At 65.2% G+C, this 41,694-nt stretch carries 41 protein-coding genes and 2 pseudogenes; 12 read left to right on the top strand and 31 right to left on the bottom strand.

Annotated elements, in window-relative coordinates; all coding sequences use genetic code 11:
• The 5 genes and pseudogenes from QZ378_RS02770 to QZ378_RS02790 all read right to left on the bottom strand — a co-directional run.
• Positions 1-388 (bottom strand): annotated as a pseudogene (locus QZ378_RS02770) (2,3-bisphosphoglycerate-independent phosphoglycerate mutase); the annotation flags it as partial.
• 242 nt (positions 389-630) lie between these two features.
• Positions 631-729: pseudogene (locus QZ378_RS02775) on the bottom strand (triose-phosphate isomerase); the annotation flags it as partial.
• Between the two features lie 120 nt (positions 730-849).
• Positions 850-1,626, bottom strand: a complete 777-nt coding sequence (tpiA, locus tag QZ378_RS02780; RefSeq protein WP_087237844.1) for a triose-phosphate isomerase — start codon at positions 1,624-1,626, stop codon at positions 850-852.
• A 308-nt stretch (positions 1,627-1,934) separates the two neighbouring features.
• Complete coding sequence (locus QZ378_RS02785; protein ID WP_291257226.1) at positions 1,935-3,203, bottom strand: phosphoglycerate kinase; 1,269 nt, start codon at positions 3,201-3,203, stop codon at positions 1,935-1,937.
• A complete protein-coding gene (locus QZ378_RS02790; RefSeq protein ID WP_087237840.1) occupies positions 3,200-3,691 on the bottom strand; it encodes a tRNA (cytidine(34)-2'-O)-methyltransferase in 492 nt (163 codons plus the stop codon). Before QZ378_RS02790 ends, QZ378_RS02785 begins: the two co-directional genes overlap by 4 nt.
• 172 nt (positions 3,692-3,863) lie before the next feature.
• On the opposite strand from QZ378_RS02790, the gene proB reads away from it, so the two are divergent.
• The 4 genes from proB (at position 3,864) to QZ378_RS02810 (ending at position 7,228) form a co-directional block, all read left to right on the top strand.
• Positions 3,864-4,712 (top strand): glutamate 5-kinase, encoded by an 849-nt coding sequence (gene proB, locus QZ378_RS02795; protein ID WP_191380199.1) that lies wholly within the window; start codon positions 3,864-3,866, stop codon positions 4,710-4,712.
• A gap of 262 nt (positions 4,713-4,974) precedes the next feature.
• Complete coding sequence (locus QZ378_RS02800) at positions 4,975-6,222, top strand: glutamate-5-semialdehyde dehydrogenase (protein WP_291257227.1); 1,248 nt, start codon at positions 4,975-4,977, stop codon at positions 6,220-6,222.
• An 80-nt stretch (positions 6,223-6,302) separates the two neighbouring features.
• The gene (locus tag QZ378_RS02805) at positions 6,303-6,629 is read left to right on the top strand and encodes a hypothetical protein (RefSeq protein WP_191380201.1); all 327 of its coding nucleotides are present in this window, start codon (positions 6,303-6,305) and stop codon (positions 6,627-6,629) included.
• Positions 6,630-6,991: 362 nt separating this feature from the next.
• Positions 6,992-7,228 (top strand): helix-turn-helix transcriptional regulator, encoded by a 237-nt coding sequence (locus QZ378_RS02810; protein WP_087238270.1) that lies wholly within the window; start codon positions 6,992-6,994, stop codon positions 7,226-7,228.
• Positions 7,229-7,396: 168 nt separating this feature from the next.
• Here QZ378_RS02810 and rpiB read toward each other — a convergent pair whose 3' ends face one another.
• The 7 genes from rpiB to hrcA form a co-directional block, all read right to left on the bottom strand.
• A complete protein-coding gene (rpiB, locus tag QZ378_RS02815; RefSeq protein ID WP_087237832.1) occupies positions 7,397-7,822 on the bottom strand; it encodes a ribose 5-phosphate isomerase B in 426 nt (141 codons plus the stop codon).
• A 13-nt stretch (positions 7,823-7,835) separates the two neighbouring features.
• The gene (locus tag QZ378_RS02820; protein WP_291257228.1) at positions 7,836-8,627 is read right to left on the bottom strand and encodes a PHP domain-containing protein; all 792 of its coding nucleotides are present in this window, start codon (positions 8,625-8,627) and stop codon (positions 7,836-7,838) included.
• A gap of 248 nt (positions 8,628-8,875) precedes the next feature.
• Positions 8,876-10,819, bottom strand: coding sequence for a phospholipid carrier-dependent glycosyltransferase (locus QZ378_RS02825; RefSeq protein WP_291257229.1), 1,944 nt, complete (start codon positions 10,817-10,819; stop codon positions 8,876-8,878).
• 61 nt (positions 10,820-10,880) lie between these two features.
• Positions 10,881-12,050 carry a molecular chaperone DnaJ gene (dnaJ, locus tag QZ378_RS02830; RefSeq protein ID WP_087237826.1) on the bottom strand — a complete coding sequence of 390 codons (1,170 nt, stop codon included), beginning with the start codon at positions 12,048-12,050 and terminating at the stop codon, positions 10,881-10,883.
• Positions 12,051-12,161: 111 nt separating this feature from the next.
• Positions 12,162-14,018 (bottom strand): molecular chaperone DnaK, encoded by a 1,857-nt coding sequence (gene dnaK, locus QZ378_RS02835; protein ID WP_291257230.1) that lies wholly within the window; start codon positions 14,016-14,018, stop codon positions 12,162-12,164.
• Positions 14,019-14,131: 113 nt separating this feature from the next.
• Complete coding sequence (gene grpE / locus QZ378_RS02840; protein WP_291257231.1) at positions 14,132-14,692, bottom strand: nucleotide exchange factor GrpE; 561 nt, start codon at positions 14,690-14,692, stop codon at positions 14,132-14,134.
• A complete protein-coding gene (gene hrcA / locus QZ378_RS02845) occupies positions 14,689-15,762 on the bottom strand; it encodes a heat-inducible transcriptional repressor HrcA (RefSeq protein ID WP_291257232.1) in 1,074 nt (357 codons plus the stop codon). Before hrcA ends, grpE begins: the two co-directional genes overlap by 4 nt.
• 238 nt (positions 15,763-16,000) lie before the next feature.
• Here hrcA and QZ378_RS02850 point away from each other — a divergent pair, with 238 nt between their 5' ends.
• A complete protein-coding gene (locus QZ378_RS02850) occupies positions 16,001-16,468 on the top strand; it encodes a GNAT family N-acetyltransferase (RefSeq protein ID WP_087237818.1) in 468 nt (155 codons plus the stop codon).
• Positions 16,469-16,515: 47 nt separating this feature from the next.
• Here the strand turns inward: QZ378_RS02850 and QZ378_RS02855 are convergent, their stop codons facing one another.
• The 11 genes from QZ378_RS02855 to QZ378_RS02905 form a co-directional block, all read right to left on the bottom strand.
• Positions 16,516-17,274, bottom strand: coding sequence for an MBL fold metallo-hydrolase (locus QZ378_RS02855; protein ID WP_291257233.1), 759 nt, complete (start codon positions 17,272-17,274; stop codon positions 16,516-16,518).
• A gap of 26 nt (positions 17,275-17,300) precedes the next feature.
• On the bottom strand, positions 17,301-18,422 hold the full coding sequence (locus QZ378_RS02860; RefSeq protein WP_291257234.1) for a cysteine desulfurase family protein: 1,122 nt from the start codon (positions 18,420-18,422) through the stop codon (positions 17,301-17,303).
• Between the two features lie 340 nt (positions 18,423-18,762).
• Complete coding sequence (locus QZ378_RS02865) at positions 18,763-19,275, bottom strand: hypothetical protein (RefSeq protein WP_291257235.1); 513 nt, start codon at positions 19,273-19,275, stop codon at positions 18,763-18,765.
• Positions 19,276-19,368: 93 nt separating this feature from the next.
• Complete coding sequence (locus QZ378_RS02870) at positions 19,369-21,372, bottom strand: hypothetical protein (protein ID WP_291257236.1); 2,004 nt, start codon at positions 21,370-21,372, stop codon at positions 19,369-19,371.
• The gene (locus QZ378_RS02875; RefSeq protein WP_191380160.1) at positions 21,369-21,857 is read right to left on the bottom strand and encodes a sigma-70 family RNA polymerase sigma factor; all 489 of its coding nucleotides are present in this window, start codon (positions 21,855-21,857) and stop codon (positions 21,369-21,371) included. Before QZ378_RS02875 ends, QZ378_RS02870 begins: the two co-directional genes overlap by 4 nt.
• Positions 21,858-21,976: 119 nt before the next feature.
• Positions 21,977-24,424, bottom strand: coding sequence for a glycogen/starch/alpha-glucan phosphorylase (locus QZ378_RS02880; RefSeq protein ID WP_291257237.1), 2,448 nt, complete (start codon positions 24,422-24,424; stop codon positions 21,977-21,979).
• Positions 24,425-24,551: 127 nt separating this feature from the next.
• Complete coding sequence (gene glgA / locus QZ378_RS02885) at positions 24,552-25,988, bottom strand: glycogen synthase GlgA (RefSeq protein ID WP_191380158.1); 1,437 nt, start codon at positions 25,986-25,988, stop codon at positions 24,552-24,554.
• A gap of 347 nt (positions 25,989-26,335) precedes the next feature.
• Positions 26,336-27,454, bottom strand: a complete 1,119-nt coding sequence (gene glgD, locus QZ378_RS02890) for a glucose-1-phosphate adenylyltransferase subunit GlgD (RefSeq protein WP_087238342.1) — start codon at positions 27,452-27,454, stop codon at positions 26,336-26,338.
• Complete coding sequence (locus tag QZ378_RS02895; RefSeq protein ID WP_087238344.1) at positions 27,451-28,659, bottom strand: glucose-1-phosphate adenylyltransferase; 1,209 nt, start codon at positions 28,657-28,659, stop codon at positions 27,451-27,453. The genes glgD and QZ378_RS02895 overlap by 4 nt, the downstream gene beginning before the upstream one ends.
• 47 nt (positions 28,660-28,706) lie before the next feature.
• Entirely contained in the window at positions 28,707-30,878 is a 2,172-nt protein-coding gene (gene glgB, locus QZ378_RS02900) for a 1,4-alpha-glucan branching protein GlgB (protein ID WP_291257238.1), read from the bottom strand.
• Between the two features lie 267 nt (positions 30,879-31,145).
• Complete coding sequence (locus QZ378_RS02905) at positions 31,146-32,288, bottom strand: D-alanyl-D-alanine carboxypeptidase family protein (protein WP_291257239.1); 1,143 nt, start codon at positions 32,286-32,288, stop codon at positions 31,146-31,148.
• A gap of 183 nt (positions 32,289-32,471) precedes the next feature.
• Here QZ378_RS02905 and QZ378_RS02910 point away from each other — a divergent pair, with 183 nt between their 5' ends.
• The 5 genes from QZ378_RS02910 (at position 32,472) to QZ378_RS02930 (ending at position 35,555) form a co-directional block, all read left to right on the top strand.
• Positions 32,472-33,344 (top strand): transporter substrate-binding domain-containing protein, encoded by an 873-nt coding sequence (locus QZ378_RS02910; RefSeq protein WP_291257240.1) that lies wholly within the window; start codon positions 32,472-32,474, stop codon positions 33,342-33,344.
• A gap of 97 nt (positions 33,345-33,441) precedes the next feature.
• Positions 33,442-34,164 (top strand): amino acid ABC transporter permease, encoded by a 723-nt coding sequence (locus QZ378_RS02915; protein ID WP_087238351.1) that lies wholly within the window; start codon positions 33,442-33,444, stop codon positions 34,162-34,164.
• 14 nt (positions 34,165-34,178) lie between these two features.
• Positions 34,179-34,964: an amino acid ABC transporter ATP-binding protein gene (locus QZ378_RS02920; RefSeq protein WP_291257241.1), complete on the top strand. Its 786-nt coding sequence runs from the start codon at positions 34,179-34,181 to the stop codon at positions 34,962-34,964.
• Between the two features lie 58 nt (positions 34,965-35,022).
• A complete protein-coding gene (locus tag QZ378_RS02925; protein WP_291257242.1) occupies positions 35,023-35,367 on the top strand; it encodes a hypothetical protein in 345 nt (114 codons plus the stop codon).
• Positions 35,364-35,555, top strand: coding sequence for a hypothetical protein (locus tag QZ378_RS02930; RefSeq protein ID WP_087238356.1), 192 nt, complete (start codon positions 35,364-35,366; stop codon positions 35,553-35,555). The genes QZ378_RS02925 and QZ378_RS02930 overlap by 4 nt, the downstream gene beginning before the upstream one ends.
• 50 nt (positions 35,556-35,605) lie before the next feature.
• Here QZ378_RS02930 and QZ378_RS02935 read toward each other — a convergent pair whose 3' ends face one another.
• The gene (locus QZ378_RS02935) at positions 35,606-36,127 is read right to left on the bottom strand and encodes a nucleoside recognition domain-containing protein (RefSeq protein WP_087238358.1); all 522 of its coding nucleotides are present in this window, start codon (positions 36,125-36,127) and stop codon (positions 35,606-35,608) included.
• A 1-nt stretch (position 36,128) separates the two neighbouring features.
• Positions 36,129-36,707, bottom strand: a complete 579-nt coding sequence (locus QZ378_RS02940) for a nucleoside recognition domain-containing protein (RefSeq protein WP_291257243.1) — start codon at positions 36,705-36,707, stop codon at positions 36,129-36,131.
• Between the two features lie 204 nt (positions 36,708-36,911).
• Between QZ378_RS02940 and QZ378_RS02945 the strand changes: the two genes are divergently transcribed.
• Entirely contained in the window at positions 36,912-37,154 is a 243-nt protein-coding gene (locus QZ378_RS02945; protein ID WP_087237636.1) for an AbrB/MazE/SpoVT family DNA-binding domain-containing protein, read from the top strand.
• 162 nt (positions 37,155-37,316) lie between these two features.
• Here QZ378_RS02945 and rsmI read toward each other — a convergent pair whose 3' ends face one another.
• Genes rsmI through QZ378_RS02970 form a run of 5 tightly spaced genes read right to left on the bottom strand, consistent with a single transcriptional unit; the run spans position 37,317 to position 40,263 of the window.
• A complete protein-coding gene (gene rsmI / locus QZ378_RS02950; RefSeq protein WP_291257244.1) occupies positions 37,317-38,159 on the bottom strand; it encodes a 16S rRNA (cytidine(1402)-2'-O)-methyltransferase in 843 nt (280 codons plus the stop codon).
• Positions 38,160-38,175: 16 nt separating this feature from the next.
• Entirely contained in the window at positions 38,176-38,817 is a 642-nt protein-coding gene (locus QZ378_RS02955; RefSeq protein ID WP_291257245.1) for a methyltransferase, read from the bottom strand.
• Positions 38,814-39,425, bottom strand: coding sequence for a CoA pyrophosphatase (locus QZ378_RS02960; protein WP_291257246.1), 612 nt, complete (start codon positions 39,423-39,425; stop codon positions 38,814-38,816). The genes QZ378_RS02955 and QZ378_RS02960 overlap by 4 nt, the downstream gene beginning before the upstream one ends.
• On the bottom strand, positions 39,422-40,045 hold the full coding sequence (locus QZ378_RS02965) for a CatA-like O-acetyltransferase (protein WP_291257247.1): 624 nt from the start codon (positions 40,043-40,045) through the stop codon (positions 39,422-39,424). Before QZ378_RS02965 ends, QZ378_RS02960 begins: the two co-directional genes overlap by 4 nt.
• Before the next feature lie 2 nt (positions 40,046-40,047).
• Positions 40,048-40,263, bottom strand: a complete 216-nt coding sequence (locus tag QZ378_RS02970; RefSeq protein ID WP_191380148.1) for a helix-turn-helix transcriptional regulator — start codon at positions 40,261-40,263, stop codon at positions 40,048-40,050.
• A gap of 84 nt (positions 40,264-40,347) precedes the next feature.
• On the opposite strand from QZ378_RS02970, the gene QZ378_RS02975 reads away from it, so the two are divergent.
• Positions 40,348-40,575, top strand: a complete 228-nt coding sequence (locus QZ378_RS02975) for a hypothetical protein (protein WP_291257248.1) — start codon at positions 40,348-40,350, stop codon at positions 40,573-40,575.
• A gap of 645 nt (positions 40,576-41,220) precedes the next feature.
• Here QZ378_RS02975 and QZ378_RS02980 read toward each other — a convergent pair.
• Positions 41,221-41,694: 4Fe-4S single cluster domain-containing protein (locus QZ378_RS02980; RefSeq protein WP_291257249.1), on the bottom strand; the 474-nt coding region annotated here is incomplete at its 5' end.

Here is a 41,694-nt window from a genome sequence, read left to right on the forward strand (position 1 = left end):
ACAGGTGGGTGATGTGGCTGTGGACGCCGCCGTCGGACAGCAGGCCCATCAGGTGGAGGGAACCGTCCCGCTCCTTGCAGTCGTCCATGGCCTCCACATAGGCGTCGTTGTCAAAAAAGCTGCCGTCCTCGATGGCACGGCTGATGCGGGGCAGATCCTGGAACACCACCCGGCCGGCGCCGATGTTGGTGTGCCCCACCTCGGAGTTGCCCATCTGGCCCTCGGGCAGGCCCACGTCCAGCCCGGAGGCGGACAGCCTGCAGCCGGGGTTCTCGGCAAAAATCTTGTCCAGGTTCGGCTTGCTGGCGGCGGAAATGGCGTTGCCCTTCCGCTCGTCAGACAGGCCGAAGCCGTCCATAATGATCAGGGTAGTCGGTGTCTTACTCATAATAACCTCGAATCTAAACTTCTCTTGCACACAAGGCGGGCGAACTCGTCGCCGCAAAGTCCGTTTTGCGGGGGCACGCTCCCGACGGCTCCGCGCTTCTCACTGTCACGCTGCGGGTTGGGCGCATAGCCGGGTCGCTAAGTCCGGGCTCCGCGAAAAATGCCGCTCCGGGCAGCGCCCGTCGCCTGTTTTTTCGCCTGCGCCCTGCCTTAGCTCCCCTATGCGCCTACCCTCCGCGCTTCTCACTCCTGGTTGGCGGCGTTGACGATCTCCACGAAGTCGGGGGCCTTCAGAGACGCGCCGCCGATCAGGCCGCCGTCCTCGTCGTCGCAAAGTCCGCTTTGCTCCGCTTCCGCCTGACGGCGAAAGCTGCACTCCGCTCCCTTGCTCCTCCTCTCCCAACGAGACCCGCTCCGCTGGGCTCTCGTTGGGTTCCCGTATCACCGCCCGACGTGGACGGCTTACTGCTCCTGGTTGGCGGCGTTGACGATCTCCACAAAATCGGGGGCCTTCAGAGACGCGCCGCCAATGAGGCCGCCGTCCACGTCGGGCTGGGCCAGAAGCTCATGGGCGTTCTTGGCGTTCATGGAGCCGCCGTACTGGATGGTGACGCTGCGGGCCACCCGGGCGCCATACAGCTTGCGGATCACAGTGCGGATGGCCTCGCACACCTCGCCGGCCTGCTCGGCGGTGGCGGTCTTGCCGGTGCCGATGGCCCAGATGGGCTCATAGGCGATGACCACGTGGCGCATCTTCTCGGCGGGCACGCCGGACAGGGCGGCCTTCACCTGGTAGGAGATGAGATCCATGGTGACGCCCAGCTCCCGCTGCTCCAGGCTCTCGCCCACGCAGACGATGGGGTACAGGCCGGCCTCCAGGGCGGCGTGCACCTTCTTGTTGACGGTGAAATCGGTCTCGTTGTAGTACTGGCGGCGCTCAGAATGGCCGATGACCACGTACTTGACACCCAGCTCCTTGAGCATCTCGGGAGAGACCTCGCCGGTGTAGGCGCCGTGGGACTCAAAGTGGCAGTTCTCCGCGCCGATGGACACCCGGCACTCCTTGAACATGCGCACGGCAGCCTGGATGTTCACATAGGGCACACACAGGACTACCTCGCACCAGTTGGGGCGGCCCAGCAGGGGCTTGAGCTCCTCGGCAAAGGCCTTGGTCTCGCTCAGCGTCTTGTTCATCTTCCAGTTTCCAGCGATAATCGTCTTACGGTATCTCCTGTTCATGGGTAGGACGAACCCCTTTCTTCACTTCTGTATTTTATTTTACCGGCCGACCCCTTTGCCGGCCATGCATGGAATCGCGGGCCTTTTACTTATCCAGCAGGCAGGCCACGCCGGGAAGCTCCTTGCCCTCCAGGAACTCCAGGGAGGCGCATCCCAGCAGAGCTCCGCTCTGCCGGGTACCCATTGATTTCACATCCTCGGGCGAAGTGAATTCGCCCTGCGGCAAGGTTTTGGCCGTTGGCCAAAACGCTTGGGCGCGCCTGACGGCGCGGCTCGCTTACGCTCGCGCGGCGGCGCCTGCACGCCGTTTACTTATCCAGCAGGCAGGCCACGCCGGGCAGCTCCTTGCCCTCCAGGAACTCCAGGGAGGCGCCGCCGCCGGTGGAGATGTGGGTCATCTTGTCGGCATAGCCCAGCTGGGCCACGGCGGCCGCGGAGTCGCCGCCGCCCACGATGGTGATGGCGTCGGACTCGGCCAGGGCCTTGGCGATGGCGCGGGTGCCCTCGGCGAAGGCGGGGAACTCAAACACGCCCATGGGGCCGTTCCAGATGACGGTGCCGGCGTTCTTCACCGCGTCGGTGTACAGCTCGATGGTCTTGGGGCCGATGTCCATGCCCATCATGTCGTCGGGGATGTCCACCCCGTCCACCGGATGGGCCGCGGCGTCGGCGGAGAACTCGGTGGCGGCCAGGCCGTCCACGGGCAGCAGCAGCTTGACGCCCTTGTCCTTGGCCTTCTGCATCATCTCCTTGCAGTAGTCCAGCCAGTCGCTCTCCAGCAGGGACTTGCCCACGCTGGCGCCCATGGCCTTGGCGAAGGTGTAGCACATGCCGCCGCCGATGATGATGGTATCGGCGATGTTCAGCAGGTTGTTGATGACGCCGATCTTGGAGGACACCTTGGAGCCGCCCAGGATGGCCACCAGGGGCCGCTTGGGATTGGCCAGGGCGCCGCCCATGATCTCCAGCTCCTTCTGGATCAGGAAGCCGGACACGGCGGGCAGGTAGGCGGCCACGCCGGCGGTGGAGGCGTGGGCGCGGTGCACGGCGCCGAAGGCGTCGGACACATAGACCTCGGCCATGGAGGCCATCTTCTTGGCCAGCTCGGGGTCGTTCTTGGTCTCGCCCTTCTCAAAGCGGGTGTTCTCCAGCAGCATGATCTGGCCGGGCTGGAGAGCGGCGGCCTTGGCGGTGGCGTCGGGGCCCACCACGTCGGCGGCCATGATGACCTCCTGGCCCAGCAGCTCGCTCAGCCGCTTGGCCACAGGGGCCAGGGACAGCTTGGCCAGGGACTTCTTCCACTCCTCCTCGGTGATGGAGGCGGGATCCTTGCCCTTCTCGGCCTGCTTCTTCACATAGGAGTCAAAGGTGGCCACGGGCTTGCCCAGGTGGGAGCAGGCGATCACAGCGGCCTTCTGCTCCAGCAGGTAGCGGATGGTGGGCAGGGCGGTCACGATGCGCTTGTCGTCGGTGATGGCGCCGGTGGCCTTATCCTGGGGCACGTTGAAGTCGCAGCGCAGCAGAACCTTCTTGCCGGCCACGTCGATGTCCTTGACGGTCTTCTTGTTGTAGTTCATAGAGCCTCTCCTTTCATCTCGCCCTCCCCGGCGAGGCCGGGGAAGTTTAGCTGCCGCAGCGCCTCATAGGTGAGCACCGCGGCCGCGTTGGATAGATTCAGGCACCGGGCCTCCGCCCGGATGGGAATGCGGATACAGCGTGCGGCGTGGGCGCGCCGGAACTCCTCCGGCAGGCCCGCCGTCTCCTTGCCGAAGATCAGGTAGCACTCATCCCGAAAGACGGCCTGGGTATAGGGCCGGGGGGCCTTGGTGGTGGCCAGCCAGATGTCCTCCGCGCCGGTTTTGGCGAAGAAGTCGTCCAGGTTCTCATACACCCGCACGTCCACCAGGTGCCAGTAGTCCAGACCGGCCCGCTTGACCGCCTTGTCGCTGATGTCAAAGCCCAGAGGCTTGATCAGGTGGAGACGGGTGCCCGTCACCGCGCAGGTTCGTGCGATATTTCCCGTGTTTTGGGGAATTTCCGGCTCAAACAGCACAATATTGAGCAACCTCGCGCCTCCTCCCGCTTACTCCCTGGTCAGCGGACGATATTGTACTCCAAAACCGGAAGGATTTCAACCTTAAAAGTGTAAAAAAGTACTGAAACAGCCAGTTTTCTTTCCGACAGGTTTCTCTGCCGTCCGTTTGGATTTCCACTTTATTGTAGCGGCCGGCTGTGGTATGATGAAAGGGACACCAAGGAGGAGCGTGAAGCAAGTGAAACAGCAGAACCCCCGCAGGCTGGTGGTGAAGGTGGGCACGTCCACCCTGACCCGGGAAACCGGGAGCCTCAACCTGCAGAACATGGAAAAGCTGGCCCGGGTGCTCTCGGATCTGGAGGGCATGGGCTATCAGGTGGTGCTGGTGTCCTCGGGCGCCATCGGCATCGGCACCAAGAAGCTGCGGCTGGAGGAGCGGCCCCGCGAGCTGCGGATGAAGCAGGCCACCGCCGCCGTGGGCCAGTGCATGATGGTACATATCTACGACAAGCTCTTTGCCGAGTACAACCGCACCGTGGCCCAGATCCTCCTCACCGGGGAGGACGTGGAGTCCCCCATCCGGTCGGAGCACCTGCGCAACACCTTTGAGGCCCTGCTGGAGTTGGGGGTGATCCCGGTGGTCAACGAGAACGACTCGGTGTCCTCAGCGGAGATCGAGACCGGCCAGGCCAAGGTGCTGGGCGACAACGACACCCTGTCCGCCATCGTGGCCCGGCTGTGCGGGGCGGAGCTGCTGGTGCTGTTCAGCGACATCGACGGCCTCTACGACGCCGACCCCCGCACCCACCCGGACGCGAAGCTGATCCACCACGTGGAGGCCGTCACCCCCGAGCTGGAGGCCATGGCCGGCGGCGCGGGCACCTGGCGGGGCACCGGCGGCATGGCCACCAAGCTCCACGCCGCCCGGCTGGCCCTGGAGGCGGGCATCGACATGGTGATCGCCAACGGCAGCCGCATGGAGGCCCTGTACGACATCGTGGACGGAAAGGACGTGGGTACCCGGTTCTCCGCCCGGCGGGGGCAGGGCTGAGCACGGCCGCACCGTCTGCCTGACATCCTGATACCAGCCCGTAGGGGCGCACCTGCGTGTGCGCCCGCATCTCCGGGGCGGGCCGACACACAGGTCGGCCCCTACAAAGAATGGGAGGGCCTTGCACATGGGCCCCACCCGTGCCGCAGGGGCGCGCCTGCGTGTGCGCCCGCATTTCCGGGGCAGGCCGGTACATCATGACATTCACACAATGCAGGGCCGCGATAGGCCGCGGACCCGTGGACAACAAGGAGGGATTTTTATGACCATACTGGAGACCCAGGGCCTGGCGGCCAGGAACGCCGGACGGGTGCTGGCGGTGGCGGGCACCGCCGCGAAGAACGCCGCCCTGGAGGTGGCGGCACGGGCCATCGAGGCCAGAAAGGCCGAAATTCTGGCCGCCAACGCCGAGGATCTGGCGGCGGCGAAGGCCGCCGGCATGCGCCCGGCCCTGGTAGACCGGCTGGCCCTGGACGAGGGCCGCATCGCCGGCATTGTGGAGGGGGTGCGGCAGGTGGCCGCCCTCCCAGACCCCATCGGCCAGGTGGTGAAGATGGACACACGGCCCAACGGGCTTCTCATCGGCAGGCGCCGGGTGCCCCTGGGCGTCATCGGCATCATCTACGAGGCCCGGCCCAACGTGACGGTGGACGCCGCCGCCCTGTGCCTGAAGTCGGGCAACGCGGTGATTCTCCGGGGCGGCAAGGAGGCCTTCCGGTCCAACAAGGCCTTCGTGGCCGTCCTGCGGGACGCCCTGGAGTCCGCCGGCCTGCCCCGGGACTGCGTGGCCCTGGTGGAGGACACCAGCCGGGAGAGCGCCAACGAGCTGATGGGCCTGACGGAGTATCTGGACGTGCTCATCCCCCGCGGGGGCGCGGGGCTGATCCAGAGCGTGGTGAAAAACGCCCGGGTGCCGGTGATCCAGACCGGCGTGGGTGTGTGCCACGTCTATGTCCACGAGGGGGCCGACCTGGACATGGCCGCCCGCATCATTCACAACGCCAAGACCTCCCGACCGTCGGTGTGCAACGCCGCCGAGTGCCTGCTGGTAGACCGGGCGGTGGCGCCGGACTTCCTGCCCATGGCGTGGCAGCTGCTCCAGACCAAAAACGTAGAGCTGCGGGGCTGCCCCGAGACCCGGGCCATCCTGGGGGACTTCGTCAAGCCCGCCGAGGACGCCGACTGGGACACCGAGTTCGGCGACTACATCCTGGCCGTCAAGGTGGTGTCCGGCTTTGACGAGGCGGTGGACTTCATCGCCGCCCACGGCACCGGCCACTCCGAGGCCATTGTCACCCGGGACTACTTCGCCGCCCAGCGGTTCCTGGACGTGGTGGACGCCGCGGCGGTGTACGTCAACGCCTCCACCCGCTTTACCGACGGCTTCGAGTTCGGCCTGGGGGCGGAGATCGGTATCTCCACCCAGAAGATGCACGCCCGGGGCCCCATGGGCCTGGAGGAGCTGACCAGCTCCAAGTATGTGGTCTACGGCACCGGACAGATCCGGTGAGCATACAATAGAGCGGGCCGCCCCTGCGCTACATACGGTGTGGATTTGTCACCGTATGAATCCCATGGAGGTGGTTTCCCATGCTGGAACGCCAGCTGGAGCTGGAGGGCGGCCTGACCGTCTGCCGCCTGGGGGCCCTGCGCCCCGACGGCGGGCAGGCGCTGGAGTGCGCCCTCCGCCTGGAGGGGGTGCTCCCCGGTCGGCGGGTGGCCGTCCGGGTGGAGGCCATGGAGGGGGATGAGGAGCGGGGGAGCCGGGTGGTTGTCCTGCCGCCCCACCAGGGGCCGGAGCCCCGGGACGTGGCCGTGGAGGGCATCCGCCTGTACTTCGAGGGGGACGGCCCCCGGGCCCTCACCATCCGGGCCGACGCCCACTATGTGGATCAGGGCGGGCGCTGCCTGCTCTGAATCTGAAACAGAACACCCCGGCCCCGGAACCAAACGGTTCCGGGGCCGGGGTGTTGCGCATTCAAATGAGGGGCTGTCGCCGCTATTCCCCTCTCCACAGCTCTGGATTGAGGCAGATAAATACCGCCGCCCCAGGGAGGATTAGGAACAGCCCGTATTCCCCGATCCACGGCTGGAGAAAGAGGGCGGAAATCAGGCAGAGCAAAACCGCAGCGACTCCAATGACAACCAGTACCCACATAGGCCATTTCATCATAAACAAGTTCCCTCAGTTAAAAAATTCGTTATTACGAAACATTGTAACAGAGGAACCGGATAAACTCAACCCGTAAAATTCTTTATTGCGAATTGCGGGTGTCGTTATGCAGAAGATACGGCCAGATCTGGATATCGGGCACAATATCCAGCGCTTGCGGAAAGCTGCTGGCATGACCCAGGATCAGGCAGTGGCAAAACTCCAGTTGATGGGGCTGAATATTTCCAAGAGCACCTATGCAAAACTGGAGACCAACCGGATGAACATCAAGGTGAGCGAACTGGTCGCAATGAAGGAAATCTTCCATGCTGAATATCAGGATTTTTTTGTCGGGCTGCCATAGCGCGGCAAAGCGTTTCCCGTGAGTTCCCGCTGGGAGGTTCCGCTATCCTTGACCACCCATACCGAGCGGGAGGCGGAGGCCCTGTCCCGGATGGTAGACGCCATGCGTGCAAAAGAATAGCAGCGGTTTGCGTGGGTGCAAACCGCTGCTGTTTTTTGCGTATTTGTGTTATCCCTCGATTTTGTCTACCCGGCGCTGGTGGCGGCCGCCCTCAAATTCCGTGTTGAGGAAGGCGTCCAGGATCCGGTCGGCCATGTTGTTTCCGATCATCCCGCCGCCCATGGCCAGCATGTTGGCGTCGTTGTGCCGCCGGGTCATCTCGGCGGACAGGGGTTCGCTGCACAGGGCGCAGCGGATACCCTTCACCTTGTTGGCGGCGATGGAGATGCCGATGCCGGTGGTGCAGACGACGATGCCCCGGTCGCATTCGCCGGAGGCCACCGCCTCCGCCGCGGCCCGGCCGAAGTCGGGGTAGTCGCAGCTCTCATTGGTATAGCAGCCGAAGTCGTGATACGCCAGTCCGCGGGCGTCCAGGTACTCCATCACGTGGCGCTTGAGGGCGAGCCCTCCGTGGTCACAGCCCAGTGCGATCATGTGATTCTCCTCCTTACAGTTTGTGAAATACAGGCTTGCGTTTCTCATAGGTGCAGATATACCGGAAGCCGCAGGCGGACAGCAGCGCGCAGGCCGCCTCCACCCCCTTGCCCACATCCTGGGGGGTGTGGGAGTCGGAGCCCACGGTGACGATCTCCCCGCCGCAGGACTTGTAGAGCTCCAGAATGGGCTTCCACGCCCCGATGGTGTGCCCCCGGCAGGTGTTGATCTCCATGCCCCGGCCCTTCTCCACGGCGGTGCGCAGGATGGCCCGGATGCGGCCGTAATAGGGCTCCAGGGACACCGGTACCTCCATATACCGCAGGGGATAGATGATGTGGGCCAGCACGTCGTAGAAATCGGTGTCAGCCAGCAGGGCCATGGAGGCGAAGTAGTCGTCCAGGGCGGCGCAGCAGGCCGCCTCGTCGGGGTAGGGAACCACGTAGAGGTCGGTGCCCCCCTTCTCCGGACACAGGTTGTGGATGGAGCCCAGGATGAAGTCCGCCTCCGGCCGGGCGCAGATGGCCGCTGCCGCCGCCGGATCCAGGTGGGACATGCCGAACTCCAGCCCCAGCCGGAGGGTGAAGCCCGGCTTGCAGGCCGCCAGGGCCTCCCGGTACTGGGCGCAGGCCCCGTCCCAGTCATAGGCCCGGTTGGGGCGGCCGTGCTCGTCCAGAAAGTCGCAGTGGTCGGTGATGCACAGCTCGTCCAGCCCGGCCCGCTCCGCCGCGGCGGCGATGTCCGCCATGGGGGCGTGGCCGTCGAAGGACATGCTGCTGTGGGTGTGGTAATCGGTGAGATACATAACAGACACCTCGGGGAGACAGGAAAGAGTGAATCATAGAGTGAATAGTTGCGGTGTGCGGCCTCGCAGAGTTCCTGCGGCCGCAGCCGCAGGAATCAAATCAAAATCCGTTTTCCCCGGCGACATGTGCGTCGGGGAAAACACTTCTCAGCCCGCAAGTGTGAGTTTTGTCCGCGTTCAGCGGGCAAAACTTGCGCGCAGAGGGCTGCAAACCGCTCAAACAAGCGGCCCTGCCGCTTGTTTGAAGCCTAAAACGGCCAGCTCGGGAACCACCCCAGCACATTGTTGCTGTACCAGGTGGGGATCTGGATGCCAACCAGCACGGGGTAGAACAGGGCGTACAGCCCCACGGCCCCACCGGTGACGGCGAACATGGCGGGCTTCCAGTTCACCATCTCCTCCCGCTCCGCCAGGGTGTGGAACACGTAGCACAGGGCCAGCACCAGGAAGAGCACGGAGGGGAAGTAGTGGTAGGCGAAGGTGATGCGCCCGATGAAGAACCAGGGCACCAGCTGAGCCAGGTAGCCGATGAAGATAAACAGGGCCCTGGCGCAGCGGCGGCGCACCGCCTGCACGGCGCAGGAGGCCACCGCCAGCAGGCCGCCCCAGCACACCACCGGGTTGACGAAGGCGGCGAAGCGGGTGGTGTACCCCGCCACATCGTTGTCCATATAGTACAGGATGGGCCGGATGTCAAAGAGCCACTGGTACCAGCGGGAGGCGTAGGGGTGTGAGTCGGTGACGCCGCTGTGGTAGGAGAGCATATACTTCTGGTTCTCCCACATGGCGCCGATGAGGCCGGTGAGGCTGGTGTCCCCCTCCGACATGGCATAGGGCAGGTAGGACAGGGTGTAGATGGCCGCCGGGATGGCGGCGAACACCAGCACGGAAAAGCCGAGGATCTGGAAGACCCACTTCACCCTGCCGGGCTGCTCCGCCGGCCAGTCCCGCACCTTCTGGTACAGGCCGATGAAGTAGAGCACCACCAGCCCGGTGCAGCCGTAGATCACCGTCCACTTGGAGGCCGCCCCGATGCCCCAGAACAGCCCCGACAGGAACAGGGGCAGGGCGCATTTCCGGAAGGGGGTGCCCGCCGGCAGGGTGAGATAGCGGTACATGAACCAGTACATCAGCAGGATGAAGAAAAACGCGTAGGTGTCGATGGTGGCCAGCCGGGTCTGGGTCAGGTGCATGAAGTCCGCCGCCAGCAGGATGGTGCCGCAGGTGGCGATGGAGGTGCGGCCGAACAGGTTTTTCAGGAACACGTACAGCAGGGGCAGCATCCCCACCCCGAATAGGGTGCCCATGAACCGCCAGCCGAAGGGAGTCATGCCGAAGAGGCGGATGCCGACGCCCATGATCAGCTTGCCCAGGGGCGGGTGGGAGATCTCGTAGGGCTCAATGCCCCGGATGTGCTCCCAGGCGGTGCGGGGGTGGTAGATCTCGTCAAAATAGGCCTCGTCGTAGTAGGTGGGCTTGTCCGGCACCATGTCCTGCTCGTCAAACAGGGGGCTGACCGAGCCGGGCACCTCCACCCGGTTCCCCGCCATGTCGAACAGGGCCACCTCCCCCAGCTCCAGCAGGCCCTTGTTGGCCTGCCCGGTGATGCGCAGGTAGCGGATATACTGGGGGTTCTCAAAGACGATCTCGTTCCACTTGAAGAGCTGGTTGTAGTTCTGGGTCATGGCAAAGCTCTCGCCGTAGCCGGTGGAGTCGGCCCAGTAATAGACGGTCTCCTCGCTGCCGGCCTCATCCGTCTCCGTCCGGCTCCACAGGGTGAGCCAGGTCACCCCGTCCTCGGAGATCTCCACCTGGTACTTACCGGTGCCCAGGTTGGGGTAATACCACAGCTGGGACACCTGCACCGCCTCGGGCAGGGAGAAGGTGGCCGACTCCCCGCTGCCGAAGTCCCAGGCGCTCTGGGGCGCCCGGAGGGAGCCCAGGTGGGCGAAGGCGGTGACGGCATACACGGCGGTGATGAGGAGGATGGGAATGGCGTCCCGCCGCACCAGGGGATGGCATCTGCCGGCGAAGGTGAAGCGGGGCTGCTCCCGGGGCGCCTCCTCGGGAGGCGTGATCAGGCGCTTGGCCAGGGGGGCGCGCTGGGTGCCCCAGTACCAGTAGAAGAAGGCGAACAGCGCCAGCAGGGTGGCGATGGGAAAGAGATAGACCAGATAGTGGACGGGATTCATAGGCGGTCACCTCTCGGAAATCCAAAAAATAGAAGGACGGGCATACGCTCGTCCTTCTATTTTATTTCTTCTTCTTCTTTTTGTCAAAGAAAGATTTTACGCTGTCCACCGGACTGGGTGGAATCTCGCCCATGGCTTCGCCATAGGCACGCAGCGCCTCCTTCTGCTCGTGGTTCAGGTTGGTGGGAACCTGAACCTTCACGGTGACATACTGATCACCGCGTCCGCGGCCGTTGACGCTGGGGATGCCCTTCCCCCGCAGGCGGAAGGTGGTGTCGGGCTGGGTGCCGGCGGGCAGAGTCCACTTGACCTTGCCGTCGATGGTGGGGATCTCCAGCTCCGCCCCCAGGGTGGCCTGGAGGAAGGTGACCGGATGCTCCAGATACACCGACGTGCCGTCCCGCTTGAAGAAGGGGTGAGGCCGCACGGTGACGCTGATGAGCAGATCCCCCGCCGGGCCGCCGTTTTTGCCCGCGCCGCCCTGGCCCCGCAGGGACACGGCCTGGCCGTTGTCGATGCCGGCGGGGATGGTGACGGTGATGCGGCGCTGCTTGCGCACATTGCCGGTGCCGCCGCAGCTCTTGCAGGGCTGGTGGATGATCTTGCCCCTGCCGCCGCACTTGGGGCAGGTGGTGGTGGTGGCGAAGGTAAAGGCCCCGCCGCCCCGCTGGATGCGGATCTGGCCGCTGCCGTGGCAGTCGGGGCAGATCTCCGCCGTGGTGCCGGGGGCGCAGCCGGTGCCGTGACACTCGTCACAGGGCTCGGTACGGGTCAGGTTCAGCTCCTTTTCGCAGCCGAAGGCGGCCTCCTCAAAGGAGATGGTGACCGAGGCCCGCAGGGTATCCCCCTTCATGGGGCCGGTGCGCTGGCGGCTGGAACCGCCGCCGCCGAAGCCGCCCCCGAAGAAGGAGCCGAAGATGTCGCCCAGGTCGATGTCGCCCATATCGAAGCCGCCGAAGCCGCCGAACCCGCCGCCGGGGCCGCCGGCGCCGAAGTTGGGATCCACCCCGGCGTGGCCGAACTGGTCGTAGCGGGAGCGCTTCTCCTTGTCGGAGAGTACCTCATAGGCCTCGTTGACCTCCTTGAACTTGGCCTCGGCGTCCTTGTCGCCGGGGTTCAGGTCGGGGTGGTACTGCTTGGCCTTCTTCCGGTAGGCCTTCTTGATCTCCTCGTCGCTGGCCCCCTTGGACACGCCCAGGACCTCATAATAATCGCGCTTCTGTTCAGGCATTGGTTTCTCTCACCTCTTTACGCGGAAAGCGGCGGGGGCAAGCCCCCGCCATACCGCAGGATGGAACGCCGCAGGGCGGGGGGCAGGCCCCCGCCGCTGCGTTCCCTTTCATTACTTGTTGCCGTCGTCGTCCACGACCTCGTAGTCGGCGTCCACCACATTGGGGTCGGTGTTGGTGGCGCCGCCGGCCTGGGCAGAGCCCATGTCGGGGCCGGGCTGCGCGCCGCCCTGGGCGCCGGTCTGCTGGTACATCTTCTCCGCGATGGGATAGAACGCCTTGCTGGCCTCCTCGGTGGCGGCCTTGATGGCCTCCACGTCGGTACCCTTCATAGCCTCCTTCAGCTTGTTGAGGGCGGCCTCCACGCTGGCCTTGTCGTCGGCGCTGATCTTGTCCTTGGCGTCCTCCAGGGCCTTCTCGGTCTGGTAGATCACCTGGTCGGCCTGGTTGCGGACGTCCACCTCTTCCTTGCGCTTGGCGTCCTCGGCGGCGAACTGCTCGGCCTCCTTGACGGCCTTGTCGATGTCCTCCTTGGACATGTTGGTGGAGGAGGTGATGGTGATGTGCTGCTCCTTGCCGGTGCCCAGATCCTTGGCGGACACGTTGACGATGCCGTTGGCGTCGATGTCGAAGGTGACCTCGATCTGAGGCACGCCGCGGCGGGCGGGGGCGATGCCGTCCAGGTTGAAGCGGCCCAGGGTCTTGTTGTACTGGGCCATCTCGCGCTCGCCCTGGAGCACGTGAACCTCCACGCTGGTCTGGTTGTCGGCGGCGGTGGTGAAGATCTGGCTCTTCTTGGTGGGGATGGTGGTGTTGCGCTCAATCAGCTTGGTCATCACGCCGCCCATGGTCTCAATGCCCAGGGACAGGGGGGTGACGTCCAGCAGCAGCAGGCCCTTCACGTCGCCGGTGAACACGCCGCCCTGCAGGGCCGCGCCCAGGGCCACGCACTCGTCGGGGTTGATGCCCTTGAAGCCCTCCTTGCCGGTGAGCTTCTTCACCATGTCCTGCACGGCGGGGATGCGGCTGGAGCCGCCCACCAGCAGCACCTTGGCAATCTCGCTGGCGGACAGGCCGGCGTCGCTCATGGCCTGCTTCACGGGGCCGCTGGTGGCCTCCACCAGGTGGGCGGTGAGCTGGTCAAACTTGGCCCGGGTCAGGGTCAGGTCCAGGTGCTTGGGGCCGGTGGCGTCGGCGGTGATATAGGGCAGGTTGATGTTGGTGGAGGTGACGCCGGACAGCTCGATCTTGGCCTTCTCGGCGGCCTCCTTCAGGCGCTGCATGGCCACCTTGTCGCCGGTCAGGTCGATGCCGGTGTCCTTCTTGAACTCGGCGGCCATCCAGTCCATGACGCACTTGTCGAAGTCGTCGCCGCCCAGGCGGTTGTTGCCGGCGGTGGCCAGCACCTCGATGACGCCGTCGTCGATGTCCAGGATGGACACGTCGAAGGTGCCGCCGCCCAGGTCGTACACCATGACCTTCTGGGACTGCTCCTTGTCCACGCCGTAGGCCACGGCGGCGGCGGTGGGCTCGTTGATGATGCGCTTGACGTCCAGGCCGGCGATCTTGCCGGCGTCCTTGGTGGCCTGGCGCTGGGCATCGGTGAAGTAGGCGGGCACGGTGATGACCGCCTCGGTGACGGTCTGGCCCAGATAGGCCTCGGCGTCGGCCTTCAGCTTCTGGAGGATCATGGCGCTGATCTCCTGGGGGGTGTAGGCCTTGCCGTCGATGTTCACCTTGTAGTTGGAGCCCATCTCACGCTTGATGGACATGATGGTGCGGTCGGGGTTGGTGATGGCCTGGCGCTTGGCCACCTGGCCCACCATGCGCTCGCCGTCCTTGGAGAAGGCCACCACGGACGGGGTGGTGCGGTTTCCCTCCGCGTTGGGGATGACGACGGCCTCGCCGCCCTCCATCACAGCCACACAGGAGTTGGTGGTACCAAGGTCAATACCAATAATCTTAGACATAATTCAGTTCCTCCCATATATAGAAAATTCTTTTTAACAAAATTGATAATGGATAATTGAAAATTAGAACTCCAAACCGGAAATTATCAATTCTCAATTGTCAAGTTTCAATTCTAATTGGCCACTTTGACCATGGCGAAGCGGATCACCTTGTCCCCGGACTTGAAGCCGGCCTGGAACACGTCCACGATGGTGTTTTCCCCGGCGCTCTCGTCCTCCACGTGCATCACGGCGTTGTGGAGGTTGGGGTCGAAGGTCTCACCCAGAGCGGGGATCTCCTCGATGCCCAGCTTGGCCAGGATCTCCTTGAGCTGGGTCATGGTCATCTCCACGCCCTTCTTGAAGGCCTCGTCGGCGGTCTCCTGCTTGAGGGCCCGCTCCAGGTTGTCGTACACCGGCAGGAAGGCGGCGGCGGTCTCCGCCTTGGAATCCGCCCAGGCGGACTCCTTCTCCTTCTGGCTGCGGCGGCGGTAGTTGTCATACTCGGCGGCCAGACGGAGGTACTTGTCCTCCTGGTCGCTCAGGTTCTTTTTCAGGGTCTCCAGCTCCTCCAGCAGGGGGTTGGGGGACTCGGCCTGCTCCTCCTGGGGCTGGACGGCCTCCTGGGCCTGGTCAGCGGCCTCCGGAGCGGCGGCCTCGTTCTTTTCCACGTTCTTCTCGTTCTGCTCGCTCATGGGATGTCATCATCTCCTATTTCTCGTCGTCCCTGCCCTGGGGCAGCTCCCCCCTGGCCGAACAGCCGGGAGAGACCCTCCGCCAGGTAGGACAGGCGTGCGGTTATCTTGGCATAGTCCATGCGGGTGGGGCCCACCACGCCGATGACGCCCCGCATCCCCTCGCCGATGTCATAGCTGGCCACCACAACGCTGGTGTCCTTTAAGGCGTCGGCCACGTTCTCCGGGCCAATGAGGATCTTCATGGGGTCGTCCTTGGGGACGGGGAAGCGGGCGGGATCGCTGTCCTCCGACAGATAGCTCATCAGGGGCTGGGCCCGATCCAGGCTCTGGTACTCGGGCAGCTCCAGCAGATGGGCCAGGCCGGAGGTATGCACCCGGCGCTGCTCCAGGCCCTCCAGCACCTCCATGGCGAAGGACACCACCAGGGAGATGAGCCCATAGGCCTCGCCGGCGGCGTGCTGGGCCACCCGCATCAGCTCCGGGGTGATCTCCGCCAGCGTCAGGCCGGTGAAGGTGGTGTTCAGCAGGGTGTTGAGCATCTGCAGCTGGGCCTCCGTCAGATCGGAGGGCAGGCGGATGAGCCGGTTGCGCACCACGTTGGTGTCGGTCATCACCACAATGATGAAGGCGTTGTGCTCCACCATCAGCAGGTCAAAGCGCCGGATGGTCACCTTGTCCATGCCGGAGGAGAGGGCGAAGGCGGGGTAGTTGGTCAGCCGGGACACCACCCGGCCCGCCTGATCCAGCACCCGGTCCAGCTCCTGCATCTTCAGGCGCAGGGCCTGGTTCATGCGCTCGGTCTCCTGCAGGGAGAGCTTGTGCTCCTCCATCAGCTCGTTGACGTAGAGCCGGTAGCCCTTGGGAGAGGGGATGCGCCCAGCGGAGGTGTGGGGCTTCTCCAGCAGGCCCATGGCCTCCAGATCCGCCATCTCGTTGCGGATGGTGGCGGAGGATACCTCCATGCCGATGGAGGAGGCGATGGCCTTGGAGCCTACCGGCTCCGCCGACTGGATATAGCTCTCGATGATGGCGCGGAGAATCCGCTTTTTTCGTTCAGTCAAATCCATTCCGGCCACCCTTTCATAGTTTTAGCACTCATACTCCTTGAGTGCTAAACATAATGTAACACTGTCCCGGGGAAATGTCAAGAGGTGCGGTTGTAAATTAAATGTGAACGAGGGAAAATCAAGCAATCCCGGGGGCGGACTGCCGGAATACCGCCGTTGACGGGACAGGCGCGGAATGATATGATAAGAGAACCAGAGGGGCGCAGCCCCCAAAATACAGACAAAGGAGGGGCGGCCTGTGGAAGAGCGACTGCCCGTGGAGATTATCGACTTTGAGGAGCGCTACAAGCCGGCGCTGGAGGACATCTCCCTGCCCTGGCTGCTGGAGTATGATCTGCTGGAGCCGGTGGATCTGGAGATGCTGGCCGAGCCCCACCGCTTTGTGGCCGACGGAGGCCGGGTACTGCTGGCCCGCTGCGGGGAGGAGATCGTGGGCATGGTGATGGTGGAGCTCCAGGGCGAGGGGCAGTGCGAGCTGCTCAAGCTGGGGGTTCGGGAGGCATACCGGGGCCGGGGCGTGGGGAATGCCCTGATGGAGGCCGCCCTCCAGGCCGCCCGGGACGCCGGGCAGAAGCGGGTGGTGCTCACCTCCAACCACAAGCTGAAAGCCGCCCTGAGCCTGTACGAGAAGTTTGGATTTGAATACACGACGTATTCTGACAAATGGTTTCAACTCTCCGACATCAGAATGGAGCGGGAGCTGTAAAAATATCCGGGCAGAACCCTTGGTTCTGCCCGGATATTTTTACAGCTTCAGTCGGGGTACTCAAACACCGCGCCGGTGGTGAGGGGGCGCAGGCGGCCTCCCAGTTCCTCCGCCAGCAGGGCGTATGCGGGGGCGCCGGTGCAGTGGCCGGTGCAGATCTCCCTCACGTCCAGCTCGTCCCGCAGGCGGCGGGCCAGGGCCCGCACCTCCTCCGGCGCGGGGCCCAGGGTGGCCGTGCCGCCTTTCCCCATCAGGTGGAAGCCCCCCAGCACCGCCCGGATGGGCCGGCCGGGGAAGCGGACACGGATGCCGTCCAGGATGTGATCCACGCCGGCGTGGCAGCAGGAGTTGAGCACCACCAGCCCTTCGGCCGTCTCCGCCGCCAGGGACTGCTCATGGCGGACGGCGTCGGGGATCAGGTGGAGCCCCTCCACCAGCGCCCGGGGGCCGTCGTCCAGATCAAACCGGCGGGCGTGGCGGCGGAAGAGGCCGGGGTTGAGCCCCACGTGCTCCCCGTGGAGCACGTCGTCCTCTACCACCGCGGGCCGGGCGCAGATCTGCGCCGTCCGGTTCACCCGGAAAAAGGCGGTGAAGCCGTCCCCGTGGTCGTAGTGGCCGTGGGACAGGGCGGCCGCCTCCACCCGGGACAGATCCACCCCCAGCCGCTGGGCGTTGAGCAGGAAGGCGCCGGACTCCCCGGCGTCCAGCAGATAGCGGCCGCCCCGGTACTCCAGGTAAAAGGACAGGCCGTGCTCCGCAACCAGCCCCTCGGGGGCGGAGTTCTCGATCAAAACCGTGATACGCATGGGGCAGGGCTCCTTTCCAGACAGAATTACAGACTGACGCGGGAGGCGGCGGTCTGCTTCAGGCCGTCCACCAGGGCGTCCACGTCCTCCCTGGTGTTGTCCGGGCCGAAGGAGATGCGCAGCACCCCCATCAGGGTGCGCTTGGGCAGGCCCAGGGCGGCGAACACGTGGCTGGGTTTGCCCTTGTGGCAGGCCGAGCCGGAGGACACATACACCCCCAGGTCGGACAGAGCCCGCACCAGCATCTCGCTGGGGTAGCCAGGCAGGGACACGGCGCAGATGTGGGGGGCGTCCCCCCGGCTGACGATCTCCAGGCCGGGGAGGGCGGAGAGGGCCTCCAGGGCGTATTCCTTCAGAGACCCAATCCGAGCGGGATAGTCCTCCCCCCAGGAATCGCAGGCGGCGGCCAGGGCGGCGATTTGGGCGGTGGGCTCGGTGCCGGAACGCAGGCCGCTCTCCTGCCCGCCCCCCAGCAGCAGGGGCTTCAGGTTCAGCCCCTTTCGGATGTACTGCACGCCGATGCCCTTGGGGGCGCGGAGCTTGTGGCCGCTGAGGGTGAGCATATCCACCCCCAGCCGGGCCGGGGTGAAGGGCACCTTCAGAAACCCCTGCACCGCGTCACAGTGGAGCAGGGCGGGGGAGCCGGCGTCCCGGATGGCCTGGGCGGCCTGGGCCACCGGCTGGAGGGTGCCCAGCTCGTTGTTCACCAGCATCATGGACACCAGCACCGTGTCCTCCCGCAGAGCGGCGCGCAGCTCGTCCACGGACACGCGGCCCGCCCGGTCTGGCTTGAGATAGGTCACCTCATACCCCTGGGCGGCCAGGGCCTTTACCGGCTCCAGCACGGCGGCGTGCTCGATGGCGGTGGTGATGATGTGCCTGCCTTGCCGCCTGCCGTGTTCCGCGGCGGCCCGAACGGCCCAGTTGTCCCCCTCGGTGCCGCAGGAGGTGAAGGTGAGCTCCGCCGGGTCACAGCCCAGGCGGCAGGCGACGGCGGCCCTGTGCTCCGCCACTCGGGCGGCGGCGGCCTGACCCGCGGCATAGCGGGCGGAGGGGTTGCCGAACCCCTCGGTCATGGCCTCCAGGGCGGCCCGGGCGGCCTCGGGGCAGACCCGTGTGGTGGCGGCGTTGTCTAAATAAGCGGGCATGAAACAGTCACCTCAGAGTATAGTTGCAATTATTCTATGCCCCGCTGGATATAAAGTCAAGGCCCGGCCCCCCATCAGGGGCCGGGCCTCAGGCCGTCGATAAACCCTCCGTGAGGAAAAGCCTCGCAGAGTTCCTGCGGTCGCAGCCGCAGGAATCAAATCAAAATCCGTCATTTCCGGCGACATGTGCGTCGGAAATGACACTTCTCATGGTGAAAGGGGTGACTTTTTCGCAAGAAAACGAACCCCTTCCACCATGCAATCTTTCTCGAAAAAGCGGCTTTGCCGCTTTTTCGACACGCTGAGGCCCGGCCCCCCATCAGGGGCCGGGCCTGTATGTTTAATAGGTGAAGGTGCCGTATGGCTCTTGGGTGGAGACAGCCCGCTCCGGCAGGGTGGACACCAGGTTGGCCACCGCCTCGGCGGGGAGGCTGTAGCAGCTCCACAGCCGAATATCCCCGGGGGCGTAGCCGTCGTAGAAGGCGGCCCGGCCGTCGGCGCAGAGATAGAGCTCGTAGCGCTCCCCAAAGCGGAGGGCCAGCTCCGCCCCCTCCGGCCGGAAGGACTCCGCAGGAGTCCAGCTGTCCGCCTGGAGCAGCGCCCCCAGGCCGGAGCCCTCCGACACTTCGTAATAGGCGCCCGCCTCCAGCCGGGCCAGGCCACCGCTCTCCAGCTGCTCCGCCGCGGCCTGGGGGCTGAGGTTGGGGTTGCCGTGGCGGAGCGCCGCCGGCCAGCCGAACAGGGAGCACCAGAACCAGAAGCACCCGAAGGCCAGCAGGGCCAGCCCCAGCAGCACCGCGGCCAGCAGCCGGGCGGTTTTCCGCCGGATGGCGGCGGCATCCTGTTCTGTCATTGGCGATCCCTCCTTTTTTCCGCAGTATACCAGAATGCGGAGGGGCAGGTGTGAAAAAACCGTGACGGATTTCTGACGATTTGCGGAAGAAGCTCAGGAGGGGGTGCGGTGTACCTCCGTGTCGTTGGCGTACATGCGGAAGTCCAGCCCGTCCACGGCGGGCACGTAGGCCGCGGCCACCCCGGTGAAGCGGGAGGCATCCGCCCCATCGCCCATCCACTCGGCCAGATAGGCATCCCAGTAGTCCTGGGTGAAGAGGATGCGGTACACAGGCTGGAAGAAGGCCTGGTAGTCCTCAGCGGCGTACTCCAGCGTGACCTGCAGGATCTCCGCCCGCTCCGGATAGGCCGTCTCCATGGTGCTCCAGTAGTCGCCGGAGCGGAATTGGGCCACCGCCTCCGCCGCCGTGCAGATAGGATAGGTGTCCCAGATGTACGCAGGCGGAAGCATCAGCCGGGCGCCGCCGCTTTCCGTGGTGGAGAAGCGGAGGAAGCTGTAGTTGTAGAGCTGCTGCTCCAGAGAGGCGCCGGGGTCGTCATAAAACCAGATCCGGCTGGTGCTTTGCGTGCCGTCGTAGCTGTACTCCTCCGCAGTCTCCGTGCTCCACAGGGCGGAGTCCGCCGCTGTATCGTACAGACCGTACAGGGCCTCCGGCGGGGGCGCGTCTCCCAGAAGATCCAGGGTGTACAGTCCGTAGAGGCGGAGGGTGGAGCCATCGGCGCAGTCGGCCCACAGGGAGGGAGACCACCCCTGGGAGGGCTCCGCCGTGCCCTCATGCCATCGGCTGGAGGTGACGGTCAGCCCCAGCTCCCCGGCCAGGGCCTCCATGTGGATTGTCTGCTGACCCTCGGTGGGCTTCTGGTTGTAGTATACCGGCAGCTCGGTGAGCTCGTCCAGGCGGCCCTGCGTGGGGTTGCCGCCCATCTGCTGGGCGGGATCCTCCACGATGGTGATCCAGCCCCCGGCGTCGGACAGGCTCCACACGTCATCCGTGACGGCAGGCGTGCGGTGGAGATCCCTCCCCTCATCGGAGCGGTATTGGAAGGTTAGCCCCTCCACCGCGGGGACATAGGCCACCGCCGCCGGGATCATCCCTGCGGGCCACGCGGCGTAATCCGAACCCATCCAGTTTGTGCCGTCCTCATAAACCTCCCAATAGTCCTGGGTGAAGTAAATGGCGTAGACGGGCTGGAGCTGCTCCATATAGGGCTCGGTCAGATAGGTCAGGCGCACCTCCAGAATCTCCGCCTGCTCCGGGTAGGCCGTATGCATGGCGCTCCAGTAGTCGCCGGAGAGGAAGAGGGCCACGGCCTCCTCTGCGGGGCGGATGGAATGGCGGGTGTATGCCTCCGGAATGACCGTACAGTCGCAGTAGGACAGATCCTCGGCATAGCTCATGTCCAGAAGAGCCTCCGCCAGGAACTCCTGCTCCAATTCACTCTCCCCGGCGGGGGTGTTCAGGGCTTCGAGCGCCCTTTGAACGGTGCCCGCGTCCGCGCCGGGGGGCAGCTCCACGTGGAGATCGGTGCGGCCCTGGAGGGTGAGCTCCGAGCCGTCGGCCAGGACGGCCTGGTAGCGGCCGCAGCCCTCCCCCGCGTCCCAGCTGTCGCTCACCACGGCGGTGCCCAGGGCCCCGGCCACCCGCTGCCCGATGGGGCGGACGTCATCCAGGCCGGTGGTTCGGTTGTCGTAGACCGGCAGGCTGGGGAAGGCATCCAGATAGCGCCCGGCATCGGGAGCCGCCGTGCGGTCGGAGGGGAAATAGGTCATGCTGAAGGTGGAGCCGAGCCAGTAGGCGGCGTCGGGCAGGAACCACACGTCGTCGGGTGGGGTGTAGGCCGGCGCGGGAGTGCGGGCCACGCCGGGGGTGTGGACGGGTGCCACCGTCCCCTGCCGGGGCAGGTTCCACCACACGGCCCCCAAAAAGACCGCCACAAACACCGCCGCGGCTGCGGCCCAGCGGAGGGGATGGCGGGCGGGCCGGGCCCGGCGCGTGCCTGCGGCGGCCTCCTCCATGGCGGCCAGGGTGCGCCGCCGCCAGTCAGGGGAGGGGCGCAGGCCGTTCATGGCCCTGCGGTAGTCATTGACACGGCTCATGTCCATTCCTCCTTCAGCGCGTCTTTCAGCTTCTTCCTGGCCCGCTGGAGCCGGGAGAGCACTGTGTTCCGGGGACAGCGGAGGATGGTGCCGATCTCCTCGGCGGTGTACCCCTCGATATAGTGGAGGTACACCGGCCAGCGGTACTTGGCGGGCAGGGCGGCCACCGCCTCCAGCACGCCCAGGCCCTCCGGCGAGGGGGCGGGGGCGTCCCACCCTTGCGCCAGGGGGACGGTGTGCCGCCGCCAGGCGGAGGTGCCCCAGCTCCTGCACCGGTTGGCCGTGGCCCGCACCAGCCAGGCGCGCAGGTGCAGCTCGTCGGTAAAGCGGGGGTCGGACTGGATCAGGCTCACGAACACCTCCTGGGCCACGTCCTCCCCGTCCACAGGGCTGCCGGTGCCCTGCACCGCCAGACGGTACACCAGGGCGCCGTAGCGATCCAGGATCTCCTCGCAGGAGAGGGGGACGCCGTTCAGCGTGGGCATGCTGTTCACTCCCTTCTATTTAGAATAGCGGCGCAGAGGGGGAAATGATTGCATCGAAAGCGAAAAAAAGCGGGAGCAAAAAGGGCGGCCCGCAGGGGCCGCCCATGGTGGGAGAATCCTTATTTGATGGCGCGCACCGGCACGTTCCAGATGTCCCGGGCGTAGTCCCGGATGGAGCGGTCGGCGGCGAAGATGCCGGATCGGGCGATGTTCATGAGAGCCATCTTGTTCCACCGCTTGGGATCGCGGTAGGCCAGGCCCGCCCGGACGTGGGCGTCCCGGTAGCTCTCGAAGTCGGCCAGCAGCAGGTACTCGTCGGCCATGCCGCCGTCGCCGAAGAGCAGCCGGCGGGCGATGTCCTCATAGGTCACGCCGTCGCCGAAGCCCACATTGAGCTGATCCACCACGGCCCGCAGCTCCGGGTTGTGGACATAGTACTCATAGGACTTGTAGCCCTTTTCCTTCATCTCGGCAACCTCATGGGCCTTCAGGCCGAAGAGGAAGATGTTCTCGTCGCCCAGCACCTGGTGCATCTCCACGTTGGCGCCGTCCAGGGTGCCGATGGTCACCGCGCCGTTCATCATGAACTTCATGTTGCCGGTGCCGCTGGCCTCCTTGCCGGCGGTGGAGATCTGCTCGGAGAGCTCGCTGGCGGGCATGAGCTTTTCCGCCAGGCTCACCCGGTAGTTCTCCAGGAACACCACCTGCAGCCGATCCTTGCAGATGGGATCCTTGGCGATCATGTCGGCCACGGAGTTGATGAGACGGATGATCCGCTTGGCCACCGCGTAGCCGGGGGCCGCCTTGGCGCCGAACAGGTAGGTGCGGGGGGTGAAGTCGAAGTGGGGATCCGCCTTCAGCTTCTGGTACAGGTAGATGATGTGCAGCACGTTGAGCAGCTGCCGCTTGTACTCGTGGAGCCGCTTCACCTGCACGTCGAACATGGCGTCGATGTTGAGCACGATGCCGCTCTCCCGCTGCACCCAGGCGGCAAAGGCCTTCTTGTTGGCCGCCTTGATCTCCCCCAGGCGGGTGAGCACGCCGGCGTCGTCCTGGAACTTCTCCAGCTCCTTCAGCGCCTCGGGCTTGAGCAGGTACTTGTCCTTGCCGCAGCACTCCTGGATCAGGGCGTCCAGGGCGGGGTTGCTCTCGGAGAGCCAGCGGCGGTGGTCGATGCCGTTGGTCACGTTGGTGAACTTGTCGGGGGTGCGGACGTAGGCGTCGTGGAACACGTCCTTCTTGAGAATCTCCGAGTGGAGGGCGGACACGCCGTTGACCTTGAAGCAGGCGCACACGCACAGGTTGGCCATGCGCACCTCGCCCCCCCAGATGATGGCCATGGGGGCCACCTTGGACAGATCGCCGTGGAAGTAGGTGGTCAGGGCATCCTGATAGCGGCCGCTGATCTCCTTCAGGATCTGCCAGATGCGGGGCAGCCACCGCTCAATGAGCTGCTGGGGCCAGCGCTCCAGCGCCTCGGCCATGACGGTGTGGTTGGTGTAGGCGATGGTGTGTGTGGTGATGTACCACGCCTCGTCCCAGCCGTACCCCTCCTCGTCCAGCAGGATGCGCATCAGCTCCGGGATGGCCAGGGTGGGGTGGGTGTCGTTGATCTGGATGACGTGCTTGAGGTGGAAGTTGCGCAGGGTGCCGTACTCCGCCCGGTGCTTGCGCACGATGGACTGGATGGTGGCGGAGACGAAGAAGTACTGCTGCTTCAGGCGCAGGGACTTGCCCTCGTAGTGGTTGTCCTCGGGGTAGAGCACCTTGGAGATGGACTCGGCCATGGCCTTCTGCTCCACCGCCTTCAGGTACTGGCCGGAGGAGAACAGGCTCATGTCCACCGGCGTGGGGCTCTTGGCATCCCACAGGCGCAGGGTGTTGCCGTGCTCGGTCTTGTAGCCGGCAATCTCCATGTCCCGGGGCACGGCCAGCACCGTGTCATAGCCGGTGTGCTTGATCTGGTGGCGGCCCTGGCTGTCCCAGTCGTCCTCCACCGTGCCGCCGAAGCGGACTTCCTCCACCTCGTCCATCTTGGGAATGAGCCAGGCGTCGCCCAGGCCCAGCCAGTTGTCGGGCAGCTCCACCTGCTGGCCGTCCACGATCTTCTGCTTGAAGATGCCCAGCTCGTAGCAGATGGAGTAGCCGGTGGCGGGGATCTCCAGGGTGGTCATGGAGTCCAGGTAGCAGGCCGCCAGGCGGCCCAGGCCGCCGTTGCCCAGGCCGGCGTCGGGCTCGGCCTCGAACAGGTCGGCGGCGGAGAAGCCCAGGCCCTCGATGGCCTGCTTCAGCGGCTCCACCACTCCCAGGTTGTAGGCGTTTTTCATCAGGGAGCGGCCCATCAGAAACTCCAGGGACAGGTAGTGGACCTGGCGCTGGTGCTCCGCCACCACCTTGTCGGCGGACTTCATCTGCCGCTCGGACATGATGTCCCGCAGCACCATGGCGCAGGCCTTGAACATATGCTGGCTGGTGGCCTCTTCCACGTCCCGGCCGAAGTTGCGGCGCAGCTTGCCGGTGATGAGGGTCATCAGCTCCTTTTTGGTATAGTTATGCAACACAGACATCTCCTATCAGATGAGATCTACACAGGAACGCCCCGCAAGGGGTGCAACCCCCTGCGGAGCGCCCATTCTATCACGGGAAATACTGAACTGTCAAGAAAGAGTATGGTAAGGAATGTGTAAAACTGGATTATTTTCCCGTAATCCAGCCGTAGATCTCCTCGTAGGCCCTGGCCGAGCGATCCCAGGAGAAGTCGGCGGTCATGGCGTTCTTCTGCAGGCCCTTCCACGCCTTCTTGTCGTTGTGGTAGAGGCTCACCGCCTCATAGAGCACGCCGGTCATCTCCTGCACGTTGATGTTGGCGAAGGAGAAGCCGGTGCCCTCCCCGGTGAACTTGTTGTAGGGGATGACAGAGTCCTTCAGGCCGCCGGTCTCCCGCACCAGAGGGATGGTGCCGTAGCGCATGGCGATCATCTGGCTCAGGCCGCAGGGCTCGGAGATGGAGGGCATGAGGAAGATGTCGGCGCCGCCGTAGATGGCGGTGGACAGGTTGGGGGAGTACATCATGTGGGCGGCGAAGCGGCCGGGGTACTGGTTCTGGGCCTGGCGGAAGGCCTCCTCATAGTTCCAGTCGCCGGTGCCCAGCACGATCATCTGCACATCCATGCCCATGATGTCGTGGATGGCGGCGGTGACCAGATCAAAGCCCTTGTGGCGCACCAGCCGGGACACGCAGGCCACGATGGGGGTGTCCGGGCTCTCCCGCAGGCCGCTCATCTGCTGCAGGGCGGCCTTGCAGTTCTTCTTGCCCGCCATCTGCTTGTAGGAGAAGAACTTGGTCAGCCCCTTGTCCCGCCAAGGGTCGTACAGCTCGGTGTCGATGCCGTTGAGGATGCCCCGCAGCTTGTGGCGGTTGTCGGTGATGACCCCCTCCAGCCCGTGGGCGTAGAAGCTGTACTGCAGCTCGTCGGCGTAGGTGGGGGAGACGGTGGTGACGTAGTCGGCGGCGTAGATGGCCCCCTTCATCAGGTTCACGTCCCCGTGGTACTCCAGCATGTGGGGGTTGAGGTAGCCGGCGTTGAGGCCGAACAGATCCTTCAGGGTCTGGCTGCCGTAGCGGCCCTGGTACTCGATGTTGTGGATGGTGAACACGCTCTTGGTGTCATAGAGCTGGGGGATGCGGTGGCGCTCCTCCAGCAGGTAGATGGGCACCAGGGCGGTCTGCCAGTCGTTGCAGTGGAGCACGTCGGGGTGCCAGTCCAGATGGCCCATGCTCTCCACCACGGCCCGGGAGAAGTAGGCGAACCGCTCGCCGTCGTCATAGTGGCCGTAGATGTTGGAGCGCTTGAAGTAGTACTCGTTGTCCACGAACCAGTAGGTGACCCCGTCCCGCTTGAGCTCAAACAGGCCGCAGTAGGGGGTACGCCAGGCCAGGGTGATGTGGAAGCACTGGAGATAGGTCATCTGGCTGCGCCACTCCTCCCCGATGCCCTCGTAGAGGGGGAGGATGACCCGCACGTCGTGGCCGTCCCGGGCCAGGGCCTTGGGCAGGGCCCCGGCCACGTCGGCCAGTCCGCCGGTCTTGATGAAGGGCGCGCACTCAGAGGTGGCAAATAAGATGTTCATAGGCTCTCCTTATGTCAAGATAATCACAGAGGATCACGCATCAGTGGGGTGTAGGGGCCGACCTGTGTGTCGGCCCGCCCGGGAACACGGGCGCACACATAGGTGCGCCCCTACAGGGGAGAGGGGGCTGTCCTCATAGCCTCGCAGAGTTTCCGCCGCTTGCGGCGGAAATCAATGGAAGGGATGTGCGGAGCAGGACATGTGCCTGCGGAGCACACCGATACCCCTGGCCGCGGCGGCCAGGGCTTCCCCCGCTGTGCGGGGGAGAGGGGGGTATCAAAACCGCTGTGCCGCACAGCGGCGCGGCGGTTTTGTATCTAGGGGGGACAACGTCCCCCCTAGAGTCCTCACACGATCTCGTTTTTCGCAATGGACAGCGGATAGGTATTGTGGCCCATCAGCATCCGGCCCGGGTTGACCCGGACGTTCTTGTCGGTGATGGCGTACTTGAGCACCGCGCCGGCCTGGATGGTGGTGCCCTGCATGAGCACACAGCCGGACACCTTGGCGCCCTTCTCCACCCGCACGCCGCGGAAGAGGATGGAGTTCTCCACCTCGCCCTCGATGATGCAGCCGTCGGCCACCAGGGAGTTGATCGACTTGGCCTCGGGGCCGTAATAGGTGGAGGGATCGGAGCGGTCTTTGGTGCGCACGGGGCGCTCGGGGGCGAAGAGATCGGCGCGCACGGCGGGATCCAGCAGATCCATGCTGCGGGCGAAGTAGCCCGCCACCGACTGGAGCCGGGCGGCGTAGCCGTCAAACACGTAGGGGCAGATCTTCAGCTGGCCCACCATGCCCTGGAGCACGCCGGTGCTGAAGGAGGGGATGTTGTGGGCGGCGCAGTGATCCACCAGGGAGAGCAGCAGCTCCTTGGACAGTACGTAGACCTCCAGGGACTCGCAACCCTGGGCGATGGGGGGATGCACCGACACGTCGGTGATGCGCCCGCCGGCGCCGATGGTGAAGTAGTCGCAGTTCTTGGGGGAGCCCAGGGGGCGGCTGGTGCACACGGCGGTGATGTCCGCGTCGTTGCGCATGTGAGCCTCAAAGATGTCGTTGAGGGGCAGGTTCACCGCCAGATCGCCGCCGGCCAGCACCACGTAGTCCTGCCGGATGTTCTGGAGGTAGGAGCGCACGCCGGCCAGGGCGTCCATGCGGCCCCGGTAGGCGCCCTCCCGCTTGCCGGCGGAGTAGCCGAAGGGGGGGAGGATGCGCAGGCCGCCGTGCTTGCGGGAGAGATCCCAGTCCTTGCCGGAGCCCACGTGATCCAGCAGGGACTGATAGTTGGCGTCCACAATGAGGCCCACGTCGGACATGCCGGCGTTGACCATGTTGGAGAGCATGAAGTCGATCACCCGGTACCGGCCGCCGTAGGGGATGGAGCAGGTGTTGCGGTTCTGGGTCAGCTCCCGCAGATCCGGGTTGGAAAGGTAGGCGAAGATGATGCCGTGCAGAGTCTTCATCATTTCACCCCACCTCCTTTCACGTTACGGGTAATCATGGCCTTGGGGGAGACCACGGCGCTGGGGCCGATGCTCAGATGCTGGGCGATGACGGCGATGCCCCAGTCCTCGCTGCCGTCGGGGGAGGCGCCCACCCGGGCGTTCTCGCCGATGACCGACTCCTCGGCCACGATGGCGTACTCCACCACGGCACCCTTCTTCACCACCGTGCCGGGCATGAGGATGGAGTAGCGCACCACCGCGCCCTCCTCCACAATGACAGAGTGGAAGAGCACCGAGTTCTCCACCGTGCCGTAGACCTCACAGCCGCTGGTGACCATGGAGTGGGTCACCCTGGCATCCTTGCCCATGAAGTGGGGGGGACGGATGGGGGTGCGGGCGTAGATGGGCCACTCGTTATCGTACAGATCAATGCCGTTGTCCGGGGAGAGCATATCCATATTGGCGTCCCACAGGGAGTCGATGGTGCCCACGTCCTTCCAGTAGCCCTGGAAGCGGTAGGCGGTCATCTTTTCGCCGGCGTTCAGCATGGCGGGGATGATGTTCTTGCCGAAGTCGTTGGAGCTCTTCTCATCCGCCTCGTCGGCCACCAGATACTCCCGCAGCTTTTTCCACGTGAAGATGTAGATGCCCATGGAGGCCAGGTTGCTCTTGGGCTTCTTGGGCTTCTCCTCAAACTCGTAGATGTCGTCGTTCTCATCCACGTTCATGATGCCGAAGCGGGGGGCCTCCGCCATGGGAACCTCCAGCACCGCGATGGTGCAGGCCGCCTCCGCCTCCTTGTGGCGGCGGAGCATCTGGGCATAGTCCATCTTGTACACGTGGTCGCCGGAGAGGATGAGCACGTATTCGGGGTCGTAGGTCTCCAGGAAGTTGATGTTCTGATAGATGGCGTTGGCCGTGCCCTTGTACCAGGTGCCCTTCTCGCCCTCCCGCATATAGGGGGGCAGGATGTGGACGCCGCCGTAGGAGCGATCCAGATCCCAGGGCTCGCCGTTGCCGATATAGGCGTTGAGCTCCAGGGGCCGGTACTGGGTGAGCACGCCCACCGTGTCAATGCCGGAGTTGATGCAGTTGGACAGCGGGAAGTCGATGATGCGGTACTTTCCTCCAAACGGTACCGCGGGCTTGGCCACGTGGCTGGTGAGGGCGTGGAGACGGCTGCCCTGTCCCCCTGCCAGCAGCATGGCGACACATTCCTTTTTCACTTCTTATCACCTCAGCGTTTGAACTGGAAATCCGCGATGGGATAGGCTTACGCCTTCTTGGGGCTCTTGGCCGGTTTTTCGGCCTTGGCGGGCACGGGGGCCTTCTCCGCCTTTCTGGGGAGAGGCGCTTTCTCGGCCTTCCTGGGCAGCGGGGCCTTCTCCGCTTTCTTGGGCAGCGGGGCTTTTTCCGCCTTGGCGGGCAGCTTTTTCGACCCCTTGGCGGCCAGGGCCGTCTTTTTGGACTTGGTGCCCTTGGCGGCCTTTTCCGCCTTGGGGGCGGCCTCCGCCTTCTTGCGGCGGGGCGGGAACTTGCGGGTGCACTTGTAGACGGCCGCGCTCATGGGCGGCAGGGCCAGGGTGATGGACTGCTCCTTGCCGTGGCAGGGATTGTACTGGCTCTTCACCGGCGCCTGGTCGCCCCGGCCCGCGCCGCCGAAGGCGGGGTCGTCGGTGCTGAACAGGCAGGTGTAGGTGCCGGCTGCCGGCACGCCGATGGTATAGCCCGTCCGATCCACGGGGGAGAAGTTGCACACCACCACCAGGGGGTTGCCCTTCTTGTCCTTGCGGAGGAAGGCGATGGTGTTGGCCTGGTTGTCGTCGGCCTCGATCCACTCGAAGCCCTCCCAGGAGAAGTCCAGCTCCCACAGCTCCGGGTGCTCCAGATAGAAGGCGTTGACCGCCTTGAAGAAGGCCTGGAGCTTCCGGTGCCGCTCCCCGTCCTCGTTGTCCATGTCCAGCAGGTGCCAGTCCAGGGAGTGCTCGTAGTGCCACTCGTTCCACTGGCCGAACTCGCTGCCCATCATCAGCAGCTTCTTGCCCGGATGGGTGAGCATGTAGGTGTAGAAGGCCCGCACGCCGGCATACTTCTCCTCGTCGGTGCCCGGCATCTTGTTGATGAGGGAGCCCTTCATGTGCACCACCTCATCGTGGGACAGGGGGAGCACGAAGTTCTCCGAGAAGGCGTAGAAGAAGGAGAAGGTGATGTCCTTGTGGTTGTACTGGCGGAAATAGGGATCCAGCTTGATGTAGTGGAGGATGTCGTTCATCCACCCCATGTTCCATTTCAGGTTGAAGCCCAGGCCGCCCTCCAGGCCGCCCTCCCCCACCGGGTGGGACACACGGGGCCAGGCGGTGGACTCCTCGGCGATCATCATCACGTCGGGGTGGGCGTTGAAGATGTGGGTGTTCAGGGCCTGGAGGAAGTCCACCGCCTCCAGGTTCTCGTGCCCGCCGAACACGTTGGGCACCCACTGGCCGTCCTGCCGGCCGTAGTCCAGGTAGAGCATGGAGGCCACCGCGTCCACCCGCAGGCCGTCGATGTGATACTGCTCCAGCCAGAACAGGGCGGAGGAGAACAGGAAGGAGCGCACCTCATACCGGCCGTAGTCGAACACCCGGGTGCCCCAGTCGGCGTGCTCCCCCTTGCGGGGATCGGCGTACTCGTAGCAGGCCTCCCCGTCGAACTCGTACAGGCCGAAGGCGTCCTTGGGGAAGTGGGCGGGCACCCAATCCAGGATCACGCCGATGCCGGCCTGGTGGAGCTGATCCACCAGCCACATGAAGTCGTGAGGGGTGCCGAAGCGGCTGGTGGCCGCGAAATAGCCGGTGCACTGATAGCCCCAGGAGGCGTCCAGGGGGTGCTCGGTGACGGGGAGCAGCTCCACATGGGTGAAGCCCATCTCCTTCACGTAGGGCACCAGGTACTTGCCGATGTCCCGGTAGGAGAGCATCTGGTCGTCGCCGGTGCGCCGCCAGGAGCCCAGGTGGACTTCATAAATATTCAGCGGGCGGCTGTATATGGGGTTCTTGGCCCGGTAGTCCATCCAGCTCTGGTCGCCCCACTGGTAGCCGGACAGGTCGTACAGCTTGGAGGCGTTGCCGGGGCGGGTCTCGGCGTGGAAGGCGTAGGGGTCGGCCTTGGCCAGCACCCGGCCGGAGGGGGTGTGGACGGCGTATTTATAGGTGTCATACTGCTGCAGGCCGGGAATAAAGACCTCCCAGACGCCGCCGTCCAGGGGCTCCATGGGGTTGGCATCCTCGCTCCAGCCGTTGAAATCGCCCATAACGGCCACCTGCTTGGCGTGGGGGGCCCAGACACGGAACACCCAGCCCTCCTGGCCGTCCCGGACGGCGGGGTGGGCGCCCATGAACTCCTGCGCGCGGACAGAATCCCCGGCAGAAAACTGCGCCAGGGCCTCATTATCCTTTGTAAAAGCCATAGGTAACACTCCTTATTGGCAAAAATCTCCAAAATCAAGGGGGAGTAAACCAGAGATCCTTGTCATTGGTGATAAAATAACTCCAAAAGCAATGGAAATTATTTGTGTAAATTATACAACAAGCGAACCGTATAGTCAAGACATGTATGAAAAACCAGTGTAAAATTTCAGCAGGTGGCAGCAGCGGCCATTTGGGGAACCTGCGCAGACGGGAGGGGCGGCAAAGCCGCCCCTCCCGCGAAGGATGTCGAACCGGGGTCTCCGGCCTCAGCCGGCCATGAACAGGGTTTTCAGGAACCGGGAGAAGATGCCGGGCAGGGTGAGCCGGGCCACCGCCCGGTCGGCCACGATGGGGATGGTCTGCTGCACCTCATCGCCCACATAGACCGCCATCTCGCCCAGCTTCTGCCCCTCCTCCACCGGAGCCTCCACGTCCTGGCACAGCCGCAGCTCGGTGGTGATCTCGTTGAGCCGGGCCTTTTCCACCAGGATGCGGCTGGACTGGGCCAGCACGGGCTGCACCGTGTCCGCCTCCCCCAGCAGCACGTCGACGGGGGGCAGGGCCTGGCTGGGGTAGACATCGGTGAGGGTGTAGTTGGCAAAGCCGTAGCTGAGCAGGCTCTTAGCCGCCTCAAACCGCTTCTCCGAGGTGTCCGCCTTGAGCACCACGGCGATGAGCTCCATGCCCTCCCGCTCCGCCGAGGCGGACAGGCAGTAGCCCGCCGAGTCGGTGGAGCCGGTTTTCAGGCCGGTGGCCCCCTCGTAGAAGCGGATGAGCTTGTTGGTGTTGGCCAGCTGGAACTGCCCGCCCCGGATGGAGTCCATCCAGATGGTGGTGTAGTCCCGGATCCTGGGGTGCTGGAGCAGCGCCCGGCTCATGACGGCGATGTCGTGTGCGGAGGTCAGGTGCCCCGCCGCCGGCAGGCCGGTGCAGTTGACAAAGCAGGTGTCCGCCATGCCCAGCTCCGCCGCCCGCTGGTTCATCAGGGAGACAAAGGCCTCCTCGCTGCCCGCCAGGTGCTCGGCCAGGGCCACGGCGGCGTCGTTGCCCGACACCACCGCCACCGCCTTGAGCATGTCGTCCACGCTCATCTGCTCCCCCTCCTTCAGATACACCTGGGAGCCGCCCATGGATGCGGCGTGGGCCGAGACGGACACCATGTCGTCCAGGGCCAGGCGGCCGTCGTCCACCGCCTCCAGCACCAGCAGCAGGGTCATCACCTTGGTGACGCTGGCGGGCTCCAGCTTGTCGTGGGGGTTCTGCTCATATAAAATCGTGCCCGTCTCCTTCTCCATCAGCACCGCCGCGCCGGCGTCCACGGCGGCGGCGCCCGCCGCCGGCTGCTCCGCGGCCCGGGCGGGGAGGATCAGGAACGCGGCGGCCAGCAGGGCCGCGGCCAGTTGTTTCATCAGGTATCACGCCTCCGTTTGCAAATCTCTGTTTCAGAGGATGTGGAATCCAGGGCGGTTCTATACCGCGGGGCCCCGTTTTTTGCCGGTGGGAAAATTTTCGGGATTTCCTCTTTACAACAGCACTTTAGTGTGGTAATATACGAAAGCGACAACACTCTTGCAGTTTGGAGGAAGATGGATATGAAACGGAAACTGACTGCGCTGGCCCTGGCTCTGGGCCTGACCCTGTCCCTGGCCGCCTGCGGCGGCGGCACTACCAGCACCGCGGACACCCCGGCGGGCAGCTCCGAGTCCCCCGCGGCGGAGAACACCGCCGCCCAGACCAGCGAGACCCCCGCCGCCGAGAGCGACGTGGCCTACATCCAGGAGAAGGGCACCCTGGTGGTGGGCATCACCGAGTTCGCCCCCATGGACTACCAGGATGAGAACGGCGAGTGGATCGGCTTTGACGCCGACTTGGCCCGCAAGGTGGCCGAGGCCCTGGGCGTGGACGTGGAGTTCAGCGTCATCGACTGGAACAACAAGCTGATGGAGCTGGACAGCCGCACGGTGGACTGCCTGTGGAACGGCATGACCATCACCGACGAGATCACGGGCGGCGCCTCCGCCACCAACCCCTATGCCACCAACGCCCAGGTGGTGGTGCTCAAGGCCGACGTGGCCGGGGACTACCAGGACGCGGCGAGCCTGTCCGGCCTGAACTTCGCCGTGGAGGCCGGCTCCGCCGGCGAGGCCGCGGCCCAGGAGGCGGGCCTGACCTATGTGTCCGTGTCCGACCAGGCCACCGCCCTGATGGAGGTCAGCTCCGGCACCTCCGACGCCTGCATCGTGGATCTGCTCATGGCCGGCGCCATGATCGGCGAGGGCACCAGCTACCCCGACCTGACCTACACCGTCCGCCTCACCGAGGAGGACTACGGCGTGGGCTGCCGCAAGGGCTCTGACCTCACCGACTTCATCAACGAGCAGCTCAAGGTGCTTTACGACGACGGCACCATCGCGGAGCTGGCCGAGCAGTACGGCATCTCCGACAACATCGTCCCCCAGGAGTAAGGGACGGAAACAAGAGAGCACAAAGGCAGGGGGCGTTGCAAGACGCCCTCTGCCTTTGACCGGCCCTGCCGGAACACAGACGGAATGAGGGATGGACATGTTTTGGACGGTGACGCGCACCCTGCTGGAGGGCTTTGGCACCTCGGCGGAGATCTTCGCCCTGACCCTGGTATTCGCCCTGCCCCTTGGGCTGTTGGTGGCCCTGGGCTCCATGAGCAAGTGGGCGCCCTTCCGGGGGCTGGCTCGGGCGGACAGTCCGGCGTGGCTCCGCGTACTGGCCGGGCTGCGGCCCGTAAGCGCCCTGGTGGACGTGGTGGTGTGGATTATCCGGGGCACCCCCCTGATGCTTCAGCTGGCGGTTATTTTCTACGTGCCCGGCATGGTCATGGGAACCAACCCCTGGGGCTCCGGCACCCAGGGGCGGATCACCGCCACCGTGGTGGCCTTCGTGATCAACTACGCCTGCTACTTCTCGGTGATCTACCGGGGCGGCATCCAGGGCGTGCCCCAGGGCCAGCGGGAGGCCGGACAGGTGCTGGGCATGACCCGGGGGCAGATCTTTTTCCGCGTCACCCTGCTCCAGATGGTCAAACGGGTGGTGCCCCCCATGTCCAATGAGATCATCACCCTGGTGAAGGACACCTCCCTGGCCAACACCATCGGCGTGGTGGAGCTGATCCGGGCCGGCAGCACCTTCCGCACCAACGGGGGCCTGGTCTGGCCCTTCTTCTACACCGCGGTGTTCTACCTGGTGTTCGTGGGTGTGCTGACCATCCTGTTCAACTGGCTGGAAAAGAAACTCAACTATTTCCGGGTGTAGGAGGAGGCGGGGACATGGCAATATTGCAGGCAGAGGGCATCCAGAAGCGGTTCGGAAAGACCCGCGTGCTGGAGAATATCAGCTTTGAGCTGGAGCAGGGCCAGGCCCTGGCCATCATCGGCTCCTCGGGCAGCGGCAAGACCACCCTGCTGCGGTGCCTCAACTTTCTGGAGCGGCCCGACCAGGGGCGCATCACGGTGGGGGGGCAGGTGCTCTTCGACGCCGCAGACCCGGCCACCCAGCGGGAGAGCGAGGTGCGCCGCAAGCGGCTCCACTTCGGGCTGGTGTTCCAGTCCTTCAACCTCTTTCCCCAGTACACCGCCCTGGAGAACGTGACCCTGGCGGGCCGGCTGCTGGCCAAGGAGCGGGAGGACTTCAAACAGAACCACAAGCAGCTCTATGCCGAGATTGAGGAACAGGGGCGGCAGCTGCTCTCGCGCATGGGCCTGGCCGACCGGGCGGGGCACTACCCCCACCAGCTCTCCGGCGGGCAGCAGCAGCGGGTGGCCATCGCCCGGGCCCTGGCCCTCCACCCGGACATCCTGTGCTTTGACGAGCCCACCTCCGCCCTGGATCCCGAGCTCACCGGCGAGGTGCTCAAGGTGATCCGCTCCCTGGCGGAGGAGAAGACCACCATGATCATCGTCACCCACGAGATGGCCTTTGCCCGGGACGTGGCCGACCAGGTGATCTTCATGGACGGCGGCGTGATCGTGGAGCAGGGGGACGCCCGGCAGGTGATCGAGCACCCCAGGGAGGAGCGCACCCGGCAGTTCCTCTCCCGGTACAGCGAGAATTGAAAAATGCGCGAAAGGGTGGTATGATCATACCATCCTTTTTGCGTATGAGGAGGACAGGATGGACGAGGAGCTGTTTCTGCCGGTGCTCTCCCACTTTGAGAACGGCAATTTCTGGACGGCCAGCGGCGGCGCCCTGCGCTGCCGGGTGGAGCCGGACACGGGGGAGGACCCCCACCTCACCGCCCAGGTGTGGGAGGGGCCGTGGAGCCTCCGGGACAGCAGGGTGGAGGAGACGCAGGAGTTCCCCCTCACCGAGGAGGGGCTGGAGACGCTGCGCGCCTGGCTGCTCCGGTGGCGGGAGACCATGAACGCCCGGCCGAAAAAGACCCTGGCGGAGACCATCGCCGTCCGGGACGCCCGGCGGGCCGAGATCCAGAAGGAGAAGGAGGAGACGGAAGCATGACCTGGGGAACCTATTACTTTTTCTACCAGTGCCCGCAGTGCGGCAAGAAGTACCGCTATGAGCTGGAGGGCAGCAGCGACGAGGAGTTCGGCTACTGCCCCGACTGCCATGTGATGGGCACTTTCGTGGGTGAGACCAAGGACAACAAGCAGGGCGAGGACAAGTTCGCCGACTACGAATTTGTGTAAGACGGACAACAGGCGCGGGCGGCCATATCATATGGCCGCCCGCGCGTTGTCTATCCGAAGATCACCCGCACGGCCCAGGCTGCGGCCAGGAAGCCGGCCAGATCGGCGCACAGGGCGGCGGGGACGGCGTAGCGGGTCTTGACGATGCCCGCCGCGCCGAAGTAGACGGCGATGGTGTAGAAGGTGGTCTCGGTGGAGCCCAGCATCACCGCCGCCGTGCGGCCCACGGCGGAGTCGGGGCCGTAGGTGGCAATCAGCTCCGCCCCCACCCCCAGGGCGGCGGAGCCGCTCACCGGCCGCACCAGCAGCAGCCCCACCGTCTCCGGCGGGATGCCCAGGAGAGAGAGCACGGGGGAGAGGGCCTGGGCGGCCAGCTCCAGGGCGCCGGAGGCCCGGAGCATGTACACCGCCGTCAGCAGGCCGATCAGGGGCGGCACGATGCGGGCCAGCACCCCCAGGCCCTCCCCGGCCCCCTGCACCAGGGCGTCGTACACGTCCACCCGGCGGGCCATGCCGTACAGGGCCACGGCGGCCATGATCAGGGGCACCAGCATGGTGAAAAACAGGCTCATGTCAGTCCCTCCAGATACGTCCAAACACCTTGGCCGCGGTGATCCCCGCCGCCACCGACAGGGCGGAGGCCAGCCAAACGGCGGGCAGGATGTCGAAGGGGGTCTCACACCCGGCGGCCAGCCGCACTGAGGTCACGGTGGTAGGGATGAGCTGGATGGAGGCGGTGTTGCATACCACCAGCATGCACAGGGAGTCGGAGGCCCGGCCGGGGGAGCGGCGGCTCATGAGCCGGGCCGCCTGGATGCCCAGGGGGGTGGCCGCGTTGCCCAGGCCCAGCAGGTTGGCCGACACGTTGGCCGAGATGCTGTCCATCACCGCCCTGTCCCGGGCGAAGTCGGGGTAGAGCCGGCGGAGCACCGGCCGCAGCAGCCGGGACAGCCCCTCCGACAGGCCGGAGCGCTTCATGATCTCCATCACCCCCATCCACAGGCAGAGCACCCCCGCCATGGACAGGCACAGCTCCACCGCGGCGGCCGCCCCCTCCATGGCCGCCGCCGCCACCGCCGGCCCGTTTCCCGTGGCCAGGCCGCAGAGGATGGATGCCGCCACCATCCCCGTCCAGATCACCGCCATCGCCATGCCGGCCGCCTCCTTTCTCCTCCCATATATACGGGCTGTCCGGGGGAAACATGCCTGCCGGCGGCGGCGGGGCAAAAAGCCGGCGGCCCCGGAAAGATTTCCAGATTCCGATTGACAATCCAATACGATATGTTATAATAATGTCAGTTTGTAGAGAATTGCGGAAATATATGGATATTAGCAGGGAAAGGAAGTAACTGTTTTATGAAGTCGACTGGCATTGTGCGCAAGGTGGACGAGCTGGGGCGGATCGTGCTCCCCATTGAGCTGCGCCGCACACTGGACATTGCAGAGAAGGATTCCTTGGAAATCTACGTGGATGGGGCCTCGATCGTACTGAAAAAGTACCAGCCCGCCTGTGTTTTCTGCGATGACGCCAAGGATGTGATCAATTTCAAGGGCAAGAACGTCTGTCCCAACTGTATCCGTGAGCTCCAGATGAAGTAATTTTTTGTTTCATAGAGTAAAACTCCCTTGCTTTTCTTGAAAAGCAAGGGAGTTTTACTTTTTGCACGGGCCCCTGTTTCGAGCAAATTCGGCCCGGTATTTTCTCCTTCGACTAATACTATTTGTAATATACAAAATTCCAGATAATTCTAAAATAGGATATTACGCTTCGACATGCTTCCCCACGGCCCGGTCATACAGCTCGTTTTTGGGCAGGCCGGTCTCCTTGGCCGCCTGCTTGACGGCATCCCGCAGGGATAGCCCCTGCTCCCGCAGCTCCGCCACCCGCGCCAGGGCGTCCTCCGGGGCGGGGGCGGCCGCCGCTGTCTCCGGCGCGCCCTCCACCACCAGCACGAACTCCCCCCGGGGCGGATTGGCCTCGTACCACGCCGCCGCCTCCCCGAGGGTGGTGCGGCGCACCTCCTCGTGGAGCTTGGTCAGCTCCCGGCACAGGGAGATCCGCCGCTCCGGCCCGAAGGCCGCCGCCAGATCCTCCAGGGTGGCGCGCAGCTTGTGGGGGGCCTCGTAGAAAATCATGGTTCGCCGCTCCCCGGCCAGCTCCGCCAGGTGGGCGCGGCGGTTTTTCCTGTTCATGGCCAGAAAGCCCTCAAAGGTGAACCGGCCGGTGGGCAGGCCGGACACCGCCAGGGCGGTGACCAGGGCGCAGGGGCCGGGTATAGCCACCACCGGGATGTCCCGCTCCGCGCACTGGGCCACCAGCTCCTCCCCAGGGTCGGACACCGCCGGGGTGCCCGCGTCGGTGACCAGGGCCCCGTCCTCCCCGGAGAGCAGGCGTTCCAGCACCGCCTCCCCGCCGGCACCGGTGTTGTGCCGGTAGTAGGAGAGCAGGGGCTTTTTCAGTCCCAGGTGGTTGAGCAGCTTGAGGGTCACCCGGGTGTCCTCGGCGGCGATGAAGTCCACCGCCTCCAGCGTCTCGGTGCACCGCCGGGAGATGTCCCCCAGGTTGCCGATGGGTGTGGGCACCAGATATAAGGTTCCGGCCATGATATTCTCCTCCGATTCAGGTATTGAGCAGGGTGGGCAGCACCGCCAGCCCCGGCCTGCCCTGCCGCACCGCCTCCACCAGGGCGGCGGAGGGGGCCTTGTCCGGCCCGTGCTGCACCAGCTGGAGCCGCTTGGGCTCCAGCCCGTGGGCCTGGAGGGCGGCGAACAGCTCCGCCAGGCGCTCCGGCCGGTACACCAGGGCGAACCGCCCCCCGTTTTTCAGCAGCCGCCCGGCGGCGGCGCACCAGCCGTCCAGAGTGCTCTCCCCCTCGGTGCGGGCCGTCCCGCCGGGGCAGCCGCGCCCCGCGGCGAAGTAGGGCGGGTTGGACACCGCCAGGGAGAAGCCCCCGGCGGGCAGGGTTTTGCACACGGCCTGCAATTCTCCGGTATGGACCGTCCCCGTCAGGCCGTTTTCCGCCAGGTTCTGGCGGGCCAGCGCCCCATCCTCCGGGGAGATTTCCACACCGGACAGCTCCAGTGTGGACTCCCGGGCCGCCAGCAGCAGGAGCAGCGCCCCCGCCCCGCAGCCCAGGTCGCACACCTTGTCCCCCCGTCGCACCGTGGCAAAGGCGGCCAGGCGCAGGCTGTCCGCGCCCAGGGGGAAGCAGGTGTCCGACTGCCGGTACACATAGGGCCCCAGCCGCTCCGGGGCCCTCACGGCATCTGCTCCATCAGGCGGCGGGTGATGCGGCCCGTCAGCCCCCAGATGGGGTGCCCCGGCCAGTCGTAGATGGGCACGTCCACATGGCCGCCCCGCCAGCGGTAGCCCTGGGAGAAGCCGATGCGGTCATAGGGGAAGTCGTCCTTCACGTCGGGAATCAATTTGTAGGTGTATACCGTCGGCGGGTGAGCTTTCAGCCAGTCCACCGGCACCCAGAAGGTCTCCTTCACCTCGGCGGGGCTGGGCCGCAGCTGTTCCACCCCCTCCTGTGACAGAATGCCCAGCACCGGGTACATGGCAAAGCCCCCCTGATGGGTGAGGAAGTCCAGCTGGGCCACCACCTCCACCGCCGGCTGTGGGATGGACAGCTCCTCCCAGGTCTCCCGCAGGGCGCAGGCCGCCGGATCCTCCCCCGCCTCCATCCTCCCGCCGGGGAAGCACACCTCGCCGGGCTGGCGGCCCAGCTGCTCCGAGCGCACCTCGTACAGCAGGGACAGGCCCTCCGGCCGCTCCACCAGCGGCACCAGCACCGCGTATTCCCGGTTCACATCCTGCAATTTGGGGGTGTGGCCCGTCCAGCGGGCCCTGAAATCGTCTAGTGTCATAGCTGCTTCATCCATTCGTTCAGGGCGTCAAAGAATTTTCCCACGTGCACCCCGTCCAGCAGGCGGTGGTTCAGCTCCAGGCTGACCAGAAGGCTGGTCCGGTCCCCCTGCTCCTCCCACCGGCCCCAGGCCGCCCGGGGCACCGAGTCGGAGGGGTTCAGATCCTTCTCGTTTTTCAGCGCCGTGACGGGGAACCAGGGCAGACAGGTGAAGTAGACCAGCTGATCCCCGTCCCACGGCCCGTCGGTGATAAAGGCGGTCTGGGCCGCCGACTGCTCCTTGGCCCGGCGGCAGAAGTCCGCCGGATCCTCCCCCGCCTCCAGGGTGACAATGTGGAACAGCTCGCTGCCCGGCTTCAAGTCGGTGAAGCTGGGCACCAGGGTGTCGTGGCGGACGATTACCCCGTCCCGATCCTTGTAGTGGAAGGCGTCCACTTTCTCCATGGCCTTGGTGACGGCGTATACCATGGCCGGGTAGAAGGGCTGACGGTTAGCCTTGCACCAGGCGAGCAGGGCGGTCACGTCCACCGGGAAGGTGAGGGTGTAGGACGGGTCGGACATGGGGACGAAAAAGTCGTAGTGCTCCCGCCGGGGCCAGGTCTCCTTGTCAATGATGGTCATCCTTATCCCTCCCTGCCCAGCAGATAATCGGTGGTCACGTGGAAGTAGTCCGCCAGGGTGATCAGCATTGTGGCGGAAATATTGATATGCCCGTACTCAATTTTCTGATAGTGGCGCTCCGTGATACCCAGTAGCGCCGCCATATCTTTCTGGGTTTTTTTCTTTTCCTTCCGTAGGGGCTTCAGCCGTTCTGCCAGGCTGGGCAAAATCAGTTCCATCTTTTCCGTTATCCCCCTTGACACATCATTAAATTTCGTATATTATAAAGACATCACATAAATTCGTGTTATGAGGTGACCAACATGTCCGACTTTCTGTCCTTCCTGTACGCCCATTACATCAAGCCCTATCTGGACACCCGGCCCAGGGACGACGGGGACACCTTCCGGGCCTCCCTGTGCGAAAACAATCAAACCGAGGAGACCCGGAAGGATGTGGAGGCGGTGGTGGCCTTTGCGGCGACCCACGCCTTCCTGCTGGGGGTCCGCACCGGCGCGGGGCTGGCGGAGGAGGGCAGCTGGCAGATCTAGAGCGGCGGGGGCAAGCCCCCGCCCTACAGTCGTTCACCTCCGGGCAGGCCCGCACCCCGGAGGGCAATCCGAAGCACGGCAGACGGCGCGCCGGGTCGTCGCGCCCCACGGCACCGCGGGGACCCCAATTACCACAAGCGCCATGGTATTTCAGCGGCATGGCACCGATGGCGGCCCGGCGGGCGCACCCGGTACAGCGCAGCGGCCGTCAGGGCCTGCGGGGTAATCCCGATGCGTGCCACCCGAGGCGCGGCAGCGTCTGTGACGTAAGCGAACACGGGGCCCCCGCCGAAGCCCAGCGAAGCGGGTTCGGTGGGGAGATGAGATGCAGTGGAAGGAGTGCGCTTTGCCGCTTGCGGCGAAGCGAGCGATCCGTAACTTGTGCCGACGATGCCGCCCATGAGCCCCTGGGTCCAGGGTCGAAGGCGCCGGGGGCGCCTTCGATGAAAATCCACGCGAAGCCACCTCAAAAAACGCAGGCCCTGGTGGTTTTCCCACCGCTTTTGACAGCAAAAGCGGTGCCCCGGCCGGGCAGGCCCGCGCCCCCGGGGTGCCCCGGCCAACGGGCGCACACACAGGTGCGCCCCTACGGCAAACCAGGAGGCCGGAGGAAGGAGTAGGGCGGCGCGTCAAGGATGCCGCGCCCTACGATTCCGGCCGGACGAAGTGGGCCAGGGGGTCGGGCCGCTCCCACAAAACGACCTGCCCGGCGGCCAAAGAGCGGGGCACGTCGATGAGCCGCTGGTTGGTGCTGCCCCGGAACAGGGCGGCGTAGGACTTCTGCGCCTCCACGAAGGGCCCGTCCACCAGCACATCGGTCTGCGCCAGCAGGTCCATGGCCCCGGGCACCTCCCCGGAAATCAGCCTCTCATAAGTATACCCCGTATAGGTCCACACGTTCAAGCCCTTTTCGCGGGCGATGGCGGCCAGCTTGGCACACTCCTCCGCCTGACAGAAGGGCTCCCCGCCGGAGAGGGTGAGGCCGTCGGTGAGGGGGTTGGACAGCAGCTTCTCCGCCAGCTCCTCCACCGCCGCCTCTCTCCCGCCCGCGGGATCGTGGGTGTCCGGGTTGTGGCAGCCGGGGCAGCGGTGGGGGCAGCCCTGGGTGAACACGGTGAA

The organism is Flavonifractor sp., assembly GCF_019422385.1.
GTDB classification, from domain to species: Bacteria; Bacillota; Clostridia; order Oscillospirales; family Oscillospiraceae; genus Flavonifractor; species Flavonifractor avistercoris.

What these genes read in the sequence shown, in the direction of transcription:
- rsmI (WP_291257244.1), bottom strand. Translation starts at nt 38,159, where the DNA reads ATGGCCGGAACCTTATATCTGGTGCCCACACCCATCGGCAACCTGGGG.
- rpiB (WP_087237832.1), bottom strand. Translation starts at nt 7,822, where the DNA reads ATGATCGCACTGGGCTGTGACCACGGAGGGCTCGCCCTCAAGCGCCAC.
- glgA (WP_191380158.1), bottom strand. Translation starts at nt 25,988, where the DNA reads ATGAACATCTTATTTGCCACCTCTGAGTGCGCGCCCTTCATCAAGACC.
- QZ378_RS02940 (WP_291257243.1), bottom strand. Translation starts at nt 36,707, where the DNA reads ATGGCGATGGCGGTGATCTGGACGGGGATGGTGGCGGCATCCATCCTC.
- QZ378_RS02905 (WP_291257239.1), bottom strand. Translation starts at nt 32,288, where the DNA reads ATGAAACAACTGGCCGCGGCCCTGCTGGCCGCCGCGTTCCTGATCCTC.
- grpE (WP_291257231.1), bottom strand. Translation starts at nt 14,692, where the DNA reads ATGAGCGAGCAGAACGAGAAGAACGTGGAAAAGAACGAGGCCGCCGCT.
- QZ378_RS02805 (WP_191380201.1), top strand. Translation starts at nt 6,303, where the DNA reads ATGCTGGAACGCCAGCTGGAGCTGGAGGGCGGCCTGACCGTCTGCCGC.
- QZ378_RS02910 (WP_291257240.1), top strand. Translation starts at nt 32,472, where the DNA reads ATGAAACGGAAACTGACTGCGCTGGCCCTGGCTCTGGGCCTGACCCTG.
- QZ378_RS02960 (WP_291257246.1), bottom strand. Translation starts at nt 39,425, where the DNA reads ATGACACTAGACGATTTCAGGGCCCGCTGGACGGGCCACACCCCCAAA.
- dnaK (WP_291257230.1), bottom strand. Translation starts at nt 14,018, where the DNA reads ATGTCTAAGATTATTGGTATTGACCTTGGTACCACCAACTCCTGTGTG.
- dnaJ (WP_087237826.1), bottom strand. Translation starts at nt 12,050, where the DNA reads ATGCCTGAACAGAAGCGCGATTATTATGAGGTCCTGGGCGTGTCCAAG.
- QZ378_RS02975 (WP_291257248.1), top strand. Translation starts at nt 40,348, where the DNA reads ATGTCCGACTTTCTGTCCTTCCTGTACGCCCATTACATCAAGCCCTAT.
- glgB (WP_291257238.1), bottom strand. Translation starts at nt 30,878, where the DNA reads ATGGCTTTTACAAAGGATAATGAGGCCCTGGCGCAGTTTTCTGCCGGG.
- QZ378_RS02820 (WP_291257228.1), bottom strand. Translation starts at nt 8,627, where the DNA reads ATGTATCTCACCGATTACCACACCCACAGCAGCATGTCCTTCGACGGC.
- QZ378_RS02870 (WP_291257236.1), bottom strand. Translation starts at nt 21,372, where the DNA reads ATGAGCCGTGTCAATGACTACCGCAGGGCCATGAACGGCCTGCGCCCC.
- QZ378_RS02825 (WP_291257229.1), bottom strand. Translation starts at nt 10,819, where the DNA reads ATGAATCCCGTCCACTATCTGGTCTATCTCTTTCCCATCGCCACCCTG.
- QZ378_RS02920 (WP_291257241.1), top strand. Translation starts at nt 34,179, where the DNA reads ATGGCAATATTGCAGGCAGAGGGCATCCAGAAGCGGTTCGGAAAGACC.
- QZ378_RS02945 (WP_087237636.1), top strand. Translation starts at nt 36,912, where the DNA reads ATGAAGTCGACTGGCATTGTGCGCAAGGTGGACGAGCTGGGGCGGATC.
- tpiA (WP_087237844.1), bottom strand. Translation starts at nt 1,626, where the DNA reads ATGAACAGGAGATACCGTAAGACGATTATCGCTGGAAACTGGAAGATG.
- QZ378_RS02865 (WP_291257235.1), bottom strand. Translation starts at nt 19,275, where the DNA reads ATGACAGAACAGGATGCCGCCGCCATCCGGCGGAAAACCGCCCGGCTG.
- QZ378_RS02860 (WP_291257234.1), bottom strand. Translation starts at nt 18,422, where the DNA reads ATGCCCGCTTATTTAGACAACGCCGCCACCACACGGGTCTGCCCCGAG.
- QZ378_RS02965 (WP_291257247.1), bottom strand. Translation starts at nt 40,045, where the DNA reads ATGACCATCATTGACAAGGAGACCTGGCCCCGGCGGGAGCACTACGAC.
- QZ378_RS02800 (WP_291257227.1), top strand. Translation starts at nt 4,975, where the DNA reads ATGACCATACTGGAGACCCAGGGCCTGGCGGCCAGGAACGCCGGACGG.
- QZ378_RS02930 (WP_087238356.1), top strand. Translation starts at nt 35,364, where the DNA reads ATGACCTGGGGAACCTATTACTTTTTCTACCAGTGCCCGCAGTGCGGC.
- QZ378_RS02970 (WP_191380148.1), bottom strand. Translation starts at nt 40,263, where the DNA reads ATGGAACTGATTTTGCCCAGCCTGGCAGAACGGCTGAAGCCCCTACGG.
- QZ378_RS02935 (WP_087238358.1), bottom strand. Translation starts at nt 36,127, where the DNA reads ATGAGCCTGTTTTTCACCATGCTGGTGCCCCTGATCATGGCCGCCGTG.
- QZ378_RS02810 (WP_087238270.1), top strand. Translation starts at nt 6,992, where the DNA reads ATGCAGAAGATACGGCCAGATCTGGATATCGGGCACAATATCCAGCGC.
- QZ378_RS02925 (WP_291257242.1), top strand. Translation starts at nt 35,023, where the DNA reads ATGGACGAGGAGCTGTTTCTGCCGGTGCTCTCCCACTTTGAGAACGGC.
- proB (WP_191380199.1), top strand. Translation starts at nt 3,864, where the DNA reads ATGATGAAAGGGACACCAAGGAGGAGCGTGAAGCAAGTGAAACAGCAG.
- QZ378_RS02875 (WP_191380160.1), bottom strand. Translation starts at nt 21,857, where the DNA reads ATGCCCACGCTGAACGGCGTCCCCCTCTCCTGCGAGGAGATCCTGGAT.
- QZ378_RS02880 (WP_291257237.1), bottom strand. Translation starts at nt 24,424, where the DNA reads ATGTCTGTGTTGCATAACTATACCAAAAAGGAGCTGATGACCCTCATC.
- QZ378_RS02855 (WP_291257233.1), bottom strand. Translation starts at nt 17,274, where the DNA reads ATGCGTATCACGGTTTTGATCGAGAACTCCGCCCCCGAGGGGCTGGTT.
- QZ378_RS02915 (WP_087238351.1), top strand. Translation starts at nt 33,442, where the DNA reads ATGTTTTGGACGGTGACGCGCACCCTGCTGGAGGGCTTTGGCACCTCG.
- glgD (WP_087238342.1), bottom strand. Translation starts at nt 27,454, where the DNA reads ATGATGAAGACTCTGCACGGCATCATCTTCGCCTACCTTTCCAACCCG.
- hrcA (WP_291257232.1), bottom strand. Translation starts at nt 15,762, where the DNA reads ATGGATTTGACTGAACGAAAAAAGCGGATTCTCCGCGCCATCATCGAG.
- QZ378_RS02785 (WP_291257226.1), bottom strand. Translation starts at nt 3,203, where the DNA reads ATGAACTACAACAAGAAGACCGTCAAGGACATCGACGTGGCCGGCAAG.